The 57,671-nt window shown below is 42.2% G+C and carries 52 protein-coding genes; 40 read left to right on the forward strand and 12 right to left on the reverse strand.

Going from position 1 to position 57,671, the window contains the following annotated elements:
- Positions 1-1,048: IS21 family transposase (gene istA, locus CRN96_RS00005; protein ID WP_097037974.1), on the reverse strand; the 1,048-nt coding region annotated here is incomplete at its 3' end.
- 239 nt (positions 1,049-1,287) lie between these two features.
- On the opposite strand from istA (CRN96_RS00005), the gene CRN96_RS00010 reads away from it, so the two are divergent.
- A complete protein-coding gene (locus tag CRN96_RS00010) occupies positions 1,288-1,659 on the forward strand; it encodes a pyridoxamine 5'-phosphate oxidase family protein (protein WP_097037975.1) in 372 nt (123 codons plus the stop codon).
- Positions 1,660-1,862: 203 nt separating this feature from the next.
- On the opposite strand, the gene CRN96_RS00015 is transcribed toward CRN96_RS00010, so the two are convergent.
- On the reverse strand, positions 1,863-2,609 hold the full coding sequence (locus CRN96_RS00015; protein WP_097037976.1) for an SDR family NAD(P)-dependent oxidoreductase: 747 nt from the start codon (positions 2,607-2,609) through the stop codon (positions 1,863-1,865).
- A 189-nt stretch (positions 2,610-2,798) separates the two neighbouring features.
- On the opposite strand from CRN96_RS00015, the gene CRN96_RS00020 reads away from it, so the two are divergent.
- The 10 genes from CRN96_RS00020 to tcuA all read left to right on the forward strand — a co-directional run bounded on the left by CRN96_RS00020 (position 2,799) and on the right by tcuA (position 16,509).
- Positions 2,799-3,434 (forward strand): GntR family transcriptional regulator, encoded by a 636-nt coding sequence (locus CRN96_RS00020; RefSeq protein ID WP_097037977.1) that lies wholly within the window; start codon positions 2,799-2,801, stop codon positions 3,432-3,434.
- A gap of 485 nt (positions 3,435-3,919) precedes the next feature.
- A complete protein-coding gene (locus CRN96_RS00025; protein ID WP_097037978.1) occupies positions 3,920-5,938 on the forward strand; it encodes an acyltransferase family protein in 2,019 nt (672 codons plus the stop codon).
- A 331-nt stretch (positions 5,939-6,269) separates the two neighbouring features.
- Positions 6,270-7,877, forward strand: a complete 1,608-nt coding sequence (locus tag CRN96_RS00030) for a TIGR04141 family sporadically distributed protein (RefSeq protein ID WP_097037979.1) — start codon at positions 6,270-6,272, stop codon at positions 7,875-7,877.
- A 283-nt stretch (positions 7,878-8,160) separates the two neighbouring features.
- Positions 8,161-9,012, forward strand: a complete 852-nt coding sequence (locus tag CRN96_RS13175; RefSeq protein WP_179647051.1) for an SAV1803-related protein — start codon at positions 8,161-8,163, stop codon at positions 9,010-9,012.
- A 34-nt stretch (positions 9,013-9,046) separates the two neighbouring features.
- Positions 9,047-9,721, forward strand: coding sequence for a hypothetical protein (locus CRN96_RS00040; RefSeq protein WP_097037980.1), 675 nt, complete (start codon positions 9,047-9,049; stop codon positions 9,719-9,721).
- Between the two features lie 79 nt (positions 9,722-9,800).
- Positions 9,801-10,085: a substrate-binding domain-containing protein gene (locus tag CRN96_RS00045; protein WP_097037981.1), complete on the forward strand. Its 285-nt coding sequence runs from the start codon at positions 9,801-9,803 to the stop codon at positions 10,083-10,085.
- Between the two features lie 84 nt (positions 10,086-10,169).
- Complete coding sequence (locus CRN96_RS00050; RefSeq protein ID WP_245844497.1) at positions 10,170-11,279, forward strand: O-antigen ligase domain-containing protein; 1,110 nt, start codon at positions 10,170-10,172, stop codon at positions 11,277-11,279.
- A 440-nt stretch (positions 11,280-11,719) separates the two neighbouring features.
- Positions 11,720-13,420, forward strand: coding sequence for an AAA family ATPase (locus tag CRN96_RS00055; protein WP_179647052.1), 1,701 nt, complete (start codon positions 11,720-11,722; stop codon positions 13,418-13,420).
- Positions 13,421-14,401 (forward strand): HNH endonuclease signature motif containing protein, encoded by a 981-nt coding sequence (locus CRN96_RS00060; RefSeq protein ID WP_097037983.1) that lies wholly within the window; start codon positions 13,421-13,423, stop codon positions 14,399-14,401.
- Positions 14,402-15,012: 611 nt separating this feature from the next.
- Positions 15,013-16,509: an FAD-dependent tricarballylate dehydrogenase TcuA gene (gene tcuA, locus CRN96_RS00065; protein WP_097037984.1), complete on the forward strand. Its 1,497-nt coding sequence runs from the start codon at positions 15,013-15,015 to the stop codon at positions 16,507-16,509.
- Positions 16,510-16,551: 42 nt separating this feature from the next.
- Here the strand turns inward: tcuA and CRN96_RS00070 are convergent, their stop codons facing one another.
- Positions 16,552-17,421: a LysR family transcriptional regulator gene (locus tag CRN96_RS00070; protein WP_097037985.1), complete on the reverse strand. Its 870-nt coding sequence runs from the start codon at positions 17,419-17,421 to the stop codon at positions 16,552-16,554.
- Positions 17,422-17,587: 166 nt separating this feature from the next.
- On the opposite strand from CRN96_RS00070, the gene CRN96_RS00075 reads away from it, so the two are divergent.
- From CRN96_RS00075 to CRN96_RS00115, 9 genes are all read left to right on the forward strand, one after another.
- Positions 17,588-18,691: a type 2 periplasmic-binding domain-containing protein gene (locus CRN96_RS00075; protein ID WP_097037986.1), complete on the forward strand. Its 1,104-nt coding sequence runs from the start codon at positions 17,588-17,590 to the stop codon at positions 18,689-18,691.
- 12 nt (positions 18,692-18,703) lie between these two features.
- A complete protein-coding gene (locus CRN96_RS00080) occupies positions 18,704-20,188 on the forward strand; it encodes a tripartite tricarboxylate transporter permease (RefSeq protein WP_097037987.1) in 1,485 nt (494 codons plus the stop codon).
- Positions 20,188-20,631: a tripartite tricarboxylate transporter TctB family protein gene (locus CRN96_RS00085; RefSeq protein WP_097037988.1), complete on the forward strand. Its 444-nt coding sequence runs from the start codon at positions 20,188-20,190 to the stop codon at positions 20,629-20,631. The genes CRN96_RS00080 and CRN96_RS00085 overlap by 1 nt, the downstream gene beginning before the upstream one ends.
- A 19-nt stretch (positions 20,632-20,650) precedes the next feature.
- A complete protein-coding gene (locus CRN96_RS00090) occupies positions 20,651-21,847 on the forward strand; it encodes a 2-methylaconitate cis-trans isomerase PrpF family protein (RefSeq protein ID WP_097037989.1) in 1,197 nt (398 codons plus the stop codon).
- A 199-nt stretch (positions 21,848-22,046) separates the two neighbouring features.
- On the forward strand, positions 22,047-22,940 hold the full coding sequence (locus tag CRN96_RS00095; RefSeq protein ID WP_097037990.1) for an NAD(P)/FAD-dependent oxidoreductase: 894 nt from the start codon (positions 22,047-22,049) through the stop codon (positions 22,938-22,940).
- A gap of 503 nt (positions 22,941-23,443) precedes the next feature.
- Positions 23,444-24,859 (forward strand): IS21 family transposase, encoded by a 1,416-nt coding sequence (gene istA, locus CRN96_RS00100; RefSeq protein ID WP_342745128.1) that lies wholly within the window; start codon positions 23,444-23,446, stop codon positions 24,857-24,859.
- A complete protein-coding gene (gene istB, locus CRN96_RS00105) occupies positions 24,856-25,581 on the forward strand; it encodes an IS21-like element helper ATPase IstB (protein ID WP_097037992.1) in 726 nt (241 codons plus the stop codon). The genes istA (CRN96_RS00100) and istB overlap by 4 nt, the downstream gene beginning before the upstream one ends.
- A 139-nt stretch (positions 25,582-25,720) precedes the next feature.
- A complete protein-coding gene (locus CRN96_RS00110) occupies positions 25,721-28,279 on the forward strand; it encodes a helicase C-terminal domain-containing protein (protein ID WP_097037993.1) in 2,559 nt (852 codons plus the stop codon).
- A 505-nt stretch (positions 28,280-28,784) separates the two neighbouring features.
- Complete coding sequence (locus tag CRN96_RS00115) at positions 28,785-29,129, forward strand: benzoate/H(+) symporter BenE family transporter (RefSeq protein WP_281254120.1); 345 nt, start codon at positions 28,785-28,787, stop codon at positions 29,127-29,129.
- A 406-nt stretch (positions 29,130-29,535) separates the two neighbouring features.
- Here the strand turns inward: CRN96_RS00115 and CRN96_RS00120 are convergent, their stop codons facing one another.
- From CRN96_RS00120 to uxuA (CRN96_RS00130), 3 genes are read right to left on the reverse strand one after another with little or no spacing between them, the layout of a single operon-like run.
- Positions 29,536-30,543 (reverse strand): sugar kinase, encoded by a 1,008-nt coding sequence (locus tag CRN96_RS00120; protein WP_097037995.1) that lies wholly within the window; start codon positions 30,541-30,543, stop codon positions 29,536-29,538.
- A gap of 2 nt (positions 30,544-30,545) precedes the next feature.
- Positions 30,546-31,184: a bifunctional 2-keto-4-hydroxyglutarate aldolase/2-keto-3-deoxy-6-phosphogluconate aldolase gene (locus CRN96_RS00125; protein WP_097037996.1), complete on the reverse strand. Its 639-nt coding sequence runs from the start codon at positions 31,182-31,184 to the stop codon at positions 30,546-30,548.
- Positions 31,181-32,239, reverse strand: coding sequence for a mannonate dehydratase (gene uxuA / locus CRN96_RS00130; RefSeq protein WP_097037997.1), 1,059 nt, complete (start codon positions 32,237-32,239; stop codon positions 31,181-31,183). Before uxuA (CRN96_RS00130) ends, CRN96_RS00125 begins: the two co-directional genes overlap by 4 nt.
- A gap of 119 nt (positions 32,240-32,358) precedes the next feature.
- Here uxuA (CRN96_RS00130) and CRN96_RS00135 point away from each other — a divergent pair, with 119 nt between their 5' ends.
- The 8 genes from CRN96_RS00135 to CRN96_RS00170 are packed head-to-tail and all read left to right on the forward strand — an operon-like array spanning position 32,359 to position 40,151.
- Complete coding sequence (locus tag CRN96_RS00135; protein ID WP_097037998.1) at positions 32,359-33,348, forward strand: LacI family DNA-binding transcriptional regulator; 990 nt, start codon at positions 32,359-32,361, stop codon at positions 33,346-33,348.
- Positions 33,349-33,364: 16 nt separating this feature from the next.
- Positions 33,365-34,375, forward strand: coding sequence for an Ldh family oxidoreductase (locus CRN96_RS00140; protein ID WP_179647053.1), 1,011 nt, complete (start codon positions 33,365-33,367; stop codon positions 34,373-34,375).
- A complete protein-coding gene (locus CRN96_RS00145) occupies positions 34,372-35,421 on the forward strand; it encodes a TRAP transporter substrate-binding protein (protein WP_097038000.1) in 1,050 nt (349 codons plus the stop codon). Before CRN96_RS00140 ends, CRN96_RS00145 begins: the two co-directional genes overlap by 4 nt.
- Positions 35,422-35,477: 56 nt before the next feature.
- Entirely contained in the window at positions 35,478-35,951 is a 474-nt protein-coding gene (locus CRN96_RS00150; RefSeq protein ID WP_097038001.1) for a TRAP transporter small permease, read from the forward strand.
- Positions 35,948-37,222, forward strand: coding sequence for a TRAP transporter large permease (locus CRN96_RS00155; protein WP_097038002.1), 1,275 nt, complete (start codon positions 35,948-35,950; stop codon positions 37,220-37,222). The genes CRN96_RS00150 and CRN96_RS00155 overlap by 4 nt, the downstream gene beginning before the upstream one ends.
- Before the next feature lie 14 nt (positions 37,223-37,236).
- A complete protein-coding gene (locus CRN96_RS00160; protein ID WP_097038003.1) occupies positions 37,237-38,247 on the forward strand; it encodes a zinc-binding alcohol dehydrogenase family protein in 1,011 nt (336 codons plus the stop codon).
- 12 nt (positions 38,248-38,259) lie between these two features.
- Positions 38,260-39,327 carry a mannonate dehydratase gene (gene uxuA, locus CRN96_RS00165; protein WP_097038004.1) on the forward strand — a complete coding sequence of 356 codons (1,068 nt, stop codon included), beginning with the start codon at positions 38,260-38,262 and terminating at the stop codon, positions 39,325-39,327.
- Positions 39,324-40,151 carry an SDR family oxidoreductase gene (locus tag CRN96_RS00170; protein WP_097038005.1) on the forward strand — a complete coding sequence of 276 codons (828 nt, stop codon included), beginning with the start codon at positions 39,324-39,326 and terminating at the stop codon, positions 40,149-40,151. The genes uxuA (CRN96_RS00165) and CRN96_RS00170 overlap by 4 nt, the downstream gene beginning before the upstream one ends.
- Positions 40,152-40,490: 339 nt before the next feature.
- On the opposite strand, the gene CRN96_RS13180 is transcribed toward CRN96_RS00170, so the two are convergent.
- Positions 40,491-40,667 carry a hypothetical protein gene (locus CRN96_RS13180; protein ID WP_179647054.1) on the reverse strand — a complete coding sequence of 59 codons (177 nt, stop codon included), beginning with the start codon at positions 40,665-40,667 and terminating at the stop codon, positions 40,491-40,493.
- Positions 40,668-40,742: 75 nt separating this feature from the next.
- On the reverse strand, positions 40,743-41,564 hold the full coding sequence (locus tag CRN96_RS00175; protein ID WP_097038006.1) for a hypothetical protein: 822 nt from the start codon (positions 41,562-41,564) through the stop codon (positions 40,743-40,745).
- 458 nt (positions 41,565-42,022) lie between these two features.
- Here CRN96_RS00175 and CRN96_RS00185 point away from each other — a divergent pair, with 458 nt between their 5' ends.
- Both CRN96_RS00185 and CRN96_RS13185 read left to right on the forward strand, forming a co-directional pair.
- Positions 42,023-43,723: an ABC-ATPase domain-containing protein gene (locus CRN96_RS00185; RefSeq protein WP_097038008.1), complete on the forward strand. Its 1,701-nt coding sequence runs from the start codon at positions 42,023-42,025 to the stop codon at positions 43,721-43,723.
- 106 nt (positions 43,724-43,829) lie between these two features.
- Positions 43,830-43,988, forward strand: a complete 159-nt coding sequence (locus CRN96_RS13185) for a hypothetical protein (protein WP_179647055.1) — start codon at positions 43,830-43,832, stop codon at positions 43,986-43,988.
- A gap of 206 nt (positions 43,989-44,194) precedes the next feature.
- Here the strand turns inward: CRN96_RS13185 and CRN96_RS00190 are convergent, their stop codons facing one another.
- Positions 44,195-45,274: a C45 family autoproteolytic acyltransferase/hydrolase gene (locus CRN96_RS00190; RefSeq protein WP_179647056.1), complete on the reverse strand. Its 1,080-nt coding sequence runs from the start codon at positions 45,272-45,274 to the stop codon at positions 44,195-44,197.
- 200 nt (positions 45,275-45,474) lie between these two features.
- Between CRN96_RS00190 and CRN96_RS00195 the strand changes: the two genes are divergently transcribed.
- The 3 genes from CRN96_RS00195 (at position 45,475) to CRN96_RS00205 (ending at position 49,081) form a co-directional block, all read left to right on the forward strand.
- A complete protein-coding gene (locus CRN96_RS00195; RefSeq protein WP_097038010.1) occupies positions 45,475-46,278 on the forward strand; it encodes a zinc ribbon domain-containing protein in 804 nt (267 codons plus the stop codon).
- Positions 46,279-46,300: 22 nt separating this feature from the next.
- Entirely contained in the window at positions 46,301-47,755 is a 1,455-nt protein-coding gene (locus CRN96_RS00200) for a TcaA second domain-containing protein (RefSeq protein ID WP_097038011.1), read from the forward strand.
- A gap of 168 nt (positions 47,756-47,923) precedes the next feature.
- Positions 47,924-49,081 (forward strand): benzoate/H(+) symporter BenE family transporter, encoded by a 1,158-nt coding sequence (locus CRN96_RS00205; protein WP_097038012.1) that lies wholly within the window; start codon positions 47,924-47,926, stop codon positions 49,079-49,081.
- A gap of 142 nt (positions 49,082-49,223) precedes the next feature.
- Here CRN96_RS00205 and CRN96_RS00210 read toward each other — a convergent pair whose 3' ends face one another.
- Positions 49,224-49,835, reverse strand: coding sequence for a hypothetical protein (locus CRN96_RS00210; protein WP_097038013.1), 612 nt, complete (start codon positions 49,833-49,835; stop codon positions 49,224-49,226).
- 110 nt (positions 49,836-49,945) lie between these two features.
- On the opposite strand from CRN96_RS00210, the gene CRN96_RS00215 reads away from it, so the two are divergent.
- Complete coding sequence (locus CRN96_RS00215; protein WP_097038014.1) at positions 49,946-50,695, forward strand: SDR family NAD(P)-dependent oxidoreductase; 750 nt, start codon at positions 49,946-49,948, stop codon at positions 50,693-50,695.
- A 36-nt stretch (positions 50,696-50,731) separates the two neighbouring features.
- On the opposite strand, the gene CRN96_RS00220 is transcribed toward CRN96_RS00215, so the two are convergent.
- Positions 50,732-51,133, reverse strand: coding sequence for a potassium channel family protein (locus CRN96_RS00220; RefSeq protein ID WP_179647057.1), 402 nt, complete (start codon positions 51,131-51,133; stop codon positions 50,732-50,734).
- A 173-nt stretch (positions 51,134-51,306) separates the two neighbouring features.
- Between CRN96_RS00220 and CRN96_RS00225 the strand changes: the two genes are divergently transcribed.
- On the forward strand, positions 51,307-51,732 hold the full coding sequence (locus tag CRN96_RS00225; protein WP_097038016.1) for a CBS domain-containing protein: 426 nt from the start codon (positions 51,307-51,309) through the stop codon (positions 51,730-51,732).
- A gap of 93 nt (positions 51,733-51,825) precedes the next feature.
- Here the strand turns inward: CRN96_RS00225 and CRN96_RS00230 are convergent, their stop codons facing one another.
- A complete protein-coding gene (locus CRN96_RS00230) occupies positions 51,826-53,142 on the reverse strand; it encodes a S8 family peptidase (protein ID WP_097038017.1) in 1,317 nt (438 codons plus the stop codon).
- 517 nt (positions 53,143-53,659) lie between these two features.
- Here CRN96_RS00230 and CRN96_RS00235 point away from each other — a divergent pair.
- The 5 genes from CRN96_RS00235 (at position 53,660) to CRN96_RS00255 (ending at position 57,662) form a co-directional block, all read left to right on the forward strand.
- Positions 53,660-54,241, forward strand: coding sequence for a sugar transferase (locus CRN96_RS00235; RefSeq protein ID WP_097038018.1), 582 nt, complete (start codon positions 53,660-53,662; stop codon positions 54,239-54,241).
- Between the two features lie 19 nt (positions 54,242-54,260).
- Positions 54,261-55,163: a methionyl-tRNA formyltransferase gene (locus CRN96_RS00240; protein WP_097038019.1), complete on the forward strand. Its 903-nt coding sequence runs from the start codon at positions 54,261-54,263 to the stop codon at positions 55,161-55,163.
- 22 nt (positions 55,164-55,185) lie between these two features.
- Positions 55,186-55,851 (forward strand): PIG-L deacetylase family protein, encoded by a 666-nt coding sequence (locus CRN96_RS00245; protein WP_097038020.1) that lies wholly within the window; start codon positions 55,186-55,188, stop codon positions 55,849-55,851.
- Between the two features lie 61 nt (positions 55,852-55,912).
- The gene (locus CRN96_RS00250; protein WP_097038021.1) at positions 55,913-56,902 is read left to right on the forward strand and encodes a polysaccharide deacetylase family protein; all 990 of its coding nucleotides are present in this window, start codon (positions 55,913-55,915) and stop codon (positions 56,900-56,902) included.
- Positions 56,895-57,662 (forward strand): formyltransferase family protein, encoded by a 768-nt coding sequence (locus tag CRN96_RS00255; protein ID WP_097038022.1) that lies wholly within the window; start codon positions 56,895-56,897, stop codon positions 57,660-57,662. The genes CRN96_RS00250 and CRN96_RS00255 overlap by 8 nt, the downstream gene beginning before the upstream one ends.
- Positions 57,663-57,671 lie beyond the last annotated feature (9 nt).

Consider the following 57,671-nt stretch of genomic DNA (forward strand, 5'->3'; position numbering starts at 1 on the left):
TGTGTATGTCATCCTCAGTATCCGACAGTTCAATTTCGACCGTCTTTCCAATATACTGGGGATCTACAGAGTATTTACATTTACGGAACTGAACCATTGCCTCTTTGGAGACCACTCTCGTCAATTGGTCTTCAAAGTACGGCTTTAACAGGTCTTCAGGGAGTGGATGTAGGTGCTCTTTTTCTTTATCCAGCCACAGTGCGTCGGGGATGGCACCGGTCGCCTGGGAGACTTCCGTATTGAGCGCGTGACATAAATCATGAACGATATGTATCAAATCCACACTGTCATCGAACTCATGGTTATAGACCCGCAGCCGGTCCATCGTCCGTGCCAGTGCCTCGACCATCCCTTTGGTCTGGGGACGGTATGGCCGGCAGGCAATGGGCTGAAAGGCGGCATCCTTACTAAATGCGTAGAACCGTTGATTGAACACGACCTTATTATATTGTGTGCTGGATTGATCCACCACAGTCCGCATATTATCAAACCAGATTTCCCCCGGTACGCCGCCAGTGTGGTGGAAGGCATCGTCCAAACATTCAAACAAGGTGTCCTGATGTCGATCAAAAGTCAATGTAATATATTTCTTGCGGGAAAACGACAGGACGTATAAAAATATGTTGAAACGAAAGATCTCGCCGTGCCGGCTGATTAAAGTCATGTCTTCTTTCCAGTCCACCTGCCCCGCTAAACCGGGTGTGTGGATCACGCGTACTGTGGCCTGCTTCTGCCGTGTGCGTCTCTCCTTCCGACAATACTGTTTCACCAGACTGTAGCTCCCATCATAGCCTTTCTTTTCAATGAATTTAAATATACTATACGCGCTGCACTGGATTTCCAGTTTGTCATGGATGATCGGTTTAAATTCATCCAGCTTACTTTTTCTCTTCACCCGTTTTTTCTTCTCTGGGTACTGTGTCTCTGCTTCATAGGCGGCTTTCACCGTCCGGTAATCGCAGCCATACTGCCGGGCCAATGCGGCAAAGTTGGGTTTGATACCATCGTTCATAAATTTCCTGACTCCTTCACGTACGTCTTTTCTCATGAATATCCTCCTTCGATGTCATAAGAAAAGCATACAAAAAATGTAGGTCAATCAACAATTTTCAATTGCCGATTTCCTACATTTTAATACTGCCATTTACAATGACTTATTAAATTTACATGAGCGAGGATTTTCTAATTTAAAAGTGATTTCATGAGGATATGGTTTTTATTTTCTAAACTTCTCATTGCTTCTTCAACCAATAGAGGCTACTTTTTAAAATAAGAGGTGATATATAGATGGAAACCAAAAAATTGATGGACGAGATTGATTTGATTCTCCATACGTCCAAAGTAGGCACCATGTCGACGTCATCCAGTCCCACAGTCAGCGAATATATGACTTACTATATAAAGGATTATGCACTATATACCGAAACAGAAAAGAATTCCCCAATTATAAGCGGTATCGAACACAACCCTTTGGTCCAAATCACATTGGGCAGTGACGAGCAGAGTGACAATCATCTGGAAATCATGGGCGAAACCGAAGTGGTGACCGACCGGGAGATCATCGACTGGCTAGCACAGGAGAAAGGGCCGCTCACGGTGGCAGCTGATATGGTGATGCTTAAGATTATGGCACTGAAAGTGAAGCTGGTGGGGGAGTAGCGGCAGGACGCAAACGCTGCCACCTCTTAAAAAACCTCCTATGCCTACAGATTTCTGTAAGCATAGGAGGTAATAGCTCATTGCATTTTAAATCGTTCTAAGGCAATTCAATATTTTTATCAGCCTTAAGGGATGTTTTTCTGTATTATATTGACACCATTACTTATCAATTATTTAAAGTGTAGAACCCATTACATCTATAATTAACCATAAGAAACAGTGAGTCCACCATCAATGACGACTTCAGCCCCACTAATATAAGATGACTCATCTGAAGCGAAGAACAGAACCAGGTTAGATATTTCTTTTGGCTCTGCAATGCGTTGCAAAGGAATTTTATTCACCATTTCTGCAATTGCTTTCTTAGTGTCCTCCTGCTCTGTAATCGCAGTTCTGATCACACCGGGGAAAATGGCATTTACTCGAATATTGTCTTTACCAAAGTCCAACACTGCACTTTTAGTGAGACCTCTAACTGCAAATTTTGAGGAAGTATATGCAGCTAAATTTGGAAGACTGAACATCCCGGCAAGTGAAGAAACGTTGACGATTGAACCTGTATCTCCTTTCTTCATGGAAGGATGCACATATTTCATTCCTAGAAGCACACTATCTGCATTAATTTTCATCATTTTTTGATACGTTTCATAATCTATATCCTGAACTGACTCGTAATTGGTGATCCCTGCATTGTTAACCAAGATATTAATAGGGCCAAATAATTCCTCTGTCTTTGTAACTAAATTTTTCCAGTCATCTTCGCTTGAAACATCTATCTTCACAAATGCTGCATTTTCTCCTAATTGCTCAGCAAATTCCTCTCCTGCTTCAGCATTAAAGTCGGCGACAACCACCTTTGCACCTTCTTCAATGAACAATTCTGCATGTGATGCGCCCATTCCACCAGCAGCACCGGTAATTACTGCAACTTTATTATCCAAACGTCCCATAATTCAGTCTCCTTTAATTAATATTATTAATAATTGTGAATATAAAAGTAGTACATGTATTCACATTTCATATATAATTATATAAGATTATCGATAATATTGTAAAATGATGTGCTTCAGACAACACGATATTAAAGGATTTGAGTTTTCGATATAATAGTTTAAGTAATATTTATAAGGAGAAGAAAGATGGTTAAAAGTAAAGTGCTAGATAATCCATTACCGATTCAAATAGCAGAGTTATTGCTCTACCGGATTTTTTCAGGGGAATTGGTACAAGGACAACGTTTAAAAGAATCTGAGATTGCCCAGGAACTCCAAGTGAGCCATGCTCCTGTCAGAGAGGCATTTTATATTTTACAGAAGGATAATATATTGGAACGCCTGCCCAGGCGTGGCGTCACGGTCCGGACCATCAGTGACGAAGAGCTTAATGATTATATAGAAATTTTAGTTGTTCTTTTAAGAAAAGCGGTTAAGGACTGTGAAGATAAGTGGAATGCCGATGTACATGATGAATTTGAAAGACGCGTAAAAATATTGCAGATATACCATGATAAGATGCAAATTCTTAACTATATAACCAGTGCAGAAGATTTGCTGAGATTGTTCTTTGAAGCCTCTAAAAATACGGCATCTGTACGATTCTATTCTCAAATTGCAATGATAACCAAAGTAGCTGCCCAGACAAAATGGACGCCTAATAAAATTAATCAATATCATCAATCACTTAGGAAATTTATCAAATCAATAGAAGAATTGAATTTTGAATTAGCAATTGAAGAAATAACTGAAACAACATTTTCATCTTTTTTACCATCATAATCGAAAAAGCTCGAGACAAATGATATTAATGAGGGAGCAACTATCAGATAAGAGAGTTTAAGATTCCTCACGGTGGCAGCTGATAGTGATGCTTAAGATTATGAGCGTGTTGCCCACAATTTGATTTGTGGGGATCACGCTCTTTTTCATATACATATTTTAGACAAGAGACAGGATGACAACAAAAGGATAAATTGAGCTACAGTTATGGTTTCCGTATTTTCAGTATACTTCCTCCAGCTCCCTTTATTCTCTCGAATAAATATTTCTAAAAAAATAAGTATTATTGAATATTTATTTCCGTGAACGTGGTATAATAATTCCATCTTAATGAAAGGGCTTACATTTCTGTTAGACCATTCTGGCAGTACCGAGTGAGCTAATGGAAAGACATATTCCACATCCGCATAAACCTCCCAGACCTCATAAAAATCTTTAGGTTTTTTGAAGTGATGTCCTACATATCAGGGGATGGAGGGGAAGCAATGGATTTATATAAAATACCAGAAAGAAAGTTCAGGCCGGAGATTGAAGGGGTAAGGGCGGTAGCTGCGATTTTGATTGCGATTTATCATATTTGGCTCGGAAATGTCTCCGGCGGCGTGGATGTGTTCTTTGTCGTTTCAGGATTCTTGATCACTGCATCTTTATTGAGCATGTATGAACGTAACGGCAGTATTGATGTAATCGGCTATCTTTTGAAACTTGGGAAGAGGCTGTTTCCAACAGCTTTTGCGATATTATTATTTATTCTGATCACGAGCTTTTTATTTTTACCGCAGTCGCAGTGGACGGACACTCTCAGGGAAATACTTGCGGCAATGTTTTACTTTGAAAACTGGATGCTTGCTTTCAACTCGGTGGATTATCTGGCACAGAACAACGCTGCGAGTCCGGTCCAGCATTTCTGGGCGATGAGCACTCAGTTCCAGTTTTATATCATCTGGACGGCGGTATTGATCATTGCGGTCTTCATCGCAAGGATAATGAGGATTGCGCCGCGCAAGTCGTTATTCACCATATTGATCACTTTATTCATCGTTTCTTTAAGCTACTCGGTTTATATCACGACCGTCAACCAGCCCTGGGCATATTTTGATACTTTCGCAAGGGTGTGGGAATTCGCAACAGGGGGGATTTTATTTCTAATCATCGGCAACATCACTTTGAATAAATCTACAAGTTTCATATTCGGGTGGGTTGGCTTCATAGGATTGATCAGCTGCGGGTTGATACTGCAGGTGTCCACGATGTTCCCGGGTTATGCAGCTTTATGGCCAGTGGCTTCGGCAGTACTTATACTGCTCGCGGGCAATAATGGTGGCAAACTCAGTGTATATCAAATACTCGGTTCAAAGCCTTTAGTGAAGTTCGGCGGGATATCATATGGTTTTTATTTGTGGCACTGGCCTTTACTGATACTGTACTTCAACTTTACGGGGAATGAGTCGGTATCGATAATACACGGGGTATCGATCATACTGGCAGCAATCATACTTTCGTATCTCACCACCAACATCGTCGAAAAACCGATCAGGGTTAGAAAAGAGATGTCCAAGCCCAACACGGCATTGGTGCTCATTGGCATAGCTTCCCCGTTAATCATCTTAGCCGGCGCCTGGTCTTTCCATATCAATGAGCTGCAGGCGCAAACCAGTCTCGCAAGCGCCAAATCAAGTGATATGAGTGAGTATCCCGGCGCAATGGTGTTTGATTCCAACGTCAGTGATCTCAGCGAAATTCCGGAAGTCGATTTCCTGCCACAGCTGATCAATGTAAAAGACGACCTGCCGAGAAGCTACGACGATGGATGCCACCAGCAGGTGGAGGAGACGGAAGTCATAAGGTGTGAATACGGGGAAACGGAAAATCCGGACCAGACCCTTGCCTTGGTCGGCGGCTCCCACAGTACACACTGGCTCCCTGCTTTGGAAATCTACGCAGAGGAAACCAATACTAAAATAGTGAACTATACAAAGGGCAACTGCAGATTCTCTTCTGAAGCATATCTGGTGAGTACACCTGAGGCTCGGGAGACATGCGAAGAATGGGTCGACGGTGTGACGGAAGAATTGGTGGAGGAGAAACCCGATATTATATTCACAACGGCCGATGCCACTGAATGGGAAGGTATCCCTGAAGGATATGCAGAGAAATGGGAAGAGCTCGAAGAAAATGATATCAATGTTTTCGCCATCAAGGATAACCCGAGAGTCGAATATGACATACCCGGATGTATAGAAGAATACGGTGTGGAAAACGAAGGGTGTTACCTTGAAAATGATCTGGAAGATTATACAGAAGACATGGAAGAATTGGATTTGAGCAATGTCTATTATGCCGATCTGACAGATAAATTCTGTGAAGTGGACGTCTGTAAACCTATAGTAGGAAACGTCCTGGTGTACAGAGATGACCATCATATAACGAAAACCTATTCGGAAACACTGGCACCGTTCGTAGGAGAAGAAATTGATAAAGCGTTGGAGGGTTTTGGGGAGTGAGCATGACTATTAGGTAGAGATTATATTTAAATACTAGTGGAGCCCTGCATTTATCAATGTAGGGCCTTTTTTAATGTCTTCGTTATATTAGAAGATTATTACTAAATAAATTGGAGATTTTAATGGTTGTAGGCGTATTTACACAAAAGGCTGAGTAAATCCAAGAGTACTATAAAAAGTGATAAAACTTTCAAGGTGAAATTTTCTCTAAAGTTATTTAAAATTAACGGATTGTTTAGATTAAATAAGGTTTTATTGACTAATTATTCAAAAAAATGTAAGGTGGTTGGTAATAAAGTTACCTAATAACAGTTTAGGGGGCATATTCATTATGAAAGAATTGGTTATTTTTAAAATCAAGAGCACCTATAGTTATGACGATGTAATTGAGAGCCAGGAAGCATTTAAGAATTTGGGTAGTGAAAATGATACATATGATGTTAATTCTCTTGATGAGAAAGGAAAAGTATACATTGGTCACAACAATCAAAATGAGCCTGGTTGGTACGATAATGTAAAAATGTTGGCCACTGCTCTTGATAAAGATATTAAGAACCAATCATCTAGAGCAATTGCAGTTTTGGAAGTAGACAATAAAGTATATATTTTAACTTTTGGACATGGCAGACACATGATTAATGAGGATTATATAGTAAGGAATTTTGGCAGGAAGATAGTTTTAAATTTGATAGAAGCTGATTCAATTAAGACTACACAAACTGCAGCAATTGGTGATTTCATTACTAGTCATCTTTCCAGTTCTTCTCGTCAAACGAATTTAAATGATTTACGAATAAATACTGATAGCGACCTTTTATTGAGAATCGAAGGAAATATAAATATATTAAATTTAAAAGCAAATGCGGTAGGTGGAGATTCAATTAAATTATCTTTTAAGGAGCCAATTGAAGTTACACTTATAGTTAATATCATCAGAGAACTTGAAAAACAATATAATGAAGATGCTTACAAGGAGAAATTTGAATGGATAGATAATCTGGTGCCTATAAAAGATAAAGTATTAAAAGATGAGATATTTAAAGCAGCATTTAAAGATTTCATAAAAGAAGATGCTTCGTTGCACCTTGTTAATCTTGACACTACTTATGATAATTATTCCTATTCTTTTACTGAAAAAGGAAGCAGAGTAGAGGATATAAATGATTTAAAAAGTTTAATAACAGTAGGCGAACGAATTGAAGAGGAAGAATACATAAACGAGCTAACACAATCTCTTCTCAAGAAAAAAATATTTGCCCATGATAATGAAAACGGAGATATATTACTTTGGAGTTTAAAGAAGTGTTTAGCAGGAGAGGTTCCTGGTTTTGACCGTACTTATACACTGTTCTTAGGTAACATATATGAAGTGAATCAAGATTATGTAAATACCATAAACGAGAAGGTTAAGTCTCTGCAAAATGACCATAATTTTGAATTAGATTTTGATATATGTGATAAAAAAGAAGAGGGTGATTATCTTCAGGAACAAGCTGAAAACAGAGACGACATTATGTGTCTTGATCAAGATTTTATTACATATAATGGAAGAAGCATTGAAGCTTGTGACCTTTTAACTGACAATAAAGAACTTATCCATGTAAAAAAATGGTCATCTTCTAGCACATTAAGTCATTTGTTTCAGCAAGGCATAGTTTCAGCTGAATTATTGCTTAATGATCGATATTTCAGAGAAGAGTTGAATAAAAAATTAAATGAAGAGAAATTTAAAATCCCAGAAACAAATTTTCAACCTCCTGATTATACAATTATTTATAGTGTTTTATTCAAGGCAGAAAATTATACCTTCGTTGATTTACCTATTTTTTCAAAAATTGTGCTGGTTAATAGCTTTATCACTTTAAGAAACCTAGCTTTTAAAGTGAAGTTGAACAGCCTTAGATACATTGTTGAAGATAAGCAAAAATCCGAAGAGTAAGAGGTTTTTATATCCAAAAGGTAAAGAGCGTATTTAATCTAGAGATTTAGCTTACAGATAAGTTGGATGAAATATCGATATTCATTTAAGAAAGAAGATAATATACCGTGAATTATCTATTACAAATTATGAGTTTAGCGCACAGGGCAAAATACAAGTGCAGATTTTTACAGCCTAGAAACGTAAAGCCTTGTATTATTTTAATTAGTACAAATATTAACAAAAGATGTTAGGTAGCAATTGGTGCACAGCTCTAAATAACTAAGCTAAGAGGTGATTATCAATGAATAATTATAAAGAATACTTGGATTTATTATCTAAGAATTATGAACAAGCGGTTGATTTTCTACTTCAAAAATATGGTTCTGCACAAGATGATTATTTTAGGGAAGCTTCATACCAACGATTTATAAATGGAGAAATAAAGAGTATCACGAGAGGTAAAGCATCCAGAACAAAGGAAGGTCTATATTGCCATCATATAGATGAAATCAAATGGCTGAAAATATCTGATAAAAACTTTGTAAAGCAGTATAATATCCCCTTTGAAAGCCAAAGGAAAGATAGGTTGGTATATTGTGATTTGATAGAACATACCATTCTGCATGTACTGATAACAAAAGAAACATCCTTTGAGTTTGGTTATCCCGGATATGTCACATATTTAAAAGTTCTTATTGAAGAATGGTATCTTGATGGAAAAATACCTAATCGAGACTGGATGAAGGCGTGCTATAATAAATCATTTTTAGAGCCTCAAAAGGCGTTTGACATATTAAAAGAGATGCAAGAAGTTCTAGGGCAAAGTTACTTTTACTCTCTAGAAGATTATTATGAAGAGAAAAAGAAAAAAGAAGAGCAAATAAGAATGTGGGAAGAACGGCGGAAGCAACACCGGTTGGATGAGAGGGACCGTTGGATAGAGATTGCAAAGCAATTACATAATAAGAGTTCCAGAAACGAGATAGTCAATGCCTGCTATTCTGTACGGATACAATATGGAAATACAACGGATCTATTAAAAAGGTCGATTACATTTGAGGAATACGATAGTAAGATGAAAAATTATATGAAAGAAGATATACTCGCCGAACTTTTAGTATATATAGACAGACTGTCTGAGGAGGAAAGATGAATTATTAATCAAATTAAAAGAGGAGGTTAAAAGTATGAAGAAAAACAAGACCTTTATCTTATTAATAATAACTTTACTAACAGTGTTTATTGCTGCTTGTGAAAATCCACTTGAAATGAACAGTACAGATAGCAATGACAAAGTTGTGGTTAATGAGGAATTAAATGAATCCAATGAAGAAACGTACAATGGAAGCCCTTCTAACAATAATGATAACGTATCAGATGAAAGTAATAATCAGGATACGGCTTCAACCGATAACTTTGAACAAGTTGAAGACCCAAATGATTCAGAAGAAAATGACCCGCTAGCCAGTTATTCGGTAGCTGAAATTGAATATGCCCGTGTCTGGCTGGAGGTAGTGAACAACAGAGATATCGAAACACTGAATGTCGGTTATATTTCCGCAGGAGAACCAGTTGGCCAATATGAAGGTAAAAGCGTCAAATATCCAGAAGATGTCGTGCATTTATTTACAGATTTTCTAGCGGGAGGGAATGTGTTTTATAGTAGTAATGGAGATGGAAGCATTACTTTATATGATGTTCCCACCCGTTGGCCTACTCCTGAAGACTTAAAAGAAGAAAGAAATCAAACAATGGAAGAGTATACCCAAAGTATTATTGATAATCCTCAGCAAGTCATGATTGATCCAGGCGATGATGAAGAAGTAGAAAACATCATTAAAAAAATAGAAGTAGTATATTAAATCGTCATTTGGCTGTAAGGGTTGTTGACCACTTTTGAAACTTTTATATAGAAATGCGGAAGCACCTATAATGATATAGGTGCTTATTTGCATTCAACACTTTATATTAGTCGCAAGCAATACGACAGCGCTGTTTGCAGGTGATTTTAAAAGGGAAGAAGCAATTTCAGATGAGGCGAACAAAGTGATCACGATAGACGACCTCCCCCTTGCCGGTGTTTATAATCCCCGCATCCCGACTATTGCCCAGCCGATTGACGAGATTGCTCAGAACGCCTACCGTCAGCTGATGAGACATATCGAAGGCGAGGGCCGTAAGGTGAAGATGGTGAACAATTATAAGGGAAAAATTGTGGAGCGGTAAGAAGTTTATTTATTTTTGAAGCGGTTACTTATATAAAGTCAGCGGGTACATGATAGTATAACGATGAAGGCGGGGTGGACGGCTATGGACATGCAGGAAATGAAGCGAATATTCTCAAGCAACGAAGGCATTATACTGACTTTCATATTCACCCTGATTTTCATCATTACAAATCTCATCATGGTGGATTTCGCCGGTGTTCAGGAACTGATGACCGGGCAGGACCAGACGCCGTTCTTCATCCTGATACTCATCGTGATACTGGCATACCTCTTTAAAAATTCGAAGGTTGATATAAAGGGCGAAAGGTTTTTATTTATAATCATATGGAATTTGTACGTATTCAGCATCTTCATAAGTATGATCGTGAACCGGGATTTCGTCTGGACAGAAGCGCTCGTACTTGTGATGTTATCAATCATGTTCTGCTTCAAGCTGCCGAGGGAGCTGCTCACCATCATGGTGTTTGCAGCTTTGATCAGTCTGCCGGCTCTGCTGTTCCAGCCGCATGTCCTGAATGAAACCGGAGCGACGTTCGTCTTGATTTACACTGCAGGACTGATGTTCCTGCCGAGGCATAACAAGGCGATGTTGTATTACGGCCTGCCGGCATTTGCGCTGCTGATCGCCCTTACGGAAAGCAGGACTGCGATTGCGGTGTTTGTAGTCGTCACCGTCCTGCAGCTGATCTACATCAACTTATATAGAAGGTCGGGGCGTGACAGGAAGAGATTCTTCATTGTGCTCGGTATCGTGCTTTTAGGTGTGCTCATGGCATTCATCAGGCCGATATACAATTTCTTCATTGGTGGCAGTATCACGTCTGATGGGGTAGATTGGGATTACCTCACCTCAGGCAGATATGAGCCTTGGGTGCATGTAGTGAATAATATGTCATGGTTCGGTGAGGGGCGGGAGTATATCGACTTTACATCACTGCTCCATGTGCACAATATATTTTTGGATACTCTCGGCCGGTACGGCATCATTACCACTGTGCTATTCACAGTGTTGCTTATCGGGACATTGACTATTGCGTTGATGTCAATCAAAACATTCCATATCGCACTGTACATCTTCACGTTTATCCTGATTGGCCTTACGGAGTATAATTACCTCTTCATGTTCGTCTACTTCAGCCCGGTGATACTGTTGTTTGTGATGACGAGTTACCTAATTGAATTATTTAAGTAGTAAGATATATCTATTTTCTAATAAAATAATAAAGTTAAAGCACTCTTACCATAGACTAAGAGTGCTTTAATGATTAAAGAATTCCGAATATTATCAAAATTTATTTGTAAATAACTTCTTTATATAGGATAATTATTACAAAGCGGATATCAACGTGAAATTAATAGAGAAGAAAAGAAATAGTTTAAATATAATGGGTTACATGGTGCTTGTATTATCGAATTAAATGAAGCATATAAAATATTCAGTAAGATATTTATAGTAATAATGATATCAATCTAAAAAGATAATTAATTAGAGTGAAAGGTTTAGGTTAATATATCTTTCTTGTAGTTGTATTTAAGATAAAGGGGAAGAGTGCTATCGAAATTGTAGCTGTATACATAGGTCAACTAAATAATATTAAGAATAGATTATTTAATTTTAGCGAATCATACAAGGTGGAAAAGAATGATAAAGAATTTAAGTTTTCAGAAGTGGAAAATAATAATGATATAGATAATAAGAGTTTGATAATTGGTAGGAATGGTTCTGGTAAAAGTAGTTTATTAGAAGCCATGGATTTTACCAAGCCTATTAAAAGGTATCACCGAGATGTAATCGTTTTTGTCAAGTACAAAAATGAAATATATAGTGTTTATTCAAGTAGTGAGTTAGAGAAAAAAGATAAAATAGCTAATAAAATTTTTGGAGAGATGAATGGAAAATCTCCTATTTATAATTATGATGCAAGAATCTTGATTAAAAACTCTTTTAAAGGCTTTAATCTTCATTTCAATAAGTATATAACTAATTTTTCTAAAGAAGATAATGAAGTGAAGCGTGAAATTTCAAGAATAGTTACATTGAGTGGGGATATAAAAAGCTTAGATTCAAAATCAGAAATAGAAATGATTGAGAAGACTTATAATAATAAGAAACAATACCAACAGATGATGCCACTTCCAAAGGATTTGGAAATAGTTATTGGTGTCTTTGAAAATATGTTTGGCCGTTATAGGAATAAAATGGATGAAGACATTATGAATGATCTTTTTAAAAACTTTTTTCCACCTTTTCTATCAAAAGAAAAAAATAATCTTGCTTTTACTACACTTCCTAATAACCAAAAATTAATTATTTTATGGGACTTTCAAATAATCTACAACCTTCTTTTGGAAATTAAGAAGAGAAATCCAAAGATTTTAGATGATTTTAGGGTTTCCACTGAGACATTGTATGCTGAGGTATTAAAGAATAATTTTAAAATTTATAATAGAAAATTTAATGAATTACTTGAATTTATTACCAAAATTTTTACTGAGGAAATTGAAAAAGAAATAAGATTGATCAAAACCACGAACATGGAAGATATTTTGCTTGAAGGAGGTCAACATAAAGATAAAGACAAATATAATTATGATGTAGTACTAAAGAAGTATCAAAAGATTAGAAGGAATCTTGGAAGTAGAAAGAAAGTTTATTTTAATGAAAGAAGTTATATTTTTCAGATTCCATTTACTGAAGCATTATCTTTTGCCTTAAAAGACTTGTTAAAAGAGGAAAGAGCGTTTTATATACCTAAGATGTTTAGTGATACTATTAAAATTAGTAATAATATACAATCTACAGGAATGAGAAAAGTTATACAACTACTATTATCAATTGAAAAGGATATAGAGAATCATGATGTTATTCTGATTGATGAAATTGATGCATTCCTATATCCAGAGTTAAGTAGAAGATTTATTAATTTTATATATAAACATTTTGAAAAGTATAATATTACAGATAAGCAACTAATTTTTACTTCCCATTCTCCTTTTATTCTAAGTGATTTCTTTGAAAAGCAAGTTATTAATTTAGAGAAGTCAAAAGATGCTTCTAAGTATTTTGCTTCCAATTTTAACAAAATTTTATCTAACGATTTTGTCTTAAAAGGCTTGATAGGAGAATATGCTACAGAGCTCATAGAGTCTATGGAAGCCTTTGATGTAAAGAAAAAGATGTTTATAATTAATAATATTTCGGACCCAATAATAAAAGGAATGTTAAAAGCAAAATATTTAATATCACTTGAAAAGCCTGAAATAGATAACATGGACATAGAAGAGCTGGAGGAACTTCAGATATGGCTTAATCAAAGGATGAAGGATGAGTAGATGATTAATATTAGTTTTAAAGAAGAGCAATTACAAAGATGCAAAGATGAATATTTTAATTGGTTGGAAAGTTTATTTAGTCGCAATGGGAGCTTAAATCGTATAATTAGTATTATAAATTATTTTGATTTATGGGTTCAAGTTACTGATGACTATAATTTGAGTAATAATAGAGATAGACGTAAATTTTTAGTTGATAATCGGAAAACCATTATTGATCAAGCATTTTCACTAAAATTAAGTGAGAAAAGAAATTTTCAAATCAAACTTAGTAGCAGTAACGTTCTTATTAATTTAGTATTAGTATGTAATAATAAATTAAAACTGATTTCTGGTGAGACATTGTACACCTTTTTTAGAGGAAGTGATTTACCTTTTAAATTGTATAAAGAAGTACTAGGAATTAGTGTATGTCCATATTGTAATAAGAATTCTTTGGAGTATATCGAGTATGACAATACTGTACAAAGTAGAATGGACATTGACCATATCAAACCTAGATGGCAACATCCTAACTTAGCTATCCATTTTTTCAATTTAATGCCCTCTTGCCATACTTGCAATTTCATAAAAAGTAAAGCTGAATATGTATCCTTATTTGATGTTCAGAATGCGGACTTTAAATTTAAAATTGATTATAAGAATATGGAGTATAATGACATAGTGAAGCTTCATTTGAGTGAAGAGATCAAAGTTGTAATTGTAAAAGAGGTTTTGGATCTTCTTAAGTTAGAAAGTCGATACAACAGTGATCAACCAAAAATAAAAAGTATTCTAGAACGAAAATATTGGTACAATAATGAGTATGTAAAGCTTTTAAATGAGACGAAGAAATCAATTATAGATAGCAATACTGAGTTTAATATTTATGAAATGCTAGAATTACATTATGATGAGAGGTATTACTTCAACACCCCATACTCAAAACTTACAAAAGAATTACTAGAACATATTGATGTTATTTCAAAAGTTTATAGATGACATACTATTAAAAAGTTAGCTACCAAAATGTTTTTGATCATTAAGACTGTTAAATTCATTTCTTTATATTTTACCTTTCTACTAATCGGAAAGGCTGAATCTATTTACCTTTTTATGTGCATTTATTTCAGTCCAATCATATTACTCTTTGTGATAGTGACTCATTTTATTGAAGTAATTCGGGAGGAAAGAAGAAAATTTAAAAACAGGGTTATTAAATAAGTTTGCCAATACCAATAGATGTGGGTCTTTCTATAGATAATTAATACCACCGATAATATATTATAAAAATCAATATTTATAAACGAGTTACTTATTGGTCTTTATTTTTAACGCTTTTAGAGAAGTAGGACTATTTGATTTGCGTATTATGAATGTTAAATTATATTATGGTAAAAAGTACAGTTCAAACTAAAGATAAGAAAGAACTTTTTGAGTGAGTAGGCCATCGGCTTGCTTTTTTCATTTCGGTTAGTGGGAAAAGAGCTCGGGGAAGCCTGCACTGCAAGTGTTATTAAATATTTTTATCATACTCTATATAAATACGGTATTTCACTTATCACTGAATATATCCTATCCTTGAGTTATCAATTTCAGTGAGGGGTATGAAAATGGCAAATTATAATTATGACGTAGTAGTGGTGGGTACAGGTAATGCCGCATTGAGTGCAGCGCTGAGTGCGGGTGAGGATGGTTTGAAGGTGCTGATGGTGGAGAAGGGGCCGAAGCATAAGCGTGGAGGCAACTCTTTCTTCACGGACGGTGCGATCCGTACGGCCTACGGTGATAAGGAAGGTTTGAGCCGTATCATCGACAGCTTAAGTGAATCGGAGCTTGAAAAAATAGAACTTCCGGAATACACGGAGGAGGATTACTACGGGGACATCATGAAGGTGACTCAGGAGAAAAGTGATCCGGCCCTGGCGGGCCACCTCAGTTCAAAGTCCTATGAGACGATTCTTTGGATGAAGGAACAAGGTGTTGAATTTCAGCTCAACGAAAACCAGTACTTTGAGCGTGATGGCAAAAAGGTGTTCTGGGGCGGCCTGCCGATCAAGACGGTGAACAAAGGCATCGGTCTTGTGGAAGCATTGTTTGAAAAAGCTGAGGAACGCGGCATCGACATCTGGTACGAATCGCCGGCAGTTTCCGTTGAAAAGACGGATGGGAAGATTTCAGGTGTCCATGTCGACAGTAAGGAACATGGTGAGGTGCTTGTGGAATGCCGTTCTGTGATACTCGCATGTGGCGGATTTGAGGCGAACAAGGAAAAGCGCGCCAAGCACCTGGGGCCGCAGTGGGAAAATGCAGTGGTCCGCGGCAGTGAGTACAATACTGGCGACGGGATTTCGATGGCACTGGAAGTCGGTGCGGCGAAAGCGGGACAGTATGACGGCTGTCATGCGCACACGACGGATTACAACTCACCGCGTACTGGAGATTACAGTAAACCCGGCGACATTTATAAAAAGTCCTCATATCCTTTAGGCCTGATCGTGAACGTGGAAGGTGAGCGCTTCGTCGACGAAGGGCTCGACTTCAGGAACTATACTTATGCCAAATACGGTAAGGAAACGCTGAAGCAGACGGATCAAAAGGCGTTCCAGATCTATGATTCCCAGGTGAGGCACCTGCTCAGGAAAGAGTATGATCTGGAGGAGGCGACGATGATCAAAGCGGATACAGTGGAGGAATTGGCTGAGAAGATGGGCGTCGCTAAGGAGAACTTCCTTCAGACCATTAAAGGGTACAATGAGGCGGTTCAGGACGGCGACTACAATCCGGGTGTGAAGGACGGCAAGTCGACTAAAGGTTTGGATGTCGATAAGACGAACTGGGCACTGAAGTTCGAAGAGGGACCGTTCTATGCCTACCCGGTCACATGCGGCATCACATTCACATTCGGTGCGGTCAAAGTGAACGAGCGTGCCGAAGCACTGGATGAAAATGGTGAGAAGATCGACGGTCTCTATGCGGCCGGGGAAATGGTCGGTGACCTGTTCCACCACAACTACCCGGGCGGTTCAGGCCTTATGTCCGGCTCCGTCTTTGGCAGGACGGCAGGGGATTTTGTAAAAGAGTACTTAAAACAGCCGGCAGGAATTTAATTGATAGTGAAGCGCGCTGTCCATTTGGACAGCGCGCTTTTTTTAGTGATTGATATTTCCCCACGACTGTATATGTTCGAGGAACTTCTCCACAATCGCCAGGTGCTCAAAGTCGGCATTGTACATCAGCCACGTATCGCGTGTGATCGGTGTATCTTCCGAATCCAGGACCGTCTCTTTGTGCAGACGGTCTTCTTCTTTTAAGCATATGGCGGGAACGATCGTATAGCCGAGACCCCGCTTCACCAGCTCCTTGCTTGTTTCCAGCCGGTCGACCTCCATTTCGATGGTGGCCGGTGTGGAATAAGTTTCAGCCCACCAGCGCTGGATGATTGTTTTGAGGGAAGTGTCGGTACTGTACTGGATCTGTTTATACCCAGGAAGATTCTTAAGATCAAGTTTCTCCTGGGAAACGATGTAGATGGGTTCTTTATTCAGCAGCACCTTATGCTTATGGCCGGGGTAGTCCGTGCGCAGGATGCCGAGGTGGATGTTGCCTTTCGAGAGGGCGTTGTAGATGATACTGCTCCAGCCTGTTGTGACGTTGAAGCGGACTTTCGGATACTTCAGCGAAAAACTTTTAAGCAGATCCGGCAGCACATACTGGGCGAAGTTGCTCGAGACGCCGATCTTCAGTGTGCCGGCAATTTCATCCTCCATATTATTGATGTTGTCCTTCATGATCATGAATTCCTTGAGCATCTCACGGGCGTAATCGACGAGGTATTCACCTTCCGCGGTGAATTCGATGCCGCTCCGTGTCTTGATGATGAGGTCGGCGCCGATTTCCTCCTCCAGATTCTTAAGTCTGTAGCTTAAGGAAGGCTGGGAGACGAAAAGCTTCTCCGCCGTTTTGGTGATGTTCTTCTCTTCATATAATATGCTCAGCATGTTCCAGTCTTTATAATCCATGAACTCCACTCCGAACTTTTTAAATATTTAGTATATTCGACTCCCATTATGGGGCATATCTATGAGGTTATCAAATTATTTTATCGGATCGGATAAAATATCAATATTTCACTTATGTTATGTAAGCGGTTACTATATGTCTATAACATTCGGGGGGATGGAAAATATGAAAAAACTATTCTTGATGATATCTATAATATTTTTATGCGGTGCGCTGATGGCCTTGAATCCGCTGACTACGAACGGCAGCGGGGAAGAGGAACCGGCCGGGCACAATCTTTTGACCTTCGTCGTGCCTTTTGAGGCAGGGGGCGGCACGGATATATTCGGCCGCTTCTTCACACCTTACTTCTCCGACCAGCTGGAAGGGAACCCGCTCGTGCAGGTGGAAAACATTCCGGGCGGGGCGAGCATCACCGGCACAAACGAATATGCGCAGGCGAAGCCGAAGGACGGCAGCCACCTGCTGACATCGAGTGCTTCCTCGCATATCCCTTACATGCTGGACCAGTCTTCCGTAGATTATGACTTCAAAGGTATGAAGCCGATCATCGGCTCGCCGATGGGTGGTGTCGTCTATTCTACGCCGGAGAAAGCAGAACAGTTCAAGGAGGATCTGACGAGTTTCGAGGAGCCGCTTTATTATGCAGGCATTTCACCGAGCGGACTGGACCTTGTGACACTGCTCTCATATGAAGTGCTCGACCTCAATTTCCATGGTGTCCTCGGCTACGGCGGGCGCGGCCCGTCGCGTGTCGCATTCGAGCAGGGCGAGAGCAACCTGGACTACCAGACGACCTCGGCCTACAACAATAACGTCAAGCCGCTCGTGGAGAACGGCACTGCCGAACCACTGTACAGCCTCGGGCAGATTGATGAGAACGGCAATCTTGTCAGGGACCCGCAGTTTCCGGAACTGCCGACGGTGGAGGAAGTCTATATCGACCAGTACGGCGAAGCACCGACAGGTGAAGTCTGGGAGGCCTACAAGCAGATGGTGAACGCGGCTTATACTTTGAATAAAGTCATCTGGGTCCATGAAGATGCACCTGTTGAATCGATTGCGCGCCTGCAGGACGGGGCGGAAGGCATCAAACAGGATGCGGATTTCATTGAAAATGCAGAAGTCGTACTGGAAGGCTATGAAGTCCTCACGGGTGATGCGCTGCAGAAGCAGATTGATGAAGCATTCAACGTTTCCGACAGCAGTAAAAATTTAATACAGGCTTATCTTCTTGAAAAATACGATCTGGATATTACAGAGCTCTAGGAGGGGTTCATTATGATAGAAAGCGCAATTGAAGCATTGACGATCGTACTGGATCCCTCACGGCTCATCTATATGTTCTTAGGGATCGGAATCGGCATCATCGTTGGCCTGCTGCCCGGGCTGAGCGGCACGGTGGGCATGGCATTGCTGCTGCCGTTCGTCTTCGGGATGGACCCTTATGTGGGAATCGCCTTACTCATCGGTATGGTCGCCGTCATACAGACAGGCGACACTTTCCCTTCCGTACTGCTTGGCATACCCGGGACCTCCGGCTCCCAGGCCACCATCATGGACGGCTATCCGCTCGCCCAGCAGGGCAAGGCCGCTAAAGCGATGGGGGCGGCGTTCTTCAGTTCGCTCGTCGGCGGGGTCATCGGGGGGATCGCTTTATTTTTAACAATCCCGTTCGCGGAACCTTTGATCACTGCATTCAGTTCACCGGAACTGTTCATGTTGACGATGCTTGGTCTCAGCATGACAGGGCTGCTCGCCGGAAAGTCGGTGTTCAAAGGGATCCTTGCAGGCCTGGTCGGACTGCTGCTCGGTGCAATCGGCAGTGCACCCGCGGTGCCGGAATACCGTTACACTTTCGACTCACTGTATTTGACGCAGGGGCTGTCACTGCCGGTCGTTGCCATGGCCATCTTCGCATTCCCGATCATCATCACGATGCTTACGGATAAAAAGAAGGTGACTGAAGCGGCAAAGCTTGAAGGCGGTGCCCTGCAGGGTGTGATGACGTCACTGAAGAACAAGTTCCTGATGGCAAGGAGTGCGGTCGTCGGTGTCATCATCGGTTTCATACCGGGACTCGGCGGCAGCGTCGTCGACTGGATCGCCTACGGCTTCGGTAAAAAGACCGTAAAGAACAACACCTTCGGTGAAGGGGATATCCGGGGTGTGATCGCACCCGAAAGTGCCAACAACGCAAAAGAGGGCGGCTCGATGATTCCGACACTCTTATTCGGCATACCGGGAAGCGGAACAACGGCGATACTGCTCGGCGGGCTCACACTGATGGGGCTTGAAGCGGGACCTTCCATGATCACAACGAACTTAGATGTGACGCTCTCGATAGTTTGGACACTTGTATTCGCCAACATCTTCGGTGCAATACTGTGCCTGATGCTCATCCGGCCGATTTCGAAACTCAGTACGATCAGCGGCGAGTTGATCGTGCCGTTCCTGCTGGTGCTGCTCGTCATCGGCGCCTACCAGAGTTCATTGTCGTGGGGTGACCTTGTCGTATTCGTCCTCATCGGCCTGTTCGGCTACGTCATGACCATCCTCGACTGGCCGAGGCCGCCGCTTCTCATCGGTTTCGTCCTTGCGATGTCGGCGGAAAGGTATTACTGGATATCCATCGAAAGGTACGGATGGGAATGGATCACGAATCCGCTGGTGATCGTCCTTGCGGTGGTCATCCTGGTGCTCCTGACAGGCGGCGCCATCATGAAGCGGTTCAGTCAAAAGGTTGAAAGCGGAGGTGAAAGCTGATGAACAAAGCTCTGGCCAATATAATATTCACCGGGTTCATGTTCCTGCTGTTCACCTTCGCGTGGATAGAAGCGCTGAATTTCACCCGGCTGGCACAGTTCTTCCCTTTGTATATATCACTCGCCGGTTCGACATTATCCCTCGTGTATCTTCTGAAGACGCTTGTCGATTATAAAAAGGAGACGACGGCGGAGGAACGTGCAGAGCATATATTGATACTCAAGCCACTGCGTTATATCGGATGGGTGATCGGTTACCTCATTTTGATATATGTCTTCGGGTTCATCATCTCGACTGCGGTATTCCTGTTTGTATTCCTGATCTACGAATCCCGTATGAAGGTGATGCAATCTTTATTGTCCATGGCCATCACACTTGTCGTCGTGACGTATTTGAGCGCAGCAATCAACATCGAGTGGCCGGCGAGTCTCCTCGGACTATAGAAGAAAAGGAGAGGGAAACATGTATGAATTTGAAAAGATCCGCTCCGTCATCATCAGGGGCGGGACGAGTAAAGGTGTATTCATAATGAAGAACGAATTGCCGTCGGAACCTGCGACGCGGGACCGAGTCATCTCATCGATGTTCGGCGGAGCCGACGACCGGCAAATCGACGGCCTCGGCGGTGCAAACTCCCTGACCAGCAAGGTCGCCATCATCAGCGTATCGAGAAGAGCAGATGCGGACGTCGATTATACATTCGGGCAGGTCGATGTGAAGACAGGGATCATCGATTATAATTCCAACTGCGGCAATATATTGAGCGGTGTCGGTCCTTTTGCGATAGACGAAGGGCTGGTTGAAATATCGGAACCCGTAACCCGCGTCAGAATCTACAATACGAATACAGAAAAGGTAATCCATGCGGAAGTGCCAGTGCAGAACGGCAAGGCTGCGATCACCGGCGACTATGCGATAGACGGTGTGCCGGGCACGGGTGCGAAGATCACACTCGACTTCATCGATGCGGCAGGCTCCAAGACCGGCGCCCTGTTCCCGACGGGGCAGAGGAAAGAGTTTATGACGCTGGATAATTACGGTGATGTCGAAGTCAGCATTATCGATGTTGCGACACCTGCCGTCTTCGTGAGGTCGGAAAGCCTCGGACTTACAGGCACGGAGCTGAGCCATGAACTATCAGTTGAGCATCTTGAAGTGCTTGAGAAGATACGCGGCACCGCTGCAGAGCGGCTCGGTTTCGTCGATGATCCGGATGAAGCGGTCGTGAAGACCCCGTCTTCCCCAAAAGTCATCATGGTATCGGAAAGCAGGGATTACACTTCTGAGTCAGGCGATGTGATTGAAGAGGCAGACCTCAGCATCACCGCACGGGCGATGTCCATGCAGAAGATGCACAAAGCCTATCCCGTAACCGGTGGACTCTGCACGGCCAGTGCCACGCAGCTTAAAGGCACGGTGGTCCATGATGTCTGTCGTGAGGCAGACAGTGACGAAGACATAGTGATCGGCCATCCGACAGGGAAGATGAAGTTCGTCGTAGACATCGAGGACTCAGGGGATGAAGTGACATTCCACAAGACCGCTGTGGCCAGAACCGCGAGGCGACTGATGGAAGGCCATGCCTATGTCTCAAAGAATATATTCTGGCAGACGCCGGTGCACGAGGAAGAAGAGAGTCATCATAAGACGCTCGCCTGATCAGACATTAAACCACAAAATAATAAAACCAGTAAAAATCATGTTCATCTTACGGTGGATATGATTTTTTTATTTTAGTGTGCATGATTATCCCATGAATTGGGAAGATATATGTGAATGTGGTTTACTTAACAGGTTCAATTACAAAAGTCTGATGTGAGTGTCAGGCTTCGACAATATAAATGAAGGTGGAATGAATATGTATGATGTAATCGTCATCGGCGGTGGACCCGCAGGACTCAGTGCCGCCTTGAATTTCGGACGCGGATTAAAGGAGACGCTCGTCATTGATGCAGGAGAGCCGAGGAACAAAGTGGCGGAGGTGTCGAACGGTTTCCTGACACAGGATGACATCAGTCCTTATGAATTCAGGGAAAAAGCACGGAAAGACGTATTGAAATACGACAATGTGTCGCTCACGAATGACCGGGTGACAGATATCAATAAAGACGGAGAGGACTTCATCATTTCCACGGAGTTGGATGAATTCAAAAGCCGGCAGGTCCTGCTTGCGACAGGGCTTAAGGAGGAGACGCCGGATATCGAGAATTTTGATGAGTTCTATGGCACTTCCGCATTCTACTGCCCGTGGTGTGATGGCTACGAATTAAAAGGTAAACGTATTGCGGTCATGGCGGATGAAGATTCCACAAGCAACCTTGTCATGCTGATCGCAAACTGGAGCGACGACCTCATCATTTGCACGGACGGTAAAAGCCTCCTGAATGATGAAGATAAGGCAATGCTTAAAAATAAAGGATTTGACTACAACGAATCACCAGTTTCCAAGATGGTGGGCAGTGACGGCATGCTGGAAAAACTCGAATTCGAGGACGGGACGAGTGAAGTCGTTGAAGGCATGTTCGCCAAAATGAACTGGGAAACCGACTTTGAATTTCTCGAGACCCTCGGTCCGGACAGGGAAGACGACGGCGGACTCAGGACCAACCCAGTCGGTGAAACATCGGTAAAGGGACTATTTACAGCCGGTGAAACGAAGACAGGTGTTTCAAGCCAGCTGATTAATGCCGCCGCAAGCGGTGCTGATGTCGCGAAAAGCATGATGATCGGGTTGATGAAGGAAGAATTTTAATTTTTCTTAAAGTATTCGAGGAGAATCTTATTTCTTTTGAAATATTATTGAAACTAACTTTTTGTGTAGATGGATGTTTGAATATTTAAAACTTTTATATAAGAAAGCTTTTGCATAACTTAAATTAACAATAGTTGTTTTAATGTAATATCAGAGGATATTATTAAACTTATATTGTAAATAACTGCAATATATAGGATACTTATTACAATATGATTTTTCTTATTTAATAAGTATAAGTACTTTCTCATAACTTATATAAACTTTATAAATTTATTTCTAAATGAAAAAGAAACATACTAAAAAATTAAGATGTTAAACATTTGTTTTTTTGATGTGTATGGCAAAATGAAAGTGCAGAGCTTTGCAGGGAGAAAATGCAGAGTCCTGCACTGCTTTAATTGGTGCAGATATTAAAAAAGGACTTGCCAGCCACCCCAAGTCCCTCTACCGTTATTGGTGTCGAATCAATAACACAGTGGAGGTCAGGAAGGATGCTAGCAATGTCCGATATCAATTGTATCAAACACTTGAGAAACACCAAAGGTTTATCCATATCAGAAATACAAAAAACGCTGGGCATCAATTGGCGCACAGCCAAGAAATATGCAGATGAAGATCAGTTGCCGGAAGAAAAGCAGACGAAGAAAACCGGGATGATGTATGAAGAAAAGTGGGGAGAGATTGTTTCCGGTTGGCTATTCGAAGACCGCAGGCTGAAACGGAAGCTGAGACGGAACAAGAAACAGATATTCGAAGAACTGAAAGCCCACGGGTTCCCGGGTTCTTACCGCACGGTCTGTTACTTCATCGACGACTGGCGGCACGGCCACAGTACAGAAGACAGTCCGGATAAAGGCTATGAACGTCTGGAACATCCGCCGGGGGAAGCCCAAGTCGATTTCGGCACGATGGAGACCGTTCAAGATGGCGAATTCGTCGATGTTCACACCCTGGTCATGTCGTTCCCCTACAGTAACGCCGCAGTGGCCGTCCCCCTGCCGGGTGAGAACCAGGAATGTTTCCTGCACGGGCTAAAAGTATTATTCCATCAGTGCGGCGGTGTGCCAAAACAGATCCGGATTGATAATCTGACGCCTGCCGTGAAGAAAACACGGTCCCGGTTTGACGAGGCGGAATTGACGGATGCCTTCATCCAGTTCCAGAACCATTACGGGTTCGAGACCCAGGTGTGCAACCCGAGAAGTGGGCATGAGAAAGGCAGTGTGGAAAACAAAGTTGGCTATGTCCGGTACAACTTCTTCAGTGCCTCCCCTGTGATCGAGAGTTTCAAGCATCTGACAGATATGCTTCAGACCCAACTGGTGAAGGACCGGGGGCGCCTGCATTATGAGAAAAACGTGCCCATTGAAAGACTTTGGAACGATGAACAGCGCCACCTGCTGCATCTGCCGACCACAGACTACCCTGTCTTCAGAACGATCGAGGGTCGGGTCAATAAGTATAATGAAGTGACATTGGACCAAACCCGGATACATATTCCCCGGGCCGCCAACCATCCACGGCTCCGTCTCGTGCTGACATGGGACCGGTATAAGGCAGTCACCGACGATGGAGAGATTCTGGCGGATGACCACCGCCCTTATATGAATCGACGCCGGGCCATCCCATGGCAGACCGTCGTCAAAGGATGGATCCATAAACCCAGGGTCATCGCCTACTCGAGATACACGAAATACTTGCCTGGGAGAGTCAAAGACTACCTGTTGGTCGAAGATATCCAGTTACGGAAAGCGCGCTTGAACACACTGGCCAATTTACTGGTGACACATGATATGAAACAGATCAATCAGGAATTTTATGACATACTGTCCACAGCGGAAGAGGATCCTTATGGGGTCGACTGGACACACTACGATGCATTGGCACCTGCACAGACTGGCGGTGGCACATCATGAGTGAGCAATTACGGGAGATGTGCAAATCCCTGCGTCTGGCCTATGTCGCTGACATATATGACCAGACGCCTTATGAATCGTCCGAGCAGTTTCTGGAAGCGATCTTTGCGGAAGAATTCCGACTGCGGGAAGAGGCGAAAGTCCAGCGGCTGCTCAAGAAAGCCAAATTTTTGGATGGCAAAAATTTATCGGATTATGAGTGGCATGACCAAATCCGGTTCCCTGCCCATATCGATCCGGGTGGCCTACAAAGCCTCTCCTTCATCGAAAACCGGGAGAACGTGGTCTTGATCGGAGCGCCGGGCACCGGTAAGACCCACTTGGCCACAGGGCTGGGCAGGAGCGCCTGCGAACACGGTTATGAAGTGCGCTTTTTCAGGGTCGCCCAGCTGGTGGAACAATTAGAGCACGCCTTACGTCAGGAGAAACTCGCCGCCTTTAGAAAACGATTTGAGAAAGTAGATTTGATCGTACTGGATGAAATGGGTTACCTCCCGTTCGGGAAAGAGGGTTCTGAGCTGCTCTTCCAACTCATTTCCGAGTGGTATGAGCAGAAAAGCCTGGTCATCACGTCCAATCTGGAATTCAGTCAATGGAACAGAATGTTTGTGGACGGCAGACTGACGGCCGCACTGGTGGATCGACTCATCCATCATGCCCACGTGCTGTCATTTACCGGTGAAAGTTATCGCCTCAGTCACGCGTTATCGAGATCACATTAAGTGGACACTACAGGGTGGCAACCCTCTGCACTTTTCATTGCATTTCTATGTACTTTCTTGTTGCGAAACACATTTGAGCTATTTTATAAACTTAAGTAACAATTATATCTTTTATTGTGTTTAGAAAGGGAGCGAAAATATGAGCTTTATATTTCCTGAAGAGAGTAATATACCTGAAAGTCCTATTGAACTAAATGATGAATTATCAAATGGAATAATTCTAAAAGAGAATCAAAAATCAATTCTCAAAGAATATATGTCTATAGATGAATCCTTAAAAGATATTGCTTTTGAATTGCCTACAGGATATGGCAAAACCTTAGTAGGGGGATTGATTGGAGAATTTGAAAGAAAAAAAGATTCCCGCAAAATTGTTTATTGCTGTGCGACAAGACAGTTAGCTGCACAGACGAATGATTTATTGCATAGTTATGGTATTGAATCGGTAGTACTCACAGGTAATAGTAATAACTTTTCTCAAAAAGATTTAGGAGAATATTACAAAGGAGAATCAATCGTTGTAACTACTTATAGTCATATATTTAATACGAATCCTAAATTTGTAGAGGCAGATTTAATAATATTTGATGATGCTCATGCTACCGAATATGCTATAAAAAGTTTATGGAGCTTAAATATAAAGAGGGAAAATAAAAGTTTATATAATAAATTTTATTCATTAATTTCTGATATAATACCAGAAAATGTAAAATATAATATTGAGTCTAATAATTATGATCCCATGAACAATGGAATTGATATTATTCCTCAACCATTATGGATAGAGAGAATGGAAACAATAAAAACGCTTTTACATTCTGAAATTCAAGCTCACACGAATTTATATTATCAGTGGAGTAAAATACGTGACATTCTTCATATATGTAATATATTCATAAATGACGATGAAATTGAAATAACTCCGATTTTGCCTCCAAACGACATACATGAAGCGTTTAGAAATGCAAAAAAGAGAATTTATATGTCTGCTACTCTAGGCTTTGAAGGAGATTTAGAAAGAAAATTTGGAGTCAAAGATATATATAAAATGAAATCGGCTCAAGAAACAGCAAAGGAAGTTTCAGGGAGCAGATTTATGCTTTTTCCAGATGATCTTTTTGAAGGGGAAAAACTTTATTCTAAGATTAGAGATTTAATAGAGAGTCAACCAAGGGCGTTGGTCTTATGTCCTTCTAATTATACATTAAATATTTTTAAGGAATTTGTTGCCAGAGAGTTGCCACATTTCAATGTTTTTTTAAGTACAGATATAGAAGAGTCTCTTGAAACTTTTAAAAAAAGTAATCAATCTATACTGTTATTATCTGGGCGCTATGAAGGTATTGATTTGAAAGATGATGAATGTAGACTACAAATTTTCTTTGATTTACCTATTGCAGTTGGATCTTCTGAGAAATTTTTACATAGTAGATTAAAAGAAAAGGAAGTTTTAAAAAAGTTATTAGTCTCTAGGCTGACTCAAGGAGTTGGACGCTCAACTAGAAGTGAAGAGGACTATTCACTTTTGGTTTTTATAGGAGAGAGGGTTAGTCAATATATATATGATCCTCATTTTCGTAAATTACTACCGTCTAAGATTGAAGCAGAGTTAAATTTTTCTCTAGAACAATCGACTTCTGAAACTAGTGAAGAAACGTGGGACAATAATATTAAATCTTTTTATGATCAAGACGAAAATTGGGGAAAAGTGAAAAGATATATTGATAATCAACTGACTCAACCAAGCAATCAAGAAATATTGACCGAAGATGTTTTTTCAAATATCGCAAAAAAAGAAGTAGAATTCATTTATAATTTTTTTGAGAAGGAGTACGGTAAAGCCCATAAAATTGCAGAGGAGATTTTGAAACTACTTAATGGAACGGAAGAATTCAGACCATATAGAGCTTGGTGGAATTATTTAATAGCTTGCGTAAAAACGCAACAGGGCGATACTAAAGAAGGTTTAAAATTTTTAACTAATTCTTTAAATGCTTCCGTTAATAAGACATGGTTGAATAGGGATAGATTAGAAGAAATAGAAACATGTGGAGAGGAACTTTTATCTGAGGAATCAGAAATACAGGTTGATAAAATACTTGATATAATCAGAAAGTATAAAAATAGAGAAAAGAAGTTTATGGATAAATGGGGAAGGATTTTAGATGGTATAAAACAGAATGATGCAGATGTTTTCGAGCCACAGTTTAAAAACTTGGGAGAAATGTTAGGTTTTGAAGCTGAAAGACCAAATGGAAATGGCGTGCCTGATGGAATATGGAGGATGGAGAATAGTTATTTGGTATTTGAAGCTAAAACAGGATACGAAGAAGGCCAACAACATATTCCTCCCAAAGATATAAGGCAAACCAGAGGCCATAAAGACTGGGTAGAAGTGAATAAACAAACTGATTCTGAGGCAATAATTATTAATTGTTTAATTAGTAATAGACTTTCTGTAGACAAACAAAGCACTCATCTTGTGAATAACATACATGTTATTACACATGATTTTATTATTTTATTAGCTGAAAATTTTAACGTTATTATGTTAGAAGTTCTAAGAGAATTAAAATTTAACTCTGAAGACCAAGCAAGGCAGTTATTAATTAAAAAATTTAGAGATAACAACATTTTTGTTGATGATCTAATTTCTACTTTCTCAGAACTAAAATTATCTTCTTTAGTCAAAAATTAGAGTAAAAAGATTTAAGAATATTCAACTGAAAATCTATCTTTCCAAAGAATATCCTGTGAGTTAAAGAAGAGTGTAAAGATGTATTAATAAAATCCCCTGAACCCAAGTTCTCTTTGGATCCAAGGGGAATTTTATTTTGAGTTATATACTGTTGATTAATTAAACAACCAATAGATCATACCTATCTCATTATTGATATTATAAAAGGTTTAAAAATTATCATAATGTAGAGAGATTTTATATAACATTACTATCTTTCCTTCAACGGCTGTCTTCACTTTCCCAAAATTTATCTACGTGTATGCGCGGTGAAAAAACGAGCTCTCAAGATTGTTATTAACAGCCTTAGAAATGTTTTTACTGGTGGCAATTATGAAGTCAGTCTTTCTCATCTACATTATCTATACATCTGCAGGTCTACTTTAAGACGCTTGCTCTTCAGTTATCCAACACTTTCTCGTATTCTTCTCTCGAGTACTGCTCGGATTCCTTAATCTTCATCAGAATATATTCTTCTATCAAAGTGTTATTAGTGATTTCAATACCTGTTGCTGTAATGATATTGAGCAATGAAGCTTCGATATCCTTAAGTTCTTTAAAGAAAAATGGCTATGAAGTACCTTTTCAGCAAGTGGTTTTATCTTCAGGTCTTGGGACTACCATTGTAAGTATGTTTGGTGGCCATGCGGCTGGGATAGGAGGTATGTCGACGACAATCTGCAGCAATGAGGAAGCCGGGGTTAAAAGTGATAGATATAAAAGTGCGTTGGTGGCTGGTATTTTAATTGTCCTTTTTGGGTTGCTTGCACCTTTGATGATCAATCTGATGAGAGCTATTCCGGGAGAGTAGATATCTATAATCGTCATACTCACTTTATTGGGGATTTTATTGAATTGCTTCAAAAGTTTAATAGCGTTGAGATCAAAAATGAGTATTATGATAATGATGATTTCATTTGTCATTTCAGCTGCAAATATTAATATTTACGTTTTATCCGCGCCTTTGCTGAGCTTGGTTGCAGGTTATATTTTATATGGATTTTTTATAAAAGGAAAAATTGAAGAATGATTTTGCATTTCAAGTAGTATGTCTATGGAGTCCGATTGAGGTAAAACTCAGAAGGTAATCAAATGGTTCAAGATTTCTATTCGTATTATTGAATCATCGATTAAAAGGCCAATGATTTCTCATTGGCCTTTCTGTTGTTAAAGTTCCCTAGGCAGTACGTGCAGTAGACATTTACAAGGAATCTTTCTTATCTTTTAACTTCTTGGGTGGCATCCAGAACTTTATTCATTGGGGAGATATCTTCAACAAGAAAATCTCCACTTAATGTATGTTTATAAAGCATGTTGCCTAATGCATTATCAAGAGTTTCTTCATGGCTTAAATCATTTATCAGCCCATGAATGATTCCCGAAGTATAGGCATCTCCTGTGCCGATTCGATCTAAAATCTCCACTTCATATGCATCTGTTTCGAGAATTTTCCCGTCAGTGAACATCATCCCTCTGATTATATTTTTATTGGAATGGAGCACTGTGCGTTGGGTAAAGGCAATATGCTTGAGGTCATACTGCTTGCTTATTTTTTGCAAAATTGGAGTTAATGTTTCTGCATTCGGATTGCGTTCAAGACTGTCTTTGATGTCTTCACCGTTCTCCATGAGTGCTAACGGCTCGTACCCAAATATTACATCACAGTAGGTGACGAATTGGGGCATAGTTTTTCTGGCCTCTTCGAAGGTCCAGAGATTACCTCTGAAGTTAAGATCTGCGCTGATTTTCATTCCTTTTGCTTCAGCGGCTTGCAACGCCTTCAGTAAAATTTCCTGCATTTCATTATTCAGTGCAGGTGTGATACCACTGAAATGGAACCAATCATATCCTTCGAATATTTTTTCAAAATCATAATCGGCCTCGGAGGACTGTTCAAAACTGGAATATTTTCTGTCATATATAACAGATGAAGATCGTATATTAAACCCTTGTTCTAAAAAATAGACACCCATTTTGGAGCCTTGCATCTTGATATTTTCAGTCTCAACGTTGTTACTCTTGAGAAGAGATATCACACGATGCCCAAATCCATTATCCGGTAAAGTGGTGACTACTGATGTTTCGATACCCGAAGCCGCAAGACTCATCGCTACATTCATTTCACTGCCGCCAATATTGATGTTGAATTGGTCAGCCGTTTTAAATGTGGAGGAGACATCTGTACTCAGTCGCATCAGTATCTCGCCAAAAGTAATGAATTTCAATATTATTCTCCTCCTGTCAGTTCCTTATATCTGCTCGAAAAAGCCTTGGCATTTTCTGAAATAACTTCAGGATTTGAGCCATCATAACCTTTTACAAGCGCACTTCCGATACCAATGGCAAATGCACCGTTATTAATCCAATCTCCCATGTTTGCCTGATTGACACCACCGGAAGGCATCAAATTCACATGTGGAATCGGACCTTTGATATCTTTAATGTATGAAGCGCCGAGAAGACCACCCGGGAAGATTTTAATGACATCTACACCACTTTTTAAGGCTTCGACGATTTCAGTTGCTGTAGTACATCCTGGGAGATAAGGCACCTGATTCAAGTTGCAAAGTACAGAGATATCCGGATCAAAATGTGGACTCACCACATATTTTGCGCCGGAACGTATAGCTGCATCAGCGGTTTCTCTGGACATTATAGTACCGGCACCTACACAAATATCCGGGCTGTCTGCAAAATGTTCGATAAGCTTGCTTGCTTTCGGTGTTGTGTAGGTGATTTCAATATTTTTGATTCCACCTTTAACGATAGCATCTATCATCTTAACAGTATCATCGAAGTTTTTCCCTCTCACAACAGCTACCAGATAATTTTTATGAATTTTATTCAGAGTTTCGAACTTTTTCATGTCGTTTCCTCCTGGATTTCATCCTGATTTCTCAGAGTATCAATAATTCCGTTTAAATATGTTGCCCCTAAGGCGCGGTCATAAAGTCCATATCCTGGTCTGCCCGTTTCGCCCCAGATCATTCGTCCGTGATCTGGTCGGATTGGTACATTTATGCCTTCTTTGATGAGCTTCTCTATAATACCAACCATATCTAAAGAACCATCATGTATGGAGTGAGAGGTTTCTTGGAATGAACGTTCGCCGGTCCACTTGACGTTTCTGGCATGCACAAAATAAATACGATCTTTAGCTACATCGATGATTTCGAATAAATCATTTTCAGAGCTTGCCCCGTAAGAACCGGTACAGAATGTAATACCGTTATTCTTGCTTGGTACGGCTTTGAATAATTTGCGTAACGCTTCAGCGCCTGTAATGATACGTGGCAGTCCAAAAATACTCCATGGTGGATCGTCCGGATGTATTGCCATCAGTACATCTTCTTCTTCAGCCACCGGGATGATATGTTCCAGAAAATAAATGAGATTTTCAAAAAGTTGGTTTTCATCGATTTTCTGATAAGCGTCCATTATCTCTTTCAGATCATCTGTTTGATAGGACAAGTCCCAACCCGGCAATGTGAGTTCGCCGCTCAAAGGGTCGATGTCTTTAATTAATGTTTCGTCATATTTTAGTGAATTGGAACCATCTTCAAGTGGTGCATCAAGCTCGATCCGTGTCCAGTCAAAAACCGGCATGAAGTTATAGCACACGGTTTTGATTCCTGCTCTGGATAGATTGCGAATTGTTTCTTTATAGTTTTCAATCAATTCATCACGACGGTTACGGCCCATTTTAATGTCTTCATGGACTGGAACAGACTCAATGACGTTTAATCTCATACCATGGGCTGAGATTTGATCCCTTAATTCCACAATATCTTCATATGGCCAGACTTCGCCGGCAGGAATATCGTAAATGGCCGACACGATCCCTTTCATTTGAGGGATTTGACGAATATTCTCAAGTGTTACAGGATCGTCATTCCCATACCATCTAAAACTCATTTCCATAAATATCTCCTCCAATAATAACAATTTTCAAAATATCATTGTAAAACGTTTTCACATTTGATAATATTATATCAAATCGTTTTAGTAAACCGATTTAGTAACTGTGAAGGTAGTATATCATGAAAAAAATTACAATCAAAGAGGTAGCGAAAGAAGCGGGTGTCTCTGTCAGTACTGTCTCACAATACTTAAACAAAAGATTTAGTTATATGAGTGAACCTACAAAGTTAAGAATCAATTCAGCTATAGAAAAATTAGATTATAAACCGAACTATCTGGCGAGAAATTTAAAAGGCGGTTCTACAAAAACGATAGGCATCATTGTCGCAAATATACTTCATCACTTTTCCACTTCGATCACCAGGAGTATTGAAGATATTTGTGATAAAAACGGTTATCATTTAATCATATGTAATGCTGATGATAATCCTGAAAAAGAAAGAAAATATATACAGAATTTGATGTCCAAACAGGTAGATGGTCTAATAATATTTCCGACTTTTGGGAATGAGGCGCTCTACCGTCAGCTGCTTGAGCAAAAATTCCCCCTGGTATTTATCGATCGTTATATAGAAGGTTTAGAAGTCCCTTGCTTTAAATTAGATAATATTGCTGCCATTAAAGAGTCATATGATTATTTGATGAAGTATGATTTGGATAGAGTTTATTACATCAGCACCTCACTGGAAAAAAGTATAACTCCGAGGATAGAAAGAATGAGAGCATTCAAGTCTATACAAAAAGAATCTGAGCTTACCATCAATCATTTAATCATTGCAAATAAAGTCAGGGATTTATCTAAGGAAATTTCAAAAGAAATAGATCTGTCGATTGAACGCAATGGGGTGATCTTAGCGAATGATTTTGCTCTTGCGGAATTTTTGGGATTTGCAAGCCAGAATGAAGTTGCTATCCAAGAGAAATTCAAACTGGTCTCAATAGACGATATACCGTTGGCACAGCTGTATCAACCACCAATTTCCACGGTCAAGCAGCCAATTGAAATCATATCTGAAAATGCTTTTGATTGTCTGCTTCAACAGATTAAGTTAAAACAACACAACTATGAATTTATCAATGAATACCCACCTCAGTTAATCGAGAGATAAAGGAGTTGATAGTATTTTGAAAGCAGTAGATATCCCCACAGCGAGGGATAGAGCGACAGAAAAACTGATAAGCAGAGGTCTGGAGAGGCGGCCTGCCGGTATAGTTGCAGATGTCTTGCTTCATGCAGATCAAAGAGGAGTTTCCTCACATGGACTTATGCGCCTCGAACACTATCTAAAAAGAATTGAACATGGTGGTTTAAATGTTCGGCCTGATATAAATATAGAGATGACTTCAGGATCTTCTTTTGTATGTGACGGGGATGATGGACTGGGACATTATATCGTCCATGAAGCAGTGGAATATGCTATAGATAAAGTAAAAGATCAGGGAATTGTAATGGGGTTGATTAAAAACAGCAGTCATTGTGGGGCGCTCTCTTATTACGTTAAAGAAATCGCTGAACATGGATACATCGGATTGATGTTCAGCCAAACGGACACGATAGCAGTTCCTTTCAAAGGAACCGCCCCATATTTTGGGAGCAACCCTATTGCTTTTGGTTTTCCAAAAGGTGAAGGAGAATATCCCACAATAATAGATATTGCAACTACTGAAGTCGCATTAGGTAAAGTGTTACATGCTCAAGGCTCAGGTGCACAGATTCCCTATGGCTGGGGTACCAATGTAAATGGAGAAGAGACAAATAATCCAGATGATATCAAATATCTAAAACACTTCGGTGGGCCAAAGGGATATGCTCTTGCATTTGCGATAGATGTTCTTACAGGAATTTTGGGGAATGAATCATATGGCACTAACATTCCTCCCATGTACGAAGAGCTGCATAAGTATCGTAATTTATCACAAAGCATTATATTGATTAACCCAAAGATGTTCGGCGATAATTTGATGTTTGAAAGTATGTTGAAACAGATGGAAGCAGAACTAAAAGATATTCCCACAACTGACGGTTCATTTGTAAAAATACCAGGAGAAATAGAGATGGAAAAAGCACTTGAATCCGATGAAGTGATTATCAATGAAGATACTTACCAAATATTATTTGAGGAGGAAGAAAGATGAAGAAGTTTTTATGGTTGACCTTATTATCAGTTATGGTATTAGCTTTAGCAGCATGTGGTAACGGTGGGGAAGAAGGAGAGGAAACAGACGACCAAGCAGCGGACAACGGTAATGATTCAGAAGAACAGGCAAGTGGTGATGGAGAGCAGATTACATGGAGTTTAGGACATTTATCCAATGAAGATCACATTTGGCACACCACGTCAGAAGAGTTCGCGAGACTTGTAGAAGAAAAAACAGATGGACAAATAAATATCCAAATCTATCCAAACAGCCAACTGGGTGGAGAAGTAGACACAATCAATAGTATCAGAGCGGGAAATACCGATATGGTTATTACTGGTGAATCTATGGAGAACTGGTCACCAAAAGCCGCTTTGCTCGCTGCTCCTTATGCAATTCGTGACTCAGAACATCTCCAGACAGTAGTAGAAGGAGATGTAGGCAGTGAAATTGAAGAGGATATCGTTGATAAAGTTGGAGTGACGCCATTATTTTATATGGAGAGGGCACCAAGGAACCTTACTTCTAATGATCCAATCGAATCACCGGAAGACCTCAGTGGATTCAGCATGAGAATCCCGAACGTACCGCTCTTCATGGATGCTTGGAGTGCAGCTGGAGCAAGTCCGCAAGTTATGGACTTTAGCGAGGTATTTACAGGATTACAGCAAAACGTTATCGATGGTCAAGAAAATCCGGTAGATCTTATCCACAGTGGAGGACTGTACGAAGTACAAGAATATGTCAATGAAACAGAGCATGTTTATTCTTGGATATATGTTGTAGTCGGAAACGAGCAATGGGAGTCCATTGGAGAGGATCTGCAGGCAAGCGTCATGGAGGCAGCTGAAGAAGCCGAAGAATACGCTGCCGGTTTGCTTGGAGAGGAAATAGAAAACTATAGACAAATGCTTGAAGATGAAGGTATGGAGTTCGTCGAAGTGGACAGAGAAGCTTTTCAGGAAGCTATGCAGCCAGGCATTGAAAATTCACTTGACGAGGAACAACTGGACCTTTACGAGCGTATTATCGATACAGAATAAAGAATGGTGGGAGGGATGGATGATATCCCTCCCTCTACTATATTGAGGGTGAAATTATGAAATTAATTAAAAGCTTGTTTCGTGTACTTGATAAAATACTTTCAGTGCTCACAATTGCATTTTTCACAGCTTTAATTCTTATTGTTCTATTACAAATACTCACACGGTTCACTCCTCTTTCTTTTGTATGGACCGAAGAACTGACCCGCTATTTCTTTCTATATGCCATTGCGGCTTCAGCCGGGCTGGCAGTTGTGAGGAATGAATATATGGGAATCGATTTTATACTCGAACTTTTTTCAGATAAATGGAAGGCTATTTACTTAAGAGGGACCTACATAGTAATAATTGGGATGAATCTAGTTATCTCGTATTACGCATATGAGTTTGTCTTGCTCGGACAGGGCCAGATGACTTCCACACTTGGATTCCATATGGGTTATATACATCTTTCAATATTCCTTATGTCCTTTTTTATAATGATTTTTTATATTGAAAAACTTCTGAGTAAGGATGTGGATTTGAAATGATGGCATTATTACTATTCGGTTTATTTTTTCTCTTCATGTTTTTGAGAATTCCGATCGCATTCAGTCTGGCCTTATCTTCAATTATTTACTTACTGATAAACGGCATACCTCTTAACATTGTGCCTCAACGTATGTTTGGTGGATTGAATTCATTTGTCCTCATCTGTATTCCGGGCTTTATACTTGCTGGTAATTTGATGAACGCCAGTGGGATTACCGATAGAATCATAAAATTCGCCGACAGTCTGCTTGGGCATATAAGGGGAGGGCTGGGACTCGCTAACGTGGGCGCCTCCCTTGGTTTTGCAGGCATATCCGGAACAGCATTAGCGGATACTGCAAGTATCGGTTCTGTAATGATTCCTGCGATGAAGAAGAAAGGTTATGATGCTAAATTTGCAGCGGCAGTCACCTCAGCCTCTTCTGTAGTGGGTCCAATTATACCGCCTTCTTTACCTTTTATCATCGTTGGTACACTTGCTACTGTTTCTATAGGAGATTTGTTCATTGCAGGAGCTGTTCCAGGCTTCCTGATGGGAATTGGTTTAATGATACCTACTTATCTCATATCAGTGAAGAGAGGCTATCCAAAGGAAGCAAGGGTCCCTTTAACAGGCATCATTAAGGATTTCTTCGGTGCTTTTTGGGCTATCATGATGGTTGTTATTATTCTCTACGGAATTCTCAGCGGCTTCTTCACGCCAACTGAAGCATCAATCATAGCTGTAGTTTATGCACTTCTAGTTGGACTTTTTATATATAGAGATTTAAATATAAAAGATGTACCTAGTGTGATGCTCAAATCCATGATTCAGGCAGCATCAATAATGATGTTAGTTGCGTTTGCGAATCTTTTTGGTTGGATCCTGACAAGCGAGGGTATTCCTACTTTGGTCGCTAATACGATTCTTTCCATCAGTGCGAATGACATAGTCGTAATTCTGCTGATTATTCTACTGCTACTTATAGTAGGTACTTTTATGGAAACAATTGCAGCACTCGTTATTCTCTTCCCTGTTCTGCTCCCGGTAGCTTCACAAATTGGAATGGATCCCGTGCAATTTGGTGTAGTAATGGTGCTGGGTCTTGTAATCGGACTTTCAACTCCACCTGTCGGCGTCTGTTTGTTTGTCGCCTCAAGTATAGGAAAAGTGGGAATTTTAACAGTGAGTAAAGAGCTCATTCCTTTCTTGTTAGTAAGTTTGATTGTTCTCTTACTAGTTGCATTCGTTCCACAGATTACACTGTTTTTACCAAGTTTATTTGAATAATAGGAGTGTTTATAATGAAACAAGTACTTGTTAAAAAACCTCAGGACATACAGATTGTTGAAGCTGAGAAAATAGATAGGCCCCAGGGAAATGAAGTGAAGGTTAAGGTTATATATGCCGGACTTTGTGGTTCAGATGTCCACATCTTCGAAGGTCATAACCCTTTTGCAACTTATCCACGAATCATCGGGCACGAAGTTATGGGTGTCGTAGAAGAGGTCGGTGAAGATGTGTCCGACCTTGAATCGGGAGATCAAGTGATACTTGAACCGATTAAAACTTGTGGAGAATGCAGGTCGTGCAGAATAGGACGACCAAACATTTGTGAAAATCTTCAAGTTTACGGAGTGCACAGAGACGGTGGTATGCGGGAATACTTTGTTATTGAAAGTGACAAGCTTCATAAGATTTCCTCAGAGGTAACACCCGAAAAAGCAGTGCTCGCCGAACCGCTCACAATAGGTGCTCAAGCTTCATTAAGAGGAGAAGTTGGAGAAGGCGACACGGTACTTATACAAGGCGCCGGTACGATTGGTCTATGTTGTTTATTGATAGCGAAGCATAGAGGGGCTAAAGTGATAGTCTCTGATCTGGATAATGACAAACTGCAATTTGCTAAAGACAAAGGGGCAGATTATACAATCAATATCGGAGAAAACAATTTACTGGATGAAGTCTTTAAAATTACTGAAGATAAAGGTGTAAATGTCTCTATGGATGCTGTAGGTTTGAATGCAACATTTGAATCTGCGGTCAAAAGCTGTGCACCAGCTGGCAAGGTGGTGGTGTTGGGCTTTGAAGAAAAGCCGGCCCAAGTGAGCCAGGTGGATATTACAAAAGGAGAATTGGACATAAAAGGTTCAAGGCTTCAGACAGATCAGTTCCCTTATATTATTTCACTTCTTGAAAAAAATCTTATAGATGTTGATGGAATCGTTACACATATTAAAGATAAAGAAGAAATTAATGATGCCCTGGAATTATTTAAAGATAACTCAAGCAGAAAGATTCTTATAAAGTTCTAAGGGAGTGCTTTTATGGAAATGACATTCAGATGGTTTGGAGAAAAAAATGATTCAATCAAATTGGACGATATTCGTCAAATACCCAACGTGAGAGGAATAGTCTGGACATTGTTAGACCAGCCTGTCGGTGAAGTGTGGCCTGAATCTGAAATCGCACAGGAAGTAGAAAAAATCAGAAAGAAGGGTTTTCACCCTGAAGTGGTCGAAAGTCTGAATATACATGAAGATATCAAGTTGGGCAAGCCTTCAAGAGACGACTATATTGAGAAGTATATTAGGACGATGGAGTTGCTTTCAAAATACGGCGTTAAAGTGATTTGCTATAACTTTATGCCAGTCTTTGATTGGATAAGAACCGATTTGGAAAAACCCTTGGAAGATAACTCCACGGCGATGCATTATGAACATGAAATATTGAGCAACATGACTCCTGCAGAACTTATAAAGAATATGAAAGACAATACGACCTTTGAGCTTCCGGGGTGGGAAAAAGAAAAGCTGGATATCATTCAAGAACTATTTACAGAATATAGAAGTGTTACGAAAAAGGATCTATGGAACAATCTGAAATACTTTTTGGATGCTGTAATTCCCCGGGCTGAAGAATTGGATATCAAACTGGCAATTCATCCGGATGATCCACCATGGTCTCTATTTGAATTGCCAAGAATCATTTCAGATAAAAATGATCTAAAGAAAGTGATAAATCTTCATCCGAGCACTCATAATGGGATCACTTTTTGTACGGGGTCTTTGGGAGCAAATCGGGAAAATGATTTGGAAGAAATAGCTGGTGAATTTATCGATAAAATATTCTTTGCGCATATCCGAAATATTAGATACTTGAATAAAACGGATTTTGTAGAAACCTCACATAGAGAAAGTGACGGTAATATCCCTATCGTATCTATCATTGAGATACTGCAGAAGAACAATTACAAATATTACATACGTCCAGATCATGGACGTCAAATATGGAATGAAAAATGCAGGCCGGGGTATGGGCTGTATGATAGAGCACTTGGTATTATGTACTTGAATGGGATTATTGATCATATTATCAAGGAGGAAAAGCATTGAGTTACTTCAAAAATAAAAACATTGCAATTACTGGCGGAACCGGGATATTATGCAAGACCCTGGCAAGATTCCTGGTCCAACAAGGTGCAAATGTAGCAGTCTTATCTCGAGGCGAAGAAGCTGGCAAAGAGGTTGAAAAAGAACTGTCCGAGTATGAGGGACAAATCCGTTTTATAAGATGTGATGTGCTGGATGAGGATTCCGTGCAGAGTGCCAAAGAAGAATTCAATCAGATTTTTGGTAAATGCGACATTCTTCTCAATGGTGCGGGTGGCAATAATCCAAAAGCATCCACTACTTTTGAGACACACATAGAGGCCACAAAGCAAGGCCAGGGCTTTCAAGATTTGGATCTGAAAAGCTTTTCTAAAGCCATGGATCTTAATTTTATGGGGACAGTGATTCCTACACAGATTTTTGTGGAAGATATGGTTGAATCAGGTAGTGGAACCATTCTGAATATCAGTTCAATGAGCGCTTTCTCGCCAATGACAAAAGTTCCGGCATACAGTGCAGGCAAAGCTTCCATCAATAATTTCACTCAATGGTTGGCAGTGTATTATGGTGAAGCTAATATCAGAGTCAACGCAATAGCTCCGGGATTTTTCATTACCAAACAAAACTATGATTTACTCATCGATTCAGAAGGAGAGTATACCGCTCGTGCCAAGAAAATTTTGAATAACACTCCAATGAACAGGTTCGGTAAACCTGAAGATTTAATAGGGCCTGTAAAATGGTTATTAAATGATGAAGAATCGGAATTTGTTACTGGAATTGTTGTACCTATTGATGGTGGTTTTATGGCGTACTCTGGGGTGTAGTTTTAGAACAGTATTATGAGCATCTGACTCTCTACGGAGAGTTAGGTGTTTTTTTAACGGTTAAAAAGTAATCAAAAACAGAGGTGGCGCCTCCAAGCGGAACACAGCAGCAGTGGTCGAAGAACTGGAAATCAGTTTGATATTTGCAGAGTTTGCGAAGAAGTACTATAGGATGGAAAGTATTGCTTTTGAGAAGAAGTGCCATTGAAGAGGAAAGTGTTGAAAATTATATAAATGAAAGAAAGTCCCCTAAAGTTAATTTTGAATCACTTTAGGGGAATATCTTTTATATTATTGTATCATCTTCCGCTCTCTACTTGGCATTGAACCGCCAAATATTCATCTGAATTCTTCGTAAGCTCTTAAGAGAGTCTCTTCTGTACTGCTCTCCGTCGGAATGTTTATGAAATCGTTTTCATTATTGTTCAGCATATTTATAAATTCTTCAGGTGAATAAACGCTGAACTCCAAATACTCTTCTTCATCAATTCTGGATCCTTCGATGAATTGTCCCATATCTGCACTTCCAATCTTTGATGGTTAAATTATATCAATAGAATAAAGGTTTATTAGTTTATAAACTGTTAATCACTATCCTTCTGTCACCGGCTGTCTTCGTCTTTCCAAAGCTTTATCCACGTGTATATGCGGTGAGAACACGAAGTCTTCAGGACCGGAACCGACGACTGTATCAATGTTTTTGCTGGTAGTAATGGTGAGGGCGGTGTTCCTGGTCAGCATGCAGATGGCATCCATCACATCGATGGATCTAAAAGTCTGTTTAAAGTTACTGCCATCCCTCAATGATTGCCAGGCGCTCAACACCTTCTCGTATTCTTTTCCTGAATATTGCTTGGCTTCCTTGATCGTCATTAAAACATATTCTTCTATTGAAGCGTTGTTGGTGACTTCAATATCGGCATCATCCGTCCGGCCTTCGGGTGAGAAGGCTAAAGCTGTTTTAATGCGTACCTTTGCGCTGTTGAAGGATTCCCTCATAAGGATTGGCGGCATCAATTCCTGGTCTTCGACAATCAGTCTTGTTATACCGCGTTCGTTGATCGCTGAAAGTATCTGCTCTGGTTCGTCCTGCAGAACAACCTCATTGCTCGGCGGCCATATATCAAGTGCGCCGTGTTCCATGTTTTGTTTGCCGACATGGAAAATATAAAATTCCGGATAAATGCGCAGTTTATCATCTTCATTCCCTAAAAGATGGCGATAAAAATCATAAAATTTCGTTATCGTTGCCGTCAGCAATATACTGGCACCGATTGCACCGGTGTCGCTGTTCACAACGATGCCCAACCGGTCGGCAGGGCTGAACCCCGGGAATATATCTTCAATATTCCCTTTTTGATTATTAACGGCGAATCCAAAATCATCTGATTTGAGTACTCTGCTGGTGTGCATGAATAAAAACCTCCGTTCATTGTTTTGATTTTAAATAATCGCTAAGCAGTTCAAGTAAAATAACAACACGCAAGTTGATGATAAAACCGCTGAGAAGCCCACCTGGCGGGAAGTTGTCCGGAGTGGAGCTGGTTATGAACAAGAAGGAGATGATCATGGATGAACCGGTACCGGCCAATATGCCCGCAACACCTGCATACAAGGAAAATAGTCTCAAAAAATTGAAGCTTTTGGTAAGCGCTTTCAATTTACTAAATAGTCTGATAATTATTCTTAAAAATCATGCTACTTTATATGCGGGCAAATGTCAATTGGAACTTACTTGTATTTGCCATATAGTTTTTTTATCAAAACAAATCATTATAATAAGAGTTTTTTAAATAGGTTTTAATATGTTAGGTTAATAGGGAATAAAAGATTTAAAAGTCATTGAACGACTATGCTGAAAGGAAGATTAGATGAAAACGGATCATGATTTGAATCAACTGCTGAACGCTTTGGACAGGCAGACATACGGCAGATATAAGCAGATTAAAGGGAAATACGATTTCGGCCAGTTCCGTCTAGCCGTCGACCATGTACAGGTCGATCCCTTTGCGCCGCCGTCCAAAATGCGAATCATCACCGACCGTAAAACCGCAGGCATCCCGGATGATATGCTCGATTCGAAAAGCAAGCGGATCGCCGCTTCCGATTTCCTGATACGGACTTTCGAAAAAAGCATCCAACAGCTCAATAAGCAGTCGAAAGGGCAGGGGAAGAACGGCAAAGTGTTCATCGACCGCTGCGGGCAGGAGATGCTCGAGCGGACTGCGGTCGTGATCGGTGATAAAGAAATCGAAGTCCGGATTGAAGTCGGCCTCCCTGCTGCGGGCCGGAAGATACTCGGCAAGGCAGCCGCTTCCATATTCAGTGAGATGCTGCCTGAAGCGGTGGAGACTTTATTATATAAAAACCTTGATCAACAGGGTTTGAAAGACCAGATCACCCTGATGCTCGACCAGGATTATATACTGAAAGTGATGAAGGAACGTAATCTGATCGCATTTGTGGCAGACGGTGCAGTTCTACCGAGGGAGAGCGGTGTGTCGGATCGGCCGATGCATAGTGCGGTACCTTTTAAGAGTCCGGAAAGCCTGGAGACGGAAATTGAACTGCCGGGCGGCCGCAAGATCACGGGCATGGGGATTCCTGAAGGGATCACTCTTATCGTCGGCGGAGGTTACCATGGCAAGTCGACGCTGCTCGAAGCATTGGAACGCGGAGTCTATCACCATATCGCCGGTGACGGCAGGGAGTTTGTGCTCACACGTCCGGATGCGGTGAAGATCCGTGCAGAGGACGGACGCAGCGTATCGGGTGTCGATATCGTACCGTTCATCAACAACCTACCGGGCGGTAAGGATACACGCAAGTTTTCAACGGCAAATGCCAGCGGCAGCACTTCACAGGCGGCGAACGTGATGGAGGCGCTGGAAGCGGGGTCTTCACTGATGCTGATTGATGAAGACACTTCCGCGACCAATTTCATGATTCGCGATGCCCGCATGCAGAAGCTGATTGCTCCGGACAAGGAACCGATCACACCGTTCGCAGATAAAATCCAGGCGCTTTATGAGGAGAAGGGCGTGTCCACCATCCTCATCGTCGGCGGATCGGGAGACTACTTTGAAGCGGCCGACCATGTGCTCATGATGGATGAGTACCGGTTGAAGGATGTGACGAAGGAAGCGAAGGCTATCGCCAATACCAACGGTTACAAAAGACCGGACACTTCCCATAAGGAGTTCGGTGCGCTGCCTGACCGCACACCGCTTAAAAAGAGCTTTGCCAAAAGGGGCAAGGACGGCAGGCTGAAGTCGAAGGGTCTCTACACCATCCTCTACGGCAAGGAATCCATTGACATCTCCGGCCTGGAGCAGCTCACGGATACAAGCCAGACGAATGCAATCACTGCAATGATTGAATACTTCAAGGATGAAGTGCTGGATGAAAGGGTGACGATATCTGAAGCGGCCGATAAAATATATGCCCATATTGAAAAGGAGGGCCTCGACGGCATTTCTCCATTCGGCGGACACCCCGGCAACATGGCGCTTCCAAGGAAGCAGGAGTTCATTGCTACGGTGAACAGATACAGGGGATTAAAGACGAAGTAATGATTTTGAAGCGTTTTTCATTCAAATAAGAGAGGTTCTCTGCTTTCATTCTCGACACTCTATTAAATAAGATGTATTTTTATAGTAAATAAAAGGGGGCATGAATATGAAAGACTTTAATTTATTCGAATCATTGGACAAAGGTCTAGATGAGGCAATATCTTATGCTGAAGGCAAAAGGGATGTGCGGATCAGGAGAATCAAGTTCAAAGAAAGAACTCACTATGCAGCTGAAGAAATTAAATCTATGAGAAAGAAGCGGTAGTTATTCCAAGGCCCATTGACCGTGTTGGTAAGTGTATCTAAAAAACGGTGGAGGCGTGAGAGGTAGATATCAATAGACCAAGTGCTCCAGCCGAGCGTTTATTGCAACTTATAGAAACCAATCCAGAAGTTTTTCCGGAAGAAATTACAGAGCCTGAAGAGGATTTAGTAAATCATTAAATCCTCTTCAGGCTTTTATTTAGATAATCAACTGCTAAATTCGTGATAATGTGTTCCCGTTGGTGAGCACGGTGTGCCTTCCATGATGTGAAGGTTTCTCTTTGTGAGGTTCATGCTGATTCCGAATGCAGTGACCGTATCCGTATAATGGGATCTTGCCGGGTTGCCGCCGTGCCTGCATATCGTATAAGGTGCGTTGTCATGGTTGGACAGCCACTCCCTGATCTGTTGATGATTAATCGGCTCATTTTCTTCGATTGCTGTGCTGATCAGTTCATCAATCTTCTCCAGTCTTTGATAGGAGTTTTCATGGGAGGAATGCTCAGTTTCCAAGTTGTCCAGTATCTCTGGTGAGCATATATGGTTGGTATGATATACATGCCCGGTTTTGGTGATTTCTCGTGAGTCAATATGTGTCACCGTCACTTCATTATTAACGATTCTCCGCATACTGTCTGAGTCATCCTGACCGACAAGAAGATTGGCGGCAGAAGCTACCTCCTTATTCTGAATAATTTCAAGAGCTTCATCGATATCGCCTGAGTTTAATATTTTCCTTAAGGTAATATGAATCGGCAGGGTGGGCTGACGGTCATTCACCCGGAGGGCATTCAGGCATACACCAAGCCCATGGTTGTTCATGCCGATTTTTCCGAGGATGCCCGCTTCAGTCACCATGACGACCTCTGTCCCGTCTGTTTCTATATCCAACGTCAGAAGACTCCTCTTCTGAGACGGCCGCCAGTCCCATGTCTGAGAGAGAAACAAATTTCCACTCCCCGGACTGATGACCCCGAAGCTTGTGCAGCCATCCGTATTTCCTGTCAGGGCGACCTCACTTCTGGTGTTGAGTGCCAGGATATCTTCAAAATCGACGGATGCCCCTTTGGCGATCCCTTCAATCTCTTCCAGGAACCCATCCCCGTGCCGGTCAAGATAGTTTATATGATCTTTAGCGATTTCACGTGCCTCATTCCATCCGATATTCTTCTCATGATGGAACAATCGTTCATATGAATCCAAGCTGTAATGCACTTCCTTTTTTGCCTCCGCACCGTGCTGGTAACCAATCTCATAAGCCTTTCCCTGTATTTTTAAATGCTTCAAAATTTACTGCACCCCTTGTTTTATTGAAAGATTCATTTTGAATCAGTATTAAGTATAATAAAGCCCTTTGTGTAATAAGTATATACCCATGACATACACAAGATACTCAAGGTAGGTGAAGACTATACAGCTCCGTACCTCATTGCCCTGTAAATATTTTACTGGTATACTTTGGGTTAATTTAAATAAGGAGGAATTTCATGAAATGCCCGAATTGCAGTGCCGAAATTTTCGAGGGGGACAAGTTCTGCGGTGAGTGCGGCTATGCGCTCGCAGGTAAGAGTGAAGCCACCATACATACCGCTTCAGAGAGTGGAAGCAACAGCGCAACATATAATAACGAGGAAACGGCATACGCCGATGCGCCTCATGCCGCAGATCATCAAGCTGGAGGAGGGCCATCCTACTTTTCCGAAGTGCTTTCATTCTTTAAAGCAGCACTGCTATCACCCGGCCGGACGATCGGTTCCAGCTTCAATATCGGCGTGACTTCCGGTACTGTCGGTCTGCTTATACTGCTTGCATCCCTGCTCACTTTCATACAGATGCGGGTGGCAATGGGGGAGTTATTCATCACGTTCTCCACATTATTTGAAATGCTGATCGTGCTTGCAATCATGGTTGCGGTGTTCTTTGGTGTTACATATCTGCTGCTCGCTATCGTCATCCGTCAGAATCAGCATTGGCACCGTGTCTTCAATGATTACGCCGTCACCATGGTCATCACCATTTCATTTTTCATCCTGGCGGCTTTACTGAATCTGGTGACCCTTTATGAACTGGGGATCATTGCCGGGCTGATCGGGTTTTTATTGTTCATCACCACACCAATCTACCTAATGCTGAGATATGCAGAGAACAATAACGTGAAGTTCGACAGTTTTTATGCGATCATCATCTATTTTGTCTTGGTCGCCATCGTATTCTACCTCATCATAAGGATCTTCATGATCACTTTCTTCGCTAATTTTTTATATGATATCGAACGTATGATGATGTTTTAAGTAATGGAAGAGGAGCAGAATAATGAAATATTGTAAGAATTGCGGGCAGGAAATCCGCCCGGATGTCAAAGTATGCACCAATTGCGGCCAAAAGGTCGACGAGCAGGAGAAAGAGAAGCAGGCCCGTCCGGCACCTGCGCCGATGGACCCAAAAAAGAAGAGAAGGATCGGCATCATCATTGGAGCGGTCGCTCTCGCGGCAATTGTACTTGCGGTGGCCTACAGTCTGATTGCGAATGCATTGTCGCCTGACAACCAATTGGATACGATCGCTGAAGCGGTCACGAATGAAGATGCGGAGGGGTTGAGGAATGCCGTCGATAATGACATCACCCTGGATGAAGCCGAGGCGCATATCGCCTATATCGACCGCAATTCCGGGTTTTCACAATATCAGACCTGGATTGAAGATCTGAAGTATTACCTGGATGAGCAGGTACCCGGGAACGAAGTGCATGACGGGCTGTATCCACTGCTGTCTGTCGGCAGTAATGGCACACAGTATCTTTTCTTCGACGACTATAATTTCACGATACCGCGCTTCAATGTTTATGCTTCAGACGATTATGATATTGATGCATTCACTTATACAATGGATGAAACGGAACAACAGTGGAATTCGGACAACGAGAAGTTTGCCGAACTGGTTCCGGGGATTTATGAGTTTGAAGGGGCTGCAGTCATTGACGAAGAATCTTATGACTCGACGATGCAGGTGGATTTCGAATATGGCGAAACTGCATTTTTGAATCCGGGCTTCTTCTACCTGACGTTTGATGAAAATGCCACTTCCCTGTTTTGGGAGGGCATCGATGAAGAGGATATCACTGTCAATGTGAATGATGAAGCGGTCAATGTGGACTTGAGCGATTATGATAACAGGGTGGGGCCGTATGCTTTCGGTGAGGAACTGGCTGTGGGCGCCACACTGGATTACGCAGGTGAAACTTTTGAGAGTGATGCAGAAATGGTCCAGATCGATGCCGATGAAGCTGAAGATATTTATTCCGCGGGCGGTATGGAGCCGGTGTATTCAGTAAATCTGGAATTTGATGAAGATGCGATATCTGAAGCCGGTGAAGCCGAACGCACTGCAGAAATGGCGGATGCTGAAAGGGAATCCTTTGAAGAGGATATGGAGGAGAACGTGGAGAATTTTGTCCGCGATTACCTGTTTGCCCTTGAAATGATGTATCTATTTGAAGACATCAATGAAGTCGATCCATACCTCGATGAAGATTCCAGTGCCTATGCCACTCTCCAGAGCAATCTGGATAACGGCACATTTGAAGGGATGTTCATCACCAACATCAGTGCCTCGAACTTTTCTCAAGACGGCAATACAATGACGATTGATGTGGAGAGCACGAGGGATTATGACAGCCTGGATGATCCAATCGATTTCAATACACGGTACAACGTCGATTATGATCCGGAAACACTTGAGCTTGAAATCGTGAGTTTTGAAGATCTTTAATATTTTAACACCGGAGTGTCATACTCCGGTGTTATTTTATTGGGAAAACATATAAAATACATATTAATGATAGTCGTATTTTTATGGTGGTCTGTAAAATCGTTGTACTACTCTTTTATAGGAAGAGCAGGGCGGTAATTCATATATATGTTGGAAGGGCTTTAGATTATGAAGACTTTTAAACCGGAACATATTTTTACTGGCATAATAGCTGCTTTGTTAACATCCTTCTCAGGCATGGTGATCATTGAATCTGCCCAGGGACTGGGAATGATTGAATCACAGCTTTTTTCGTGGATGTCTTCTATATACGTGGTCGGTGGCTTAGTCAGTCTGGTGTTAACGCTTAAATACAGGATGCCTCTGATTGGTGCCCATTCTTTAGCTACCGCAATCTACTTAATACCGGTGATGCAGGGTTTCAGCATCAACGAGATGGTGGGGGGATATTTAATTGCCGGCCTGCTACTTCTGGTGATCAGCCAATTGAAATTCCTGAGGGACTTCATCCTTTCCATACCGAATTATATTATAGAAGGAATGCTCGCAGGTATAGTGGTGAATTATATACTTAATTCGGTCTTGGATTTATCAATCTATATACTGGTACTGGTAGTATCAGTTATAGCTTATTTTCTGGTGCAGTTATACATTGAAAATATCCCGGGTTTTTTTGGCGGCTTGGCAGTGGTTTTTATAACCGGCTTGTTTGTTGGGTTTGAAAACTTTGAGGTTGATCAAGTGTTCTTTACGGTGGAGTTCATAGTGCCGCAAATTGATTTGGTGACCATTACTGTGATTTCGCTGCCTGTTGCTGTAATGATACTGAGCAATGAAGTTTCCATCTCTTTAAGTGCTTTAAAGAAGAATGGCTACGAAGTGCCTTTTCAGCAAGTGGTTTTATCTTCAGGCATTGGCACATCCATCGTCAGTTTATTCGGTGGGCATGCAGCCGGGATAGGCGGCATGTCGACGACAATCTGCAGTAATGAGGAGTCCGGGGCGAAAAGTGAGAGATACAAAAGCGCACTGGTGGCTGGAATTCTAATCGTGCTTTTTGGAATGCTTGCACCTTTGATGATCACCCTGATGGGTGCAATTCCGGCACAATTGATATCCATCATCGTCATACTCACTTTGCTGGGCATTTTACTGAACTGCTTCAAAAGTTTAAAAAACCTGAAATCAAAAGCCAGCATCATCATTATGCTGATTTCATTTTTCATTTCAGCAATAAATATCAACATTTACATTTTATCAGCACCCCTGCTGAGTTTGATTGCAGGTACAATTTTGTACTCAATTTTTATAAAGAAAGCAGACTGAGGGATGGCCGGAGAAGTTTCCTGGAATCTCTCCAGTTCCCGCAGCTGCCCCTGTCCTGCCGGAGTATTATATAGAATAGATGCTCAGGATTCTGGAAGTTTAACCTTCATTGAAGCATGTAATGGGCTGTTGGGAACAATCGTTATATTTCAATTTTGTTCAACGCAATTTTGATCAGAAAGGAATAATTGATCACATCCTCAAGCTTCCAAAGGTCTTCTTTATCATGCTCAAGCGTCGCGGCATAGACTTCCTTCAGCTTCCTGAATATCCTGTAGACTTCACCGTCGCGTTCCTTGATCGTCCGCTCGGCCTGCCTGGCATTTGTGAAGTCGACCGAGTATCGCCTTTCCAGCTCTGCCTCTAAAAACTTATACATCCTCGTGATCGTTGCATTGCTGCCATTTTCATAATAAAAACCGATGAGGATGTTATTGTCCGTAAGCAGCCGCATCATTTCGCTGTCTGTGGATGTAGCAGCCAGTGTTCCACCCGGCAAGCCACCGGCGCCGACAGGCGGAATCTCCCTGTCTTCTGCATCATGACTTTTTACTGCATTCCCCAAATCCTCACTCAACTGTCTGGCTCGAAAGTTGACGTAGGCATCATGAAAACCGATCCTGGTGACTCTCCCAAGAAGGTCCAGTATCTGTTTATGGTATACGATGATGACGATGAGCAGCAGCCATGCCATATTGAAGTTCGACAGTATCACATCGAGGAACTCATGAATCCATCTTAATGTATTTTCCATATTCGTCTGCCTCTCTTTTTATATAATTTCCAAATGTTTTATATTTCGAATGTCCGGGAATGATTGTGGATGTAAATGAATCAACCATTCAATTCGAAAGGATGATATATATGAGTAAAGTTGCCATCATCACAGGCGGGGGCAGCGGCCTCGGCCAGGCGACGGCGGTGCGCCTCGCAGAGGAGGGCGTCAACATCTCCGTCGTGGACATCAGTGAAGAGGGCGGCAACCGCACGGTGGAAATGGTGAAGGACAAGGGGGCAGATGCCATCTTCATCAAAGCGGATGTATCGAAAAATGAAGACGTTAAAAATTATGTGGACGAGACGGTGTCGCATTTCGGCACGATCGACTACTTCTTCAACAATGCCGGCATTTCCGGCAGCGGTAAATACTTCCTTGATTCCGATATCGATGAAATTGAAAAGATCGTCGGCATCAACCTGCTCGGTGCATTGTACGGTGTCCGTCATGTGGCGGAAGTCATGAAGAAGCAGGGCAGCGGCGCGATCGTTAACACCGCTTCAAGCGCCGGCGTCATCGGTCAGGATTCCGTGGTCATTTATTCCGCGACTAAGCACGGCATCATCGGTCTTACAAAAAGCATGGTGGCTGAATACGCAAAAGACGGTCTCAGAGTCAACGCGATCGCACCGGGGCCGACGGAGACGGAAATGGTCCGGAACTTCTATAAGGACAATCCTGAAATGAAGGAAAACGCTGAAAGCGGCATCCCGCAGAAGCGTCTCGGCACACCGGAAGAAGTGGCGGAGCTTGTGACGTTCCTCCTCACTTCAAAAGCGGAGTATATTAACGGCGAAGTCATCCGCATCGACGGCGGCTTCACCAATGTAAAATAACTTTCGTGGCAGCCTTCAATGGTTGCCTTTTTCATTTCAGCTTTTGGTGATCTCCTTGATGAAGATCACAGTAGGGACGACGATGCCGAGGAATGCCTCGAACAGCGAGATGTACCGGACGGGTCCGATCGGTGTCAGATCGCCGTAACCGATGGATAAAAGTGTCACGCCGCTGTAGTAGAGCATTTCTGCGAAGTCATGTTCTTCCATCACTTCGCCTTGGATATTGTCGATCAGTATCGGCCCATCCAGTGATATCAAATAGTAGATCACCGCAAAGCTGAGCAGCAGACCGGTCATCACCGTGAAGATGTACAAGTACAGCGGCCACTGCATGGAGAACTTGTGCGTCTCCTGCATTTCACCTTTCTTCTTGGCAAAAGCCCCGAGCTGATACAGAAAAAATATGATGAAGACAATAAGCAGTGCATATCCCATCCAATCCCCCCTGGAATTCATTTATGGCGCACTTTATTGGCACTGTGTATATTTACTTATTAATTTCCTGTTTGTGCTGATTCAAACATGAAAGGACTGTATGTTTAACTGCTCAGGCGATGTGGTAAACGTTATATGTAAGATGAATACAAGTTTCCAAGGAGGCATTATTAATGAAAGTCACAGAAATTATGACGACTGACGTTGAGACAGTTTCCCCGGAAGCAACGATAGAACAAGTGGCATCAATGATGAAGGATTTGGATGTAGGGGCAATCCCTGTCGTCGGCGACGACGGATTGAAAGGGATCGTCACCGACCGTGACCTGGTCATCAGAGGCATCGCCTCGCAGTTCCCGCTGGATGCGCCGGTTGGAAGAATCATTTCCAAGAGCACGGCGACCGGTTCCAGGGATATGGACGTCGAAGAAGCGGCTGAAATTATGCGGAGCGCGCAAATACGCCGTCTGCCGATACTGGAAGATGATGAAGTGGTTGGCATCGTTTCACTCGGAGACGTTGCGGTGAAACAGGATGACCCGGAAGATTCGGAAGTGGCATTGGAAGATATTTCAAAACCAGCCGAGCCGGACAGATAAAAAATATGATTCACTCAAATATAAAGCGAAATCCCAGACAGAATTCTGTCCGGGATCTTTTGTTTAATAAAAGAAATATATGGTTGTAAAACTCTACCAGGTGTTCCCTGAGGCGGACTGCTGCATGTTCTGCGCATAGCTCATGGCGGTGTCCACTGCGGTTTGTGCTTCAATGTAACCCCACTGCTTGCCGAAGGCGGGCTCCCCGGTCATCTGTAGTATGCTCTTGATGTCGTTCGGGCTCAAGTTCGGGCTCGCTTCAAGCATCAGTGCGATGACGCCTGCAACGATTGGTGTCGCCATGGAGGTGCCGGACATCTGGATATAATGCTCGTCGATGATTTGCTCAACGAGCTCCATCTCGGAATGTGAGCCGGGCGAGCGGAGTGAGATGATGTCGGTGCCGGGTGCGTATATATCCGGTTTCACGAAAGCATCGATTGTCGGACCGCGGCTGGAGTAGTCGGCGATCGCATCATCAGAACGTTCGACTGTATCCTGATCATCCACTGCGCCGACCGTGATGATGAACGGATTGATGGCCGGTGTGCCGATGGTAGATGGGCCGGGGCCGCTGTTGCCTGCTGCGGCACAGACGATCAATCCGCTGTGCCATGCTTGCTGGGCGGCCATGGATAACGGGTCCTCCCTGAATGATTCGTAGGCGTCCGCCCCGAGCGACAGGTTGATGATGTCGATATCATGATTGTCTTTATTATCGATGCACCATTCGATGCCTTCGATGATGGTGGATAAGCTGCCGCCGCCTGAGGCATCCAGCACTTTCACCCCGATGAGTGAAGCTTCAGGGGCGGGGCCTGTGTACTTGCCGCCGGACATGGCACCGTTCCCTGCAGCATCTCCTGCGCAGTGTGTGCCGTGGCCGTTGTCGTCATATGGTTCCTCCTCACCGTTAATGAGGTCATGAAATGCGATGATACGGTTTTCCGGCGTCGTGAGGTCCGCATGCGGGTGGATGCCGGTGTCGAGCACCGCAATCGTCACACCTTTCCCGCTCAGCTGATGCTGTTCCCTGATCCGCCTCGAACCGATCTGATCATCGGTGATGTCGAGGAAGGCCCGGACCGGGCGATCGTAGTAGATTTTCTCAACGGCTGTATGATGTCGGACCTCCTTGATCATATCGGGGGTGAGTGCACCTTTGACGCTGTTGATGATGCGGATTTCTGCATCGAGATGGCTGTGTTCATCGGCATTGCAAGTCTGTATCAGATCTTCCTTTTCCCCGTCATCTGCGCTTTTCCGGCATTTGATGATGATCGGTATCTCCGTCGGAATTGCTTCCGCCGCACGGTAGTTGAATTTCCGGATGTTCCTGAGTTCCGCAACCAGTGCCGGATCAAGCTTGCCGTCATTCTCTTCAAACCATACCCTCTGTCTTCTTTCCATCCGCTTCTCCTCCCTTTGAATAAAAATACCGCCTCGTGATGAGGCATGTCCTTATTGTGTAATTTTATCATAACATCTGGCGTTAATTTTATCCATAGAATCAAAGCTTCGGGAGAGTGGGGACAAGCTATTTAAAAGAATATTTTAAAAATTCTCTAATATGTGTTGACGGAGGATGGGAATTCGTGTATCTTTTGGATACGGCTTTATCCCCAAAAATTCAGTGATCAGGCGTATGGGAGCGCTTACTTCATTTGAAGGGGATTATGCTGCACAGATGAAATATTGAAGAAAAATAATATAATATATGATTCGGCTCCGGGGATACCCGGGGCCTTTTTTTATGTTTGCGGCTTGAGGATAATAACAATAGAAATCTGATTTTTGAGAATTGTTAAAAATTTAGTGGACATATATTTTAATTGTGATTAATATAGTCTTAAGGATATTAATGCAAAATTTGATTAAATTTACATCTTAATGGTTATATTTATCAAGGGGTTCCGGGGGATGAGCGATGAAAGAATTGAGTTTAAAAATCAAACGGTGCATTGATGTCATGGTGAGTTTCATATTATTGATGATGCTCTCGCCGCTTCTGATTGCCACGGCTGTGCTTATCGTGGTGACAATGCCGGGCCCGGTCTTCTTCATGCAGGACAGGATCGGTCATAAGGGGAGGCCTTATTCCATATTCAAGTTCAGGAGCATGAAGGTCGATAAGGATGCGGAGACGAATTTTGCATTCGATAAGGATGCGGAGCGGCTGACGGCATTCGGCAGGCTGATCAGAAGGTTGAAGATTGATGAACTGCCGCAGCTTTTGAATGTGCTGAAGGGAGATATGAGCCTTGTCGGACCGAGGCCGACGATTGAGCAGCAGGTGCGGGAATACGATGATCATCAAAGGCGGCGGCTTGATATGAAGCCTGGGATGACGGGGCTTGCCCAGGTGAACGGAAACGCTTCTCTTACCTGGGATGAAAGGATAGAATACGACGTCCGCTACATCAGCCGGTTTTCGCTGTTCCTGGATATATGGATTCTGCTGAAGACTGCCCTCATTGTGCTGCTCGGGGAGGAACGGTTCAAAAAATGATGAAGACAGGGGGATGTATATGTCGAATGGAATCATATTCGCAGGTTCGGTGATATCGAGTGAAATCGTATTAAGGAGTCTGATTGAAAATGGTATGCCTCCGGATAAAGTGTTTTCACTTAAGGAGGAGCACTCGGCGAATGTCTCGGGCTACAGCGACTTATCCAAAATTGCTAGAGAAAATGATGTGGAATACGTGGATTTCAAGAACATCAATGATGATGCACATGTGCGCGTGATGGAGGAGATGGCGCCTGATTACATCTTTATCGTCGGGTTATCCCAGCTTGTGAGCGAGCGTATCATCAATGCGCCGCGGAAAGGGGTCATCGGTTTCCATCCGACGGCATTGCCGAAGTTCAGGGGCCGCGCTGCGATTCCCTGGCAAATACTCCTTGGAGTGAGGGAATCCAAATCTTCATTGTTCTACATAGATGAAGGGACGGATACAGGAGAAATAATCGATCAGGAAGCTTATCTGATCGGTGAAGACGATTATGCCGAGGATGTGGAGGCGGCATTGAATGCTGCACTGCAGCGGATGGTGCCGCGTGTCGTCCAGAAAATCAAGGATGATGCGCTGATTTCCCGGCTGCAGGATGAAAATGCCGCAACATATCTTTTGAAGCGGGTGCCGGAGGACGGGAGGATCGATTGGAACGACTCCGTTCGTGACATCCATAAATTGATCCGGGCGACATCCAGGCCTTATCCGGGTGCTTTTTCTACTTATAAGGATAAGAAAATCATATTCTGGCGGGGCGAGGTGCATGAAAACAACAAGTATTACGGTCTGCCGGGTCAGATCATCCAGGCAGGTGAAGATGGCATCGATATATTCTGCAAGGACGGCATATTGAGGATCACGGATTACGAAACGGAATCCGGGGTCAGGTTCATCGACGGGAATAAATTTATTTGAAGCTGAGGGGAGCTTGGGGGAAATGAAGATATTAGTGTTTGCACCACATAATGATGATGAAGTGCTGGGCGTCGGGGGGACGATCGCCAAGTACGTAAAGGCAGGACATTCTGTATATGTCTGTGAAGTGACGAGTACGCCGGATCCGGAATGGACGAAGGATCTGCGGGTTGAAGCGAAGGCGGCCCATGATTTTCTGGGAATTGAAGAAACGTATTTCCTCGACCTGCCGATGATCGGCCTCAGGCATCATGATACAGCGGACTTCAACGGCCGGGTGCATGATGTCGTGCAGCAGGTAAGTCCCAATATCGTCTTTGTGCCGCATAAAGGGGATATGAACTTTGACCATGCCGAAGTGACATACAGTGCAATGGTTGCACTGCGCCCGTTCAATGTGTCTGATTTAAAAGAGATACTCGCGTATGAGACGCTGTCGGAGACGGAATGGAACACACCGACCGTCGATAATGTATTCATGCCGAACGTGTTCTATGATATTACGGATACTATAGAAGATAAACTCAAAGCGATGGAATATTATGAGTCCGAATTGAAGCAATATCCCCATCCGAGGTCGCTTGAAGCGATCCGGGCATTGTCGATGTACAGGGGATCGACCATCAACGTGGCCCATGCGGAAGCTTTCATGCTGATCCGTGCGGTCAGGAAGCAGGTCGTGGAATAATCTCTTTCGGGAGGTTATTTTTTTATCAGGGGCAATGTCTTGGTTTTTAAAAACATGAAGGATGGTGGCAATATTGAAAGACGGCTCATTTATCATTTCTTTGGACTTTGAACTTTTTTGGGGATACATCGATTGTGAAAGCCTTGAGAAGCACAGGGCACGGATGCAGAAGACACGGCGTGTGGTGGCTGAACTGATTAATGTGTTCGAGGAGAACGACATTAAAGTCACTTGGTCGACAGTCGGGATGCTGATGCTTGAAAGTGCTGATGACTTGAAGCGGTTGCTCCGGGACGTCGAAGTGCCGGACTATGAAGATGCAAAACTCAATAATTACAACACATTCGAGGCACTTCTATCTCATTCGGAATACAGTGATGAGGTCTTCTTTGCGAGTGAATTGGTGGAGCAGCTGAAAGCTTCAAGGTATCAGACCATCGGCACCCATACGTTCTCGCATTACTACTGCCTTGAAAAAGGGCAGACGAATGAAGATTTCAGAAAGGATCTGTCGATAGCGATGGCCGTGGCTGAAAAGAAGGATATCGGTGTTGAAAGCATCGTGTTCCCGAGGAACCAGTACGATGCGGGCACACTGGCACTGCTCAGGAATTACGGCATCAGGAGCTACAGGGGCAATCCGGATCAGTTTATCTACAGGACGCGTCCATCGGACAACCTCGCAATCAGGGCGGGACACCTGCTGGATACTTACTGGAATATCGCAGGGCATATCACGCATCCCGTGCCGGAAACGGAAGACGGGCTGTACAACATCAAAGCGAGCCGCTTCCTGCGTCCGCTGACGAAGCGGAACATGCGGTTCAAGAAGCTGCAGCTGAGACGGATCAAAAATGAAATGTCGCATGCAGCAGAGCATGGCCTTTATTATCATCTGTGGTGGCACCCGCACAATTTCTCCGGCCTGACGGATGAGAACATCAGCTTCCTTAAGGAAATCATCAATCACTTCAAAAATTTGAACGAGACTTATAACTTCAGTTCCGACAGTATGGAATCCTACGTGGAGAAGGTGAGAGCGAATGTATAATATCATGATGATATGCGGTGCGGGCGACCAGTCGAACTACGTCTATAATAATGTGTCAAAGGAATTCGAAATATCCAAAGTGTTCATCGTGGGCGACGGCAGCAGGAAAACTTTTTTGAAGCGGCGGATCAGGAAGCTGGGTATCTTCAAAGTCATCGGACAGATCATGTTCGTCCTTTATACGAAGCTGTATCTGCGGAAACGCTCGGAGAAGCGGATTGAAGATATCCAGCGTGAGCATGATCTGGACAGTACTGAGATCCCACAGGGAAAGATCGAGCACATCGATTCCGTGAACGGTGTCCGGATGGAACAGGCGCTTAAAGAAATTGGGCCGGACCTTGTCATCATCAATGGTACACCGATCATCAAGAGTCATATACTGGATGCTGTGGACGCACCTTTTTTGAACATCCATGTAGGCATCACGCCGAAGTACAGGGGTGTACACGGCGGGTATTGGGCTTTATACAATGCTGATAATGACCTCGCCGGGGTGACGACGCACTTCGTCGATGCAGGTATCGATACGGGGACGGTCCTGGATCAGAACACGATAGAAGTGACCGGTGACGATAACTTCCTGACATACACCCATCTGCAGGCCGCCGCAGCTTTTCGTAACTATAATGCCATCGTCCGGGAAGTCCTGGAGGGTGATGCGAAATTTGTGCCGCCGCTCACGGATGAAAGTGCAATATGGTCGCATCCTGCATTATGGGAATATGTTTACGGCAGAGTGTTCAGGAATGTGAAGTAGGACTGCAGT

This window comes from Salinicoccus kekensis (genome assembly GCF_900220995.1).
Lineage (GTDB): Bacteria > Bacillota > Bacilli > Staphylococcales > Salinicoccaceae > Lacicoccus > Lacicoccus kekensis.

What these genes read in the sequence shown, in the direction of transcription:
- CRN96_RS00010 (WP_097037975.1), top strand. Translation starts at nt 1,288, where the DNA reads ATGGAAACCAAAAAATTGATGGACGAGATTGATTTGATTCTCCATACG.
- CRN96_RS00015 (WP_097037976.1), bottom strand. Translation starts at nt 2,609, where the DNA reads ATGGGACGTTTGGATAATAAAGTTGCAGTAATTACCGGTGCTGCTGGT.
- CRN96_RS00020 (WP_097037977.1), top strand. Translation starts at nt 2,799, where the DNA reads ATGGTTAAAAGTAAAGTGCTAGATAATCCATTACCGATTCAAATAGCA.
- CRN96_RS00025 (WP_097037978.1), top strand. Translation starts at nt 3,920, where the DNA reads ATGGATTTATATAAAATACCAGAAAGAAAGTTCAGGCCGGAGATTGAA.
- CRN96_RS00030 (WP_097037979.1), top strand. Translation starts at nt 6,270, where the DNA reads ATGAAAGAATTGGTTATTTTTAAAATCAAGAGCACCTATAGTTATGAC.
- CRN96_RS13175 (WP_179647051.1), top strand. Translation starts at nt 8,161, where the DNA reads ATGAATAATTATAAAGAATACTTGGATTTATTATCTAAGAATTATGAA.
- CRN96_RS00040 (WP_097037980.1), top strand. Translation starts at nt 9,047, where the DNA reads ATGAAGAAAAACAAGACCTTTATCTTATTAATAATAACTTTACTAACA.
- CRN96_RS00050 (WP_245844497.1), top strand. Translation starts at nt 10,170, where the DNA reads ATGGACATGCAGGAAATGAAGCGAATATTCTCAAGCAACGAAGGCATT.
- CRN96_RS00060 (WP_097037983.1), top strand. Translation starts at nt 13,421, where the DNA reads ATGATTAATATTAGTTTTAAAGAAGAGCAATTACAAAGATGCAAAGAT.
- tcuA (WP_097037984.1), top strand. Translation starts at nt 15,013, where the DNA reads ATGGCAAATTATAATTATGACGTAGTAGTGGTGGGTACAGGTAATGCC.
- CRN96_RS00070 (WP_097037985.1), bottom strand. Translation starts at nt 17,421, where the DNA reads ATGGATTATAAAGACTGGAACATGCTGAGCATATTATATGAAGAGAAG.
- CRN96_RS00075 (WP_097037986.1), top strand. Translation starts at nt 17,588, where the DNA reads ATGAAAAAACTATTCTTGATGATATCTATAATATTTTTATGCGGTGCG.
- CRN96_RS00080 (WP_097037987.1), top strand. Translation starts at nt 18,704, where the DNA reads ATGATAGAAAGCGCAATTGAAGCATTGACGATCGTACTGGATCCCTCA.
- CRN96_RS00085 (WP_097037988.1), top strand. Translation starts at nt 20,188, where the DNA reads ATGAACAAAGCTCTGGCCAATATAATATTCACCGGGTTCATGTTCCTG.
- CRN96_RS00090 (WP_097037989.1), top strand. Translation starts at nt 20,651, where the DNA reads ATGTATGAATTTGAAAAGATCCGCTCCGTCATCATCAGGGGCGGGACG.
- CRN96_RS00095 (WP_097037990.1), top strand. Translation starts at nt 22,047, where the DNA reads ATGTATGATGTAATCGTCATCGGCGGTGGACCCGCAGGACTCAGTGCC.
- istA (WP_342745128.1), top strand. Translation starts at nt 23,444, where the DNA reads ATGTCCGATATCAATTGTATCAAACACTTGAGAAACACCAAAGGTTTA.
- istB (WP_097037992.1), top strand. Translation starts at nt 24,856, where the DNA reads ATGAGTGAGCAATTACGGGAGATGTGCAAATCCCTGCGTCTGGCCTAT.
- CRN96_RS00110 (WP_097037993.1), top strand. Translation starts at nt 25,721, where the DNA reads ATGAGCTTTATATTTCCTGAAGAGAGTAATATACCTGAAAGTCCTATT.
- CRN96_RS00125 (WP_097037996.1), bottom strand. Translation starts at nt 31,184, where the DNA reads ATGAAAAAGTTCGAAACTCTGAATAAAATTCATAAAAATTATCTGGTA.
- uxuA (WP_097037997.1), bottom strand. Translation starts at nt 32,239, where the DNA reads ATGGAAATGAGTTTTAGATGGTATGGGAATGACGATCCTGTAACACTT.
- CRN96_RS00135 (WP_097037998.1), top strand. Translation starts at nt 32,359, where the DNA reads ATGAAAAAAATTACAATCAAAGAGGTAGCGAAAGAAGCGGGTGTCTCT.
- CRN96_RS00145 (WP_097038000.1), top strand. Translation starts at nt 34,372, where the DNA reads ATGAAGAAGTTTTTATGGTTGACCTTATTATCAGTTATGGTATTAGCT.
- CRN96_RS00150 (WP_097038001.1), top strand. Translation starts at nt 35,478, where the DNA reads ATGAAATTAATTAAAAGCTTGTTTCGTGTACTTGATAAAATACTTTCA.
- CRN96_RS00155 (WP_097038002.1), top strand. Translation starts at nt 35,948, where the DNA reads ATGATGGCATTATTACTATTCGGTTTATTTTTTCTCTTCATGTTTTTG.
- CRN96_RS00160 (WP_097038003.1), top strand. Translation starts at nt 37,237, where the DNA reads ATGAAACAAGTACTTGTTAAAAAACCTCAGGACATACAGATTGTTGAA.
- uxuA (WP_097038004.1), top strand. Translation starts at nt 38,260, where the DNA reads ATGGAAATGACATTCAGATGGTTTGGAGAAAAAAATGATTCAATCAAA.
- CRN96_RS13180 (WP_179647054.1), bottom strand. Translation starts at nt 40,667, where the DNA reads ATGGGACAATTCATCGAAGGATCCAGAATTGATGAAGAAGAGTATTTG.
- CRN96_RS00175 (WP_097038006.1), bottom strand. Translation starts at nt 41,564, where the DNA reads ATGCACACCAGCAGAGTACTCAAATCAGATGATTTTGGATTCGCCGTT.
- CRN96_RS00185 (WP_097038008.1), top strand. Translation starts at nt 42,023, where the DNA reads ATGAAAACGGATCATGATTTGAATCAACTGCTGAACGCTTTGGACAGG.
- CRN96_RS13185 (WP_179647055.1), top strand. Translation starts at nt 43,830, where the DNA reads ATGAAAGACTTTAATTTATTCGAATCATTGGACAAAGGTCTAGATGAG.
- CRN96_RS00195 (WP_097038010.1), top strand. Translation starts at nt 45,475, where the DNA reads ATGAAATGCCCGAATTGCAGTGCCGAAATTTTCGAGGGGGACAAGTTC.
- CRN96_RS00200 (WP_097038011.1), top strand. Translation starts at nt 46,301, where the DNA reads ATGAAATATTGTAAGAATTGCGGGCAGGAAATCCGCCCGGATGTCAAA.
- CRN96_RS00205 (WP_097038012.1), top strand. Translation starts at nt 47,924, where the DNA reads ATGAAGACTTTTAAACCGGAACATATTTTTACTGGCATAATAGCTGCT.
- CRN96_RS00210 (WP_097038013.1), bottom strand. Translation starts at nt 49,835, where the DNA reads ATGGAAAATACATTAAGATGGATTCATGAGTTCCTCGATGTGATACTG.
- CRN96_RS00215 (WP_097038014.1), top strand. Translation starts at nt 49,946, where the DNA reads ATGAGTAAAGTTGCCATCATCACAGGCGGGGGCAGCGGCCTCGGCCAG.
- CRN96_RS00220 (WP_179647057.1), bottom strand. Translation starts at nt 51,133, where the DNA reads ATGGGATATGCACTGCTTATTGTCTTCATCATATTTTTTCTGTATCAG.
- CRN96_RS00225 (WP_097038016.1), top strand. Translation starts at nt 51,307, where the DNA reads ATGAAAGTCACAGAAATTATGACGACTGACGTTGAGACAGTTTCCCCG.
- CRN96_RS00230 (WP_097038017.1), bottom strand. Translation starts at nt 53,142, where the DNA reads ATGGAAAGAAGACAGAGGGTATGGTTTGAAGAGAATGACGGCAAGCTT.
- CRN96_RS00235 (WP_097038018.1), top strand. Translation starts at nt 53,660, where the DNA reads ATGAAAGAATTGAGTTTAAAAATCAAACGGTGCATTGATGTCATGGTG.
- CRN96_RS00240 (WP_097038019.1), top strand. Translation starts at nt 54,261, where the DNA reads ATGTCGAATGGAATCATATTCGCAGGTTCGGTGATATCGAGTGAAATC.
- CRN96_RS00245 (WP_097038020.1), top strand. Translation starts at nt 55,186, where the DNA reads ATGAAGATATTAGTGTTTGCACCACATAATGATGATGAAGTGCTGGGC.
- CRN96_RS00250 (WP_097038021.1), top strand. Translation starts at nt 55,913, where the DNA reads ATGGTGGCAATATTGAAAGACGGCTCATTTATCATTTCTTTGGACTTT.
- CRN96_RS00255 (WP_097038022.1), top strand. Translation starts at nt 56,895, where the DNA reads ATGTATAATATCATGATGATATGCGGTGCGGGCGACCAGTCGAACTAC.